Source organism: Sphaerisporangium sp. NPDC004334 (assembly GCF_053602655.1).
Genome location: NZ_JBSGDZ010000035.1, coordinates 1 through 56,292 on the forward strand (window position 1 = coordinate 1; position 56,292 = coordinate 56,292).

Consider the following 56,292-nt stretch of genomic DNA (forward strand, 5'->3'; position numbering starts at 1 on the left):
GCCGAGGAGAAGGACGCCGATGTGATCGGCATGTCGGGGCTGTTGGTGAAGTCCACGGTGATCATGAAGGAGAACCTGCAGGAGATGAACTCCCGTGGGATCGCCTCGCGTTTCCCGGTGCTGCTGGGTGGGGCGGCGTTGACGCGGGCGTATGTGGAGCAGGACATGGCGGAGATCTTCAACGGTCAGGTGCGTTACGCGCGGGATGCGTTCGAGGGTCTGCGGTTGATGGATGCGTTCATGGACGTCAAGCGCGGTGTGGCGGGGGCGCAGTTGCCGCCGTTGCGGACTCGGCGGGTCAAGGCCGGGGCGACGCTGGAACGCACCCCGGTGGAGGCGTTGCCGGCGCGTTCGGATGTGGCGGCCGACAATCCGGTTCCGGTGGCGCCGTTTTTTGGGGAGCGGGTGGTCAAGGGCATCGCGCTGGGCGATTACGCGGCGTTTTTGGATGAGCGGGCGACGTTCATGGGGCAGTGGGGGCTGAAGGCCGCCCGGGGCGGTGACGGGCCCTCCTATGAGGAGTTGGTGGAGACCGAGGGGCGGCCGCGGCTGCGGATGTGGCTGGAGCGGTTGCAGACCGAGAATCTGTTGCAGGCCGCGGTGGTCTACGGCTACTTCCCGTGTGTGTCCGACGGTGATGATCTGATCATCCTGGATGAGAAGAGCGGTGCGGAGCGGACGCGGTTCTCCTTCCCGCGGCAGCGGCGTGATCGGCATCTGTGCCTGTCGGACTTCTTCCGGTCCAAGGGGTCGGGTGAGGTGGATGTGGTGGCGTTCCAGGTGGCCACGATGGGGTCGGCGATCTCGGCGGCGACGGGGGAGTTGTTCGCCAAGAACGCCTACCGGGATTATCTGGAGTTGCACGGGTTGTCGGTGCAGTTGACCGAGGCGCTGGCCGAGTACTGGCATGCCCGGGTCCGCTCAGAGCTGGGCATCGGTGGTGATGAGGCGCTGGCCGACATGTTGAAGGTCAACATCGCCGGTTGCCGGTACTCCTTCGGGTATCCGGCCTGCCCCAACCTTGAGGACCAGCGTCAGTTGTTCGAGTTGCTGGACCCGGGCCGGATCGGGGTCACCCTGTCGGAGGAGTTCCAGCTGCATCCCGAACAGGCCACCTCCGCCCTGATCGTCCACCACCCCGAAGCCAAATACTTCAACGTCTGACCGCCCCGAGGGCACGGAAGGGCCTCAGGTACGGTCGTCGTGTACGTGAGGGTCACCGGTGCGGGGGTAACAGTGGACGCGGTCTTCTTCGACATGGACGGGACGCTCGTCGACACCGAGAAGCTCTGGTTCCAGGCCGAGCGGTCGGTGATGCGGCGTCTCGGCGCGGGGTGGAGCGCCGCCGACCAGGAGAACCTGGTCGGCGGTTCCATGTCGGCGACCGTCGCCTACATGCTCGCCAAGAGCGGCTCCGGCCGCGACCCCGGCGAGGTGGCGGCATGGATGATCGACACCGTCCTCGGCCTGATCGCCGAGGGCTTCGAGCTGATGCCCGGAGCGGCCGAGCTGCTGGCCGAGGTCCAGGCGGCGGGCCTGCCCACCGGTCTGGTCACCTCCTCCACCCGCCTGATGGCCGACGCGGTCCTCGGCGGCGTCCCCGGCGGCGGCGCGTTCGACGTGGTGGTCACCGGCGACGACGTGGAGCGCTTCAAACCCGACCCCGAGCCCTACCTCATGGCCGCCTCCGCCCTCGGCGTGGACCCCGCGCGGTGCGCCGCCCTTGAGGACTCTCCGGCCGGCGTCGCCTCCGCCACGGCCGCCGGATGCGCGGTCGTGGCCGTCCCCAGCCTGCTCCCCATCCCGCCCGCCGCCCGCCGCCTGGTGGCCGAATCCCTCAAGCAGGTGGACCTCTCCACGCTCCGCCACCTCACCGCCTCCTCCTGAGCGCCCCTGCCACGGACGGCCACCCGAAGAGGCATCCCCGGCGGCGTCCCTTAGGGGACGGCATCCCCCGTGAGCCGGGGTGGAGCCATCCTCCAGGAGGAGGGGGTGGCGCCCGCTCGCGTGCCAGGATGGAGAGCGAGAGCCGTGACAAGGGGGGCGAGTCGTTATGTCCTATGACCAGATCGCCTGGTTGCCGCTGTGCGCGGGGGTGAGCGCGGCGGGGCTGGTGCTGAGCTTCCTGGCCCTGCGCAGGCGCGGGGCGGCCGCCGGCCTGCGCGGCGCCGCCTGGTCGCTGATCCCGATCGCCGCCTACCTCACCGGCGCGCTGCCCGCCCTGTGGCAGGCGGGCACGGCCGTCGCCGGGTTCCTCACCGGCCTGGTCCTCTCGCCGATGGTGTGGGCCGGGGTGATCGTGGCGGGGCTGTCCGCGCTGCTCTTCCTGGTCTCCGGCGTCATGCGCGGCAGGCGCCGCGCCGCCGCCCCCGCGGGCGGGCGTCCGGCCGGGCGCGCCGCCGCGACGGCGGGCCCGGCGCCCGGCGCCGCGGCCCCCACCCAGCCGTTGCGCCGTCCGCTGCCCGGCAAGCAGCCCGCCGCGCCGGCCGCCGACGACGACCTGTCCGACATCGAGGAGATCCTCAAGCGCCGGGGCATCAGCTAGCGCTCCGGCCCGCCTCGATTCGTCCTGGCCCGGCGCGGGTCGCCCTGGGCCCGGGTGGCGCCGCGTCCCTCTGGCCCTGGCGCGGGTCTGTCGTGTCGTGAAGGAACGGCCCGGGCAAGGAGGCCGCCCGGGTGCTGCCGACTGGACGGAAGGTAACGTTCCGGTAACGTCGGTATCGAGCTCAAGATCGGTAAATCGGGGCCGGGGGGCCCGCGATAAGATCACCGGCAGGGTCATTCGGCCATGATTTCCGGCCTCGCGGGAGGGGCGCCGGAGGGTCTGCGGCGCCGCAGCCCCTACGCCCGCGAGGCTTCCGGCGCAGTGTCACGGTTCCGCGACACAACCCCTACACCCCCGGGACATTCGCTTCAAGATCAACACGAATGAATTTCGCATGAATCACAGTTGAGCCACATAGCGTGCTCAGGTACTGGTCAGTGCAGCTCAGCACGTAGATTCTGCGTCCGGGGGTCGCACACCCGCGGCCTGCCCGAAGATGGGCGAAGCCTGTGGCCACCCGGCGGCGGGCGGCGCATCGGACAGCCACAGTCGTCTGGGATCCAGGGGGCCGACAACTATGACCTCACCGCTCGACGTCTCCGGCGCGGAGCTTCAGGCCATGCCGGAAGCCGTGCTCGAGGGGACGCAGAGCAAGGCGATCGAGGGCCGATCGCTCGGCCAGATCGCGTGGACGCGCCTCAAGCGGGACAAGGTGGCGCTCACCGGGGCCGGCGTGGTGATCTTCCTGATCCTCGTGGCGATCTTCGCCCCTCTGATCGTCTCCTGGCTGGGGCACCCCCCGAACGATTTCAACCAGGACCTCATCAGCTCCGAGACCCTCGCCCCCAAGGACGGCACCGGCATCAGCGGTGACCACCTGTTCGGCGTCGAGCCGGTCAACGGCCGCGACATCTTCAGCCGCGTCGTCTACGGCGCCCGCATCTCGCTGCTGATCGCCTTCCTGGCCACCCTGCTCTCGGTGGCCATCGGCACCGTGCTCGGCATCGTCGCGGGCTACTTCGGCGGCTGGGTCGACTCGCTGATCAGCAAGGCGATGGACGTCTTCCTCGCCTTCCCGCTGCTGGTGTTCGCCATCGCGCTCGCCGGCGTCGTGCCCGACACGGCGTTCGGCCTGTCGGGCGACGCGCTGCGCGTTTCGCTGCTGGTCTTCATCATCGGCTTCTTCAACTGGCCCTACATCGGCCGCATCATGCGCGGCCAGACGCTGTCGCTGCGCGAGCGGGAGTTCGTCGACGCCGCACGCAGCCTCGGGGCCCGCGGGCCGTACATCATCTTCCGCGAGATGCTGCCGAACCTGATGGCGCCCATCCTGATCTACTCCACGCTGCTGATCCCGACCAACATCCTGTTCGAGGCGGCGCTGTCGTTCCTCGGCGTGGGTGTGCGCCCGCCCACCGCCACCTGGGGAGGCATGCTGTCGGACGCGGTGCGGTTCTACACGATCCCGCACTTCATGTTCTTCCCCGGTATGGCGATCTTCATCACCGTGCTCGCCTTCAACCTGTTCGGCGACGGCCTCCGCGACGCCCTGGACCCGCGAGCCCGCTGAGCTCGACCCGATCTCCCCGCAAGTTCTCTGGCTCCCGACAACAAGGGGTTTTGTAGATGAAGAGAAAAACCACACTGGGGGTGACCGCCCTGGGTGCGGTTCTCGCCCTGGGGCTGTCCGCCTGTGGCGGCGGCACGGCGACGTCGCCGAGCCAGTCGGGCGCGGCGCCCGCCGGTGGTGGCGCGAAGGCGGAGTTCAACGCCGCCCTCACGCAGGTGTACAACCCTTCCGACAAGAAGGGCGGCATCATCAAGCTGGCCAACGCCGGCGACTGGGACTCCCTCGACCCCGGTGACACCTACTACGGCTACTCCTGGAACTTCATCCGCCTGTACGGCCGCGCTCTGGTGATGTTCAAGCCGGCACCCGGCAAGGAGAGCGCCGAGCTCATCCCCGACCTGGCCGAGAGCCTTGGCGTCCCGAGCGAAAACGCCAAGACCTGGACCTACAAGCTCAAGCAGGGCGTGAAGTTCGAGGACGGCTCGCCGATCACCTCCAAGGACGTCAAGTACGCCGTCGAGCGGTCCTTCGACAAGGAGGTGTTCCCCGACGGGTACACCTACTTCAACGACACGCTGAACTGGCCGAAGGGCTACAAGGGCGCCTACAAGTCCAAGGACGCGAACACCGACAGCGCGATCGAGACCCCCGACGACCAGACGATCGTCTTCCACCTCAAGCAGCCCTACAGCGGCTTCGACTACTTCGCGCAGCTCCCGGCGACGATCCCGGTCCCCAAGGCCAAGGACACCGGCGCCAAGTACAAGGAGCACATCATCTCCTCGGGGCCGTACAAGTTCGACAAGAACGAGATCGGCAAGGGCTTCAACCTGGTCCGCAACGACCAGTGGGACGCCGCCACCGACCCCAACCGCAAGGCGCTGCCGGACGGCTACGAGGTCACCACGAACGTCAACGCCGACGACATCGACAACCGCCTGCTCTCGGGCGACCTGCACGTCGACATCGCCGGCACCGGCGCCCAGCCGGCCACCCTCGGGCGGGTGCTGACCGACCCGAACCTCAAGGCCACCACCGACAACCCGACGATCACCCGTCTGTGGTACACCTCGATCAACGGCAACGTGAAGCCGCTGGACAACCTCGACTGCCGCAAGGCCGTGGAGTACGCCGCGGACAAGGTCGCCTACCAGACCGCCTACGGAGGCGAGTTCTCCGGCGGCCAGATCGCCACCAGCCTGCTGCCCCCGGGCATCCCCGGCCACAAGGACATCAACCCCTACCCGGCCGGTGCCGACAACCACGGCGACGCCGCCAAGGCCAAGGAGGCCCTGACGGCCTGCGGTCAGCCGAACGGCTTCGAGACCAACATCTCCTACCGCGCCGAGCGCCCGAAGGAGAAGGCCGCCGCCGAGGCGCTGCAGCAGTCCCTGGGCAAGGTCGGCATCAAGCTCACGCTGAAGCCCTTCCCGCAGGCCGACTACTTCGCGCTGTACGCCGGCAAGCCTGGTTACGCCAAGGAGAACAAGCTGGGCCTGGCCGTCAACGGCTGGGGCGCCGACTGGCCCGACGGCTACGGCTTCCTGCAGCAGGTCGTCGACAGCCGCGTGATCCGCGAGACCGGCGGCTCCTCCAACATCAGCGTCCGCGACCCCGAGGTCGACAAGCTGCTGGACCAGGCGAGCCTGGAGACCGACGTCGCCAAGCGCGAGCCGATCTGGGGCCAGATCGACCAGAAGGTCATGGACGACGCGTTCATCCTTCCGGGCATCTGGGCCAAGAGCCTGCTGATCCGCGGCAAGGGCCTGACCAACGTGTACTACAGCGAGGCGTTCGGCATGTACGACTACCTCAACATGGGCCTGCAGTAGAAGACCCGCACCATCCGATAGATCCGACAGACACGTGAACGCGGCAGGGGGCCGGCCGACCGGCCGGCCCCCGGAGCCGGGGGGACTGTGGTCACATACATCATCCGGCGCCTGATCTGGGGTGTCGTCATGCTCGCCATCGTGAGCATGATCACATTCGCCATCTTCTTCCTGGTGCCGCGCCTGGCGGGCGCCACCTCCGAGAGCCTCGCCACCCGGTACGTCGGCCGTACCGCCACCGCGGAGCAGGTCAAGATCGCCGCTGAGAGGCTCGGCTTCAACGATCCGCTGATCGTCCAGTACGGCAGGTTCGCCAAGGGCATCGTCGCCGGCGCCGACTACAGCTACGGTCCCACCACGGAGCACTGCCCCGCGCCCTGCCTGGGCTACTCCTTCCTCAGCCGCCTGCCGGTGTGGCCCGACCTGATCAGCCGGCTGCCGGTCACCATCTCGCTGGCCCTCGGCGCGGCCGTCCTGTGGCTGATCGCCGGCGTCGCGACCGGCGTGGTGTCGGCGCTGAGGCGCGGCAGCGTGTTCGACCGGGCCGCGATGGGCATCGCCCTGGCCGGGGTGTCGCTGCCCATCTTCTTCACCGGCATCGTCTCCCTCGTGCTGTTCAGCTACGGCCGCCCGCTCGCGATCACCGCGCCCGGTGGCAGCTTCACCCCGTTCTTCGTCAACCCCGCACAGTGGGCCTACAGCCTGATCCTGCCGTGGATCACCCTGGCCTTCCTGTACGCCGCCGGGTACGCGCGCCTCACGCGGTCGGGCATGCTGGAGACGATGAACGAGGACTACATCCGCACGGCCAGGGCCAAGGGGCTCACCGAGCGCATGGTCGTCTTCAAGCACGGCCTGCGCGGGGCGCTCACCCCCATCCTGACCATCTTCGGCCTCGACCTCGGCCTGCTGATGGGCGGCGCGGTGCTCACCGAGAGCACCTTCTCCCTGCCCGGCATCGGCAAGTACGCCATCGACGCGATCACCAACCAGGACCTGCCGAAGGTCATGGGCGTGGTGCTGGTCGCCGCGTTCTTCGTCGTCCTGGCGAACCTGGTGGTCGACCTGCTCTACGCGGTGGTCGACCCGAGAGTGAGGCTCGCATGAGTTTTCTGGAGCTGAAGGACCTGCGGGTCCACTTCCCGACCGATGACGGCCTGGTGAAGTCGGTGGACGGGCTGTCGTTCTCCCTTGAGCGCGGCAGGACCCTCGGCATCGTGGGCGAGTCCGGTTCCGGCAAGAGCGTGACCAGCCTCGGCATCCTCGGCCTGCACAAGGGCGGCCGGGCCAAGATCTCCGGCGAGATCTGGCTGGACGGGGAGGAACTGGTCGCGAGCAGCGCCGAGCACGTCCGCACGCTGCGCGGCAAGAAGATGGCGATGATCTTCCAGGATCCTCTGTCGGCCATGCATCCCTACTACACCGTGGGCGCCCAGATCATCGAGGCGTACCGCATCCACAACCAGGTGAGCAAGGCGGTCGCCCGCAAGCACGCGATCGACATGCTCGGCCGGGTCGGCATCCCGCAGCCGGACCGCCGCGTGGACAGCTACCCGCACGAGTTCTCCGGCGGCATGCGCCAGCGCGCCATGATCGCCATGGCGCTGTCGTGCGACCCCGAGCTGCTGATCGCCGACGAGCCGACGACCGCGCTGGACGTGACCGTCCAGGCGCAGATCCTGGACCTGATGCGCGACCTGCAGCAGGAGTTCAACTCCGCGCTGATCATCATCACGCACGACCTCGGCGTGGTCGCCGAGCTGTCGGACGACATCCTGGTGATGTACGGCGGCAAGTGCATCGAGTACGGCTCGGCCGAGAGCATCTTCGAGCGTCCCGAGCACCCCTACACCTGGGGCCTGCTCGGCTCGATGCCGAGGCTCGACCGCGACCGCACCGAGCGTCTCATGCCCATCAAGGGCACCCCGCCGTCGCTGATCAACGTCCCGCCCGGTTGCGCGTTCCACCCGCGCTGCGCCTTCGAGGGGCGAACGGACGGCAGGGCGAAGACCGTGGTGCCCGAGCTCCTGGAGAGCGAGGGCGGGCACCTGGTGCGTTGCCACATGGCGGCCGAGGAACGGCGCGCCATCTGGGAGAACGAGATCAAGCCCAACCTGGAGTCGGTGTGAGCGAGACGCCCGAGGCCCTGCTGTCCGTCGACGGGCTGGAGAAGCACTTCCCGATCACCAAGGGCCTGATCAAGCGCCAGGTGGGGGCGGTCAAGGCCGTCGACGGCCTGTCGTTCGACGTGCGCAAGGGCGAGACCCTCGGCCTGGTGGGCGAGTCCGGCTGTGGCAAGACCACGACCGGGCGGCTGATCACCCGGCTGCTCGAGCCCACCGGCGGGAAGATCGTCTTCGAGGGCAGGGACATCAGCCACATGTCGCAGGGCGCGCTCCGGCCGCTCCGCCGCGACATGCAGATGATCTTCCAGGATCCCTACAGCTCGCTCAACCCGCGCCACACGGTCGGCGCGATCGTGGGCGCGCCGTTCCGCATCCAGGGCGTCAAGACCGAGCACGGCACCAAGAAGGCCGTCCAGGAGATCCTGGAGCTGGTCGGGCTCAACCCCGAGCACTACAACCGCTACCCGCACGAGTTCTCCGGCGGCCAGCGGCAGCGCATCGGCATCGCCCGGACGCTCGCGCTCAAGCCCAAGCTCATCATCGCCGACGAGCCGGTGTCCGCTCTGGACGTGTCCATCCAGGCCCAGGTGGTCAACCTGCTGGAGGACCTGCAGAACGAGCTGGACCTCACCTACGTGGTCATCGCCCACGACCTGTCGGTGGTCCGGCACATCAGCGACCGGGTGGCGGTCATGTACCTCGGCAAGATCGTCGAGATCGCCGACCGCAAGGGCCTGTACGAGACGCCCATGCACCCCTACACCACGGCGCTGCTGTCGGCCGTGCCGGTGCCGGACGTCAAGGGGCGCGGGGGGCGCGAGCGCATCCGCCTGCAGGGCGACGTGCCGAGCCCGATCAACCCGCCGCCGGCCTGCCGCTTCCACACGCGCTGCTGGAAGGCCCAGGAGATCTGCAAGACCGTGGAGCCGCCCCTCACGCTGCTGGCCCCCGGCCACCAGGCCGCCTGCCACTTCCCGGAGAACGTCCCCTCCCCGAACGACGCGCCCCCCGCGGACGCCGTCCCCGCCGCGCCCGTCCCGGCCGCGGAGTAGGCCCTACCCGATCGCCGCGGCCGCGGGGGCTCATCTCCCAGATGAGATCCCCCGTTCCGCCGCACGCACCCTTGGCGACTTCTTAGAGTGTCCATGTCATCACGCGGAGTGGATGTGGACGTGGAGGGGCGAAGGGTGGTCGTTAAGGTATGGCCATGACGAGTCGCGTGCCCGGTGACTGGTACCGCTGGATTCCCGACCAGATCACGGCGGAGGACTACAAGGCGTTGCCTGAGGACTTCTGCCGCACGATCGAGGTGATCGACGGTCATATCGTCAAGTGCGAGAGTCCTTCGCGCATGCACAACCGGGTGGGAAGACGGCTGGCCGCGACGCTGGAGCAGGCTCGCAAGCCGGAGCCCTGCCTGATGGTGGAGACCGACGTCGACGTCCGCATCAGCGACCTTCCCCTCAACCTCCGGCGCCCCGATGTCACGGTGTTCCGTTGCCTGCCGGGCGACCGGCGCCTGTACGCGACGGACGCCCTGCTCGTGGTGGAGATCGTCTCGCCGGAGAGTTCGTACCGCACCGACACCGTCGACAAGAAGGCCGCCTATGCCGCGGCCGGGATTCCGGTCTATCTCCTGGTCTTCCTCGACCAGGCGGGCGAGGAGGTGGAACTCATCGAGGAGCATCGGCTGTCCGAAGGGAGATACGAGCTGAGGTGCGGGCACACCCGGCGTCTGTCCTTCGACGATCCGGTTTCGGTGGAGGTGTCGTTCGAGGCGCTGACGTCACTGTGACGCGGGCCGGGCCGGGGTGAGGCGGAAGCCGGCGGTCACATCGGTGATCAGGGGATGGCGCCGGGGGTGATCAGGCCGGTCTCGTAGGCCAGGACCACGGCCTGCACCCGGTCGCGGAGCGCCAGCTTGGTCAGCACGTTGCCCACGTGGGTCTTGACGGTGGTCTCGCTGACCACGAGCTCGGCGGCGATCTCGGCGTTGGACATGCCCCGGGCGATCAGGCGCAGCACCTCCAGCTCGCGCTCGGTCAGCCGGTGCACGCGGGCGGGGGTGGCCTGCTGGTGGGCCGAGGGCAGCCGGGTGGCGAACTTGTCCAGCAGCCGCCGGGTCACGCTCGGCGCGACGATGGCGTCCCCGGCCGCCACCACCCGGATCGCCTGCACCAGCTCGTCGGGCGGCACGTCCTTCAGCAGGAAGCCGCTGGCGCCGGCGCGCAGGGCCTCGACGATGTACTCGTCCAGGTCGAAGGTCGTCAGCACCAGCACGCGGGGCACGTGGGCGCCCGGCGCGGCGTCCCGCACGATGCGCCGGGTGGCGTCGATGCCGTCCACTCCGGGCATGCGGATGTCCATGAGGACCACGTCGGGCAGCAGCGCCCGCGACTGGTCCTGGGCCGTCGACCCGTTGCCCGCCTCGCCGACGACCGTGATGTCGGGCTCGGCCTCGAGGATCAGCCGGAAGCCGGTGCGCAGCAGCGGTTGGTCGTCGACCAGCAGCACCCTGATTGTCATGTGTGTGAGTCCTTGAGGGGGAAACGGGCCCGTACCTCGAATCCGCCCCCCTGGCGCGGGCCGATTCGCAGGATTCCACCATAGAGTGAGACTCGTTCGCGTATGCCCACCAGACCGTGTCCCTGCCGGTCGTCCGGCCCCCGCGGGCTCGCCCCGTTGACGCCCGTCCCGTCGTCCTCCACCCGCACCAGCAGCTCGCCCGGGTCGTGGCGGACGGTCACCCATGCCCGCGCCGCCGGCCCGGCGTGCCGCAGGCTGTTGGTGAGGGCCTCCTGGACCAGGCGGTAGGCGGCCAGGTCGATGCCCGGTGGCAGCGCTCGCCGCTCGCCCTCGACCCACAGCTGCGCCCGCAGCCCCGCCTCGCGCATCTGATCGACCAGTCCGGGCAGGTCGCCCATGCCGGGCTGGGGCGCGCGCTCCCCGGCCTCGCCGTCGGTGCGCAGCACTCCCACGATGCCCCGCATCTCGCGCATGGCGGTCCTGCCCATCTCCTCGATGGCGACCAGGGCGTCCTTGGCGGCCTCCGGACGGGTGTCCAGCACCTTGCGGGCCGCCGCGGCCTGGACGGTCATCACGCTCACGTGGTGGGCCACGACGTCGTGCAGCTCGCGGGCGATGCGCGAGCGCTCCTCGGCGCGGGCGGCGCGGGTGTCGGCCTCCCGGGCCCGCTCCAGCCGCTCGGCCCGGTCGACGAGCTCGGCCAGGTAGGCCCGGCGCAGCCGGATCGAGCGGCCCACCACCCACACCGTCAGCGCCACGACCACGACGAACGTCTGCTGCCCCCAGCCGCCGGTGTCCGCGCCGAGCAGCATCGAGGTGAGATGGGAGAAGGAGACGACGGCGGCGGCGGCCAGGCTCAGCGCCAGCCCCCGATAGGCGGCCACGGTGTAGAGCAGGATGAGCGACACCAGCCCGGTGAGCCCGGCGTCGTAGTCCAGCGCGGCCAACGCCACCTGCGGCAGCTCGGCCAGGCACAGCAGCACGAGCGGCCAGCGCCTGCGCGGCGCCACGGCCGCGCAGGTGAGCGTGATCAGGACGAGGCTGAGCGCGTCGGGGGACCTGGTGGGGCCGGACCCGGCGGTGGGGGCGCCGGCGGCGTTGACCACGACCGTGGCGGCCGACAGCGTCGTGATGAGAAGAGCGAGGGCCGAGTCGCCGATCAGGGGATGGGCTCTGAGCCAGGCTCGCGGGCTGCCGGGGGTCGTGCGCACCCTCTCAATTTAGGACTTCCGTGCTGTTCGCCACCCTGCTGAGGATGGATATCGTCCTCATCCCGGGGAAGGACCACCGGCCGGGCGGCGGGCGGCTCCGTTCCGGTGGGTCCGGGCAGGCCGCCGGCCGCCGATCGCGACGCCGGCGCGGGGGCCGGCCGGCCGGTCGGTTCAGGCGGCGCGAAAGGGGCGAGGGGCGCGTGCGACCCGCTCCAGGTCGGCGGTGTCCCCGTCGCCGGACGCGGCCACGGGCAGGCGCAGCACGAAGCTCCTCGCGCCGGACGGCCGCAGGTAGGCCCACAGCGTGCCGTGGTGGGCGTGGGCGATGCCCCGCGCGACCGCCAGGCTCAGGCCGGCCTGGTCGCCCCGGGGGAAGGTGTCCAGCCGCGTGAGGCGCTCCATCCGCTCGTGCTCCGCGGCCGCCCCGTCGCCGGTCACCGTGAGTTCGGCGCAGTCGCCGTCGCGGCGCACCCGCACGCGCACCACCGTGCCGTCGCCCTCGCCGCGCCGCGCCCGGCCGAGCAGGATGGCCAGAGCCTGCGCCAGGTCCGGCCGCACCGCCTCGACGGTGACCCCGTGGCCCGGGACGCAGACCACATCGGCGCCTTCCTGCGCCGCCTCGGCGGCCAGTTCGCCGAGGTCGACCCGCTCGGACTCGCGCGGCTCCCCGTGCTCGGTGGTGGCGAGCAGGAGCAGGTCGCCGATGGCGGCCTGCAGGCGGCCGACGCCGGCCAGCGTCCGCTCCAGCAGCTCGCCGAGGTCGGTCTGGTCGGGGTGCATGCGCGCTTCCTCCAGTTCGGCGCGCAGGCCGGCCAGGCAGGTGCGGAGCTCGTGCGAGGCGTCGATGGCGAAGCGGCGCTGTTCCTCCAGCACGGCCGCGGTCTGGCGCATGGCCTGCTCGGCGCGGGCCGTTGCCCGATCGGCCTGCCTGCCTGCCCGGTCGAGCCGGTCGAGCGTCGCCTTGAGTATCGAATCGGTCATGCCGTCCTCCTTCCGGCCGTCTGGAGGTGAACGTCCGGCGTCACTGGTGGGCCTGTCAGGTGATGCTCTTCCAGCAAAGCACGTGGGAGGGAGGAAAACAGGGGTCTGAACTGGCACCCTTCAGACCGGGACCACCAGTACCAGGCTAGGCGCGCCCCGGCATGGCGACATTCAACAAAACCGACATACTGGACATATGGCCCATGCTACGGAACTGGGGGAGTTCCTCCGATCACGCCGTGATCGGCTGCGTCCCGAGCAGCCGCAGGACGACCGTTCCGCCGGACGGCGGCGGGTCCCGGGGCTGCGGCGCGAAGAGCTGGCCCGCATGGCCGGGGTCAGCGTCGACTACTACACCCGCCTGGAACAGGGCCGCAGCCGCAACGCCTCGCGAGAGGTCCTCGCGGCCATCGCCCGCGCTCTGCGGCTGGACGAGACCGAGCGGACCCATCTGCTCGACCTGGCGGGGGCGGGCCCCGCGCGCGGACATCCTCCCCGCCGGCCCCAGCGGGTCGCCCGGGAGACCTACCAACTGCTGGAGAGCCTGGAACAGGGCGGCATCCCGGCGTTCGTGATCGGCCGCTGCTGCGACGTGCTGGCCGCCAACCGGCTGCTCAGGGCGCTGTGCTGCGACTTCTACGCCATGCCGGCCGCCGAGCGCAACATGGCGCGGTACATCTTCTGCGACCCGCGCGCCCGCAGGCTGCACGACGACTGGGAAGGGGTGGCCGCCAACGTCGCCGCCATACTGAAGTTCGAGTTCGGCCGCCGCCCCGACGACCCCCGGCTGGCCGAGGTGATCCACGGCCTGGTGAAGGACAGCGCCGACTTCCGGCGGCTGTGGGCACGCTACGACGTCCACGAGAGGGTCAGGGGGATCAAGCGCTACGACAATCCCATCGTCGGGGACATCGTCATGACCTACCACACGCTGTCGCTGCCCGGAGACCCCGACCAGACGCTGTTCATCTACACCGTCGAGCCCGGCACGCCGTCGGCCGAGGCGATGCGACTGCTGGTCAAGTACGTCGAAGAGGGCAACATCCCGGCCGGTTCCGAAACCCGGAAGGATCGCCGGTCTCACGGTGGCGCCGCCTGAGCGGCGGTGGACGGACGCGGGCGCCCGCCTCCTGGGCGGGCCGTCGTGATGCCCGGCCGCTTTCGGGGATCCGCACGGTCTCGCCGGCGACCGTACGGACCACAGGAGGGCTCAGGCGCCGAAGTGCCCCGCCTTCACGCCGTGACTGAACAAGGTCCACTCGCTGGCCGCGAAGACCAGCGGGGGACCGGCGGGGCGCTTGCTGTCGCGCACGCCGACGCGGCCGCCGGGCAGGCGGGCCACCTCGACGCAGTTGCCGCCGCTGCTGCCGGAGTAGGGGGATCTCGACCATGCCGCTTCGCGCAGCTCGTCCTTCAGGTGGTCCATCGCTGAATCGTCTCCCTGATCAACTCGAGTGACGCGCGCTGGGGAAGCGCCTCAGCGCGGATCACTTCGTACCGAACGGTGAGCTCTTCGACCTCCGCCGCCCGCTCGACGACCTGGCCGTGACCTGCGGACTCCAGGTAAACGGTATCGGGCAGGCCGCGCGTCTGGGCGATAATGAACCCCCCTTCCAGCCCTGTGGTGGAGTACGCGCTGAGGGGGACGACCTGGATCGTCACGCACGGCAGCGCTCCGGCCTCCAGCAGGCGGTGCAGCTGCGCGGTCATGACCTGCGAGCTGCCGATCGGCCGGTGCAGCACCGCCTCGTCGAGCACCGCCCACAGCATGGGCGGCTCGGGACGCTCGAAGATGCGCTGGCGCTCCATGCGGGCCGCCACCTGCTCTTCGACGTCCTCGGGAGTCACGCGGGGCTCACCCAGCAAGATCGCCCGCGCGTACTCCTCGGTCTGCAGCAGCCCCGGGACCACCAGCGGTTCCCAGGTGCGCAGGGTGGCCGCCTCGCGCTCGACCTCCAGCCACGGACGGAACCAGGACGGGGTCGAGGCACGGTTGATGAACGGCCACAGCCGCAGCAGGGCGCCGTCCAGTTGCAACGCCTTGTCGCAGCGCTCGGCGAAGTCGCGTGAGGGGGTGCGCCGGGCGTTCTCCACCATGCCCACCAATGCGACGGAAAAGCAGATCTTCTGCGCAAGCTGCTCCATCGTCCAACCGGCCGCGGTGCGATGACGCCGCAGCTCGTAGCCGAACAGGGCCTGGGCGGAGGCGGCCGGGTCGAGCTCTCGGGGGGCGGGCATCCTCGCTCCGTTCGTCGGTTCTTACTGGTCTCCTGACGCCTTCCACAAGTCTTTACACACAAAGTGTCGAATACGCAATGGATCTCAATGAGTACCGTACGTAGTCGACCGGCGGCATTCTGGGAACGGTGAGCGGTCGGTGGCGGCGTGAACGGCGGAGGCGATGACGAACATGCCACAGCTACATCGTGAGCGTGCGGCGAGACCTCGTCCAGAGCGACGGCGGGCGGAGGGGGGCCGGTGATGCACTTCGGCTACGGACGGCGCGACATCCCCGAGGCCCAGCGGCACGCCAACCTCGACACCGTCAGGCGCGTGCGCGAGACCGTCAGCGAGATGGTGGGCGCCGAGCGCCGCCGTCAGGCCGAGGGGCCGGCCGTCTCCCGGCGCCCGGAACGCCGCGGGCCGGACGAGGCCGCGGCCCTCGGCATCCCGCCCCTCCTCGACGAGGAGTGGGGCGCGGTCGACGGCACCTGAGCGTCAGAGTTCGTCGGTGGCCGCGCGGCGGGCGCCCCTGATGGTGTCGCCGGGGCGCCGGTCGGGCACCGGCGGGGGAGTGCCGCCGAACTCGGGGCACAGGGCCTGGTAGTCGCACCAGTCGCACAACCGCGAGCGGCGGGCCCGCCACTCGCGCGTGGTCAGCGAACGCTCGATGGCCTCCCACAGCGCCTGCACCTTGCGCTCGGTCGCCAGCAGGTCGGCCTCGTCGGGGGCGTAGCGCACGATCTCGCCGTTGCCGAGGTACATCAGCTGCAGCAGCCGGGGCACCTCGCCGCGCAGCCGCCACAGCACCAGCGCGTAGAACTTCATCTGGAACAGCGCCTTGGCCTCGAAGTCGCGGCCCGGCGCGCTGCCGGTCTTGTAGTCGACCACCCGCACCTCGCCGGTGGGCGCCACGTCGACGCGGTCGATGTAGCCGCGCAGCATCAGCCCGCTCTCGAGCACCGCCTCGACGTACAGCTCGCGCTCGGCCGGCTCCAGGCGGCGCGGGTCCTCCAGGGCGAAATAGCGCTCGAGCATCTGGCGCGCCTGGCCGATCCAGCGCTCGTGCTCGGTGTCGTCCTCGAACAAGGCGGAGTACTCGGGCGACTGCTCCAGCAGGCGGGTCCACTGGGGGTCGAGCAGTGCCTGCGCCGCCGCGACGTCGCGTTCGGCGGCCGGCAGGTCGTACAGCCGCTCGAGCACCGCGTGGACCAGCGTGCCGCGCACGGCGGCCGGGGAGGGGCGCTCGGGAAGCCGGTCGATCACCCGGAAGCGGTAGAGCAGCGGACATGTCATGAAGTCACCCGCGCGGGAGGGGGAGAGACTGCCGATGATCGCGGGCGGCTCCGAAATGCTCATGCCGGAACTGTAGGTCAGCCGGGCGACACTTCAGGCCGGGGACGCCCTTCGGGCAGGTCTTTCCGCGCCGCGAGGCGCGTAGCATCGAGGCACGAGGAGGGACGACGACAATCATGAGCACCCAGACCCCGCAACGGCCTGCGTCTCCGGGGCTGCGCATGGGAAGCCCGTTCGGCATTCCCATCTACGTGTCGCCGACGTGGCTGATCGTCGCGGCGTTCATCACCTACACCTTCCAGCCCGTGGTGGCGGACCACCTGCCGGGCAGGACCACCTTCACCACCTACCTGGTCGCCTTCGTCTTCGCCGTCTTCCTCTACATCTCGGTGCTGCTGCACGAGCTGGCCCACTGCGTGATGGCCCGCCATTTCGGGCTGCCGGTGCGGCGCATCACGCTCTACATGCTCGGCGGGGTCTCCGAGATCGAGCGCGAGCCCGAGACGCCGTCGCGGGAGTTCCTCGTCGCCTTCGTCGGCCCGCTGGTGTCGCTGGGCCTGGCCGCCGCCGGGTTCGCCGTCAGCCTGATCGTGCCCACCGAGACCATCCCGTACGTGCTGATCCTGCAGCTCTGGGTCTCCAACCTCATCGTCGGGGTGTTCAACCTGCTGCCCGGCCTGCCGCTCGACGGCGGCCGCATGCTGCGGGCCGGTGTGTGGAAGCTCACTCGCAACTCCGTCACCGGCACCAAGGCCGCCGCCTGGTTCGGGCGCGGGCTGGCCGTCGCCCTGGTGGTGCTGACCCTCGGCTCCTCCTGGGTGACCGAGCAGGAGCCCGACTGGGGCCAGGTGCTGTGGTCGGTGCTGCTGGCCTCCTTCATCTGGATGGGCGCGAGCCAGTCGCTGCAGGTGGCCAAGGTGCGCGCCCGCATGCCCCACCTCCAGGCCCGCACGCTGGCCAGGCGCGCCATCGCGGTCACCGCCGAGGTGCCGCTGGCCGAGGCCATGCGCCGCGCCGGCGAGGCGCAGGCCGGCGCCATGGTCGTCGTCGACCACGACGGGCACCCCACGGCCATCGTCAACGAGGCCGCCGTCGCCGCCACGCCCGAGCAGCGGCGGCCCTGGGTGAGCGTCGGCGCGCTGTCTCGCAGCCTGGAACCCTCGCTGGTCCTGCCGGCCGACCTGGCGGGCGAGTCGCTGATCGACGCCATGCGCGAGACCCCCTCGGGGGAGTACCTCCTGGTCGAGCGGGGCGGGGACGTCTACGGCGTGCTGGTCACCGCCGACGTCAACCGGGTCTTCAGCGGGGTCTGACCCGCCCCCCCGTCCGCGACCGGGGCCGCGCCGCGACCGGGCCCGTCCCGGCACGGCGCTCCCCGGCCTTCGCCTCCGCCCGGTTCCGGTGTGGCATGGGGAGCCGAGCCGCTGAGAGAAAGGCGGAGCTTGTTCGGTCTGCTCACCTTGGTCGCGGAGGGACTTCTGCTGTGGTTTTTGCTACGGTCCGGTGCCATCGGTAGCCTCATCGGCCCGGTCCCGCCCGCCGCCCCCCGGACACGGTTCGCCGTCGTCCGGATTAGTGTTTGGCTGGTGGTGGGCGGCCCGATGCGGGTGCCGTCCATCCGGTGGCGTTTTCGGAGAGGGAGAGTTCTGTGACGGAGCAAGGCGTGGGGGTGGTGCGTCCGCTTCCCGGCGACGGGTTGATCGCCCATGTGGGCGGCCTGCTGCTGGTGTGCGACGCGGCCGACGCCGTCGCCGAGGAGCTGCTGTCCGCGGTGCGCGAGACCGCGGCCTCCGGCGGCGACGGCAGGGCCCTGGCCCGGCGCGCCGCCCAGGTCCTCGCGCGGTCGATGACGGCCGAGCCGATCGCCTGCGCCCTCGCCGGCCCGGTGGGCGGCGGCATCGCGGTGCTGGTCAGCGGGGACGCCCAGGCGTCCATCACCGGGCCGGGCACCGAGGTCCGCCTCGACGGCAAGGACGCCCTGACCTGGACCGACCGGCTGGTCGCCGGGCCGGTGTCGGCCGTCGAGCTGCGCCTGCCGGACGCCGGGCCGCCGATCAGGCGGGCCCGGCTGGACGCGGGCGTGATCCCCGGTGGCGGCGTGATCTGCTCCTTCACCGAGGGGCAGGACGCCGGCGGCCCGGCCGCCGAGGGGTCCGGGGCCGTGCGCCAGGCGATGGCCGCCGATCCCTTCCCCGTGCCCGACCCGTTGACGGCGTCCGGCCCCTCCGGGCTGTCCGGGGCGTCCGCGTCGCCCGCCCGGTCAGGGCCGTCCGGCGGGGCGAGCCTGGCGGAGCCCGAGCCGTCCCGCCCCGAGCCCGGCGCGGGCGCGCCGTACGGCATGGGCGCGGCGCCGATGTCCGGGGCCTCCCTGCCCGAGCCGGCCCCCCTCGCCTCCGCGCCGCCCCCCGAGCACGAGGCGTCGCCGTCCCTGCTGACCGACCCCGAGATGGCCGCCGTGGACCCCGGCGCGGCGCCCGGCGAGGGCGAGGCGCCCGGCTTCGAGTCCTACCTGCTGGAGGGCGGTGAGGACCGGCCTGACACGCCCGGCGCCCTCCTGGATCCCACCGAGGCCGGCCCGGCGCCCGAGCCGCTCAGCCGGCCCATGGTCTACGGGGTCGACTGCAAGAACGACCACTTCAACGACCCGCGCGTGCCCTACTGCGCGGTCTGCGGCATCGCCCTGGTGCAGCGCACGCTGGTGCCCTACAAGGGGGAGCGTCCGCCCCTCGGGGTGCTGCTGCTGGACGACGGCCTGACGCTGACCTTGGACGGCGACTATCTGCTCGGACGCGACCCCGAGCGGGCGCCGGAGGTCACCTCGGGCGAGGCGCGCCCGGCCAGGGTCACCAGCCCCGACGGCTCGGTCTCCCGCCGCCACCTGCGGGTGCGGCTGGACGGCTGGGACGTCAACCTGATCGACCTCGGCTCGGTCAACGGCACCCAGGTGCAGCCGCCCGGCGACCCGAACTTCTACGACATCCCGCCGAACGAGCCGGTGCCCATCCTGCCGGGCACCACCGTCCGCGTCGGCGTGTCGCGCACCATGCGCTACGAGTCCAACCGCACGGCCTGACCTCCGCCCCGCTCCACTCCGGGCGGCCGCCCCACCGGGACGGCCGCCCGGAGTCGTCGCGGGGGCCTGGTGGTCAGCCGCGGACGGCGCGCTCGACGACGGCGGCCAGTTCGGCCGCGGACAGGATGCGCGGCTCGCCGATCGTCCGGGCCTGGACGTAGACGGCGCACAGCCACTCCAGAAGGCGCGCGGCCTCAAGGGCCTGCTCCAGGTCGGCGCCGACGGCGACGGCCCCGTGGTTCGCCATCAGGGCCGCCAGGCGGCCCTCCAGGGCCGCGCGGACGTTGCCGGCGAGCTCGGGGGTGCCGTAGGTCGCGTACGGCGCCACGCGGACCGGGCCGCCGAGCAGCATCACGTTGTAGTGGATCGCCGGCAGCTCGCTCATCGTGGCCGACACCACGACGGCGTTCTGTGAGTGGGTGTGCACGATCGCCGCGGCGCCGGTGCTCTCGTAGAGCGCCAGGTGCATCGGCACCTCCGAGGAGGGCTTGCGGCCGCCCTCCACCACCTGGCCCGACATGTCCAGGACGGGACAGCTTTCAGGGGTGAGCCGGTCCAGGGCGACCCCGCCGGGCGAGACCGCCACCAGGTCGCCGTCGCGGACGCTGATGTTGCCCGAGGTGCCGAGCACGAGCCCGGTCTCCACCATGCGGCGGCCGATGTCGCACAGCCGTTCCCGCTCGCGCGCAAGCTTCATCTCGCTCCGTTCTCCTCGTGGTCCCCGCCGCGTGCCGGCGTGCGGTCAAGATGCCGTGGCGCGGTCCCGCCCGCGTTCACGGGGTCAGGCGGTCCAGCTCGGCGCCCATGAGCCGGGTGAGGGAGCCGGGCGGCAGGCGGTCGGGGTAGAGCAGCCGGTGCAGGCTCAGCCCGTCCACCAGGGCGAGCAGCCGCGCGGTGACGTCGTCGAAGTCCTCGCCGGTGGCGATCTCGCCGGCCGCCGCGGCCGCGTCGAGCAGGGTGCGCACCAGATAGCGCAGCTCGCCGGCCTCCTCGCGCTGCACCTCCAGCAGCCGGCCGCCGGCCAGGCTGCGGCCCCAGAAACCGACCTCCAGGGCGGTCTCCTGCGCGCGCTCCTCGTCCAGGGGCAGGTTGTCCAGGAGCACCTCGCGCAGCGCCGCGAGGCCCGAGCGCCCGGCGAGCTTGTCCTTCAGGCGGCTCACTATGCGCCGATGGGAGGCCCTGAGCGCCGACAGCAGGATGTCGTCCTTGTCGGCGAAGTAGTGGGTGAGCACGCCGTTGGAGTAGCCGGCCTCCTTGGCGATGGCCCGGGTGGTCGCCGCGTCGATGCCCTCGCGCAGGATGACCCTGCGGGCGGCGTCCACCACCTCCTCGCGGCGTTCCCGGTGATTGACGATCTTCGGCATGCCCGTCCCTTCACGGCGGGTCCCGATGCGACCCGACCACGCCTTGACATTTTAGTCGGGCGCCCGTCTATTATCCGGCAATCCGCGTAATCCCCGTATCGGACGAAGGAACCGCCATGACCGTCCTCACGCTGGGGGTGCACATCGTCGATGTGCTGGCCCGGCCCGTGGAGTCCATCCCCCAGGGCCAGGACACCCACCTGCTGGAGCAGATCAGGGTGACGGCCGCGGGCGCCGCGGCCGGCACCGCCGTCGACCTGGCCAGGCTCGGCGTGCCGGTCGCCTCGGCGGGCGCGGTCGGCCACGACGAGCTGGGCGACCTGCTGCTGATGCTCATGGAACGGCACGGCGTGGACGTGCGGGGCGTCGTGCGCAAGACCGGCGAGCAGACCGCCGCCTCCATCCTGCCCATCCGCCCCGACGGCGGGCGGCCCTCCTTCCACGTCCCCGGCGCCAACCTGACCCTGTCCACCGCCGACCTCGACCCCGCCCAGGTGACCGGGGCGCGGGTGGTCCACCTCGGCGGCATGGACGTCACCTGGGGCCTGCACGACCCGGCCTTCTTCGAACTGCTCGCCGCCGCCAGGCAGGGCGGGACGCTGGTCACGATGGACCTGCTGTCCAACATGCCCGACCTGATGCAGGGCGCCCGCGCCTTCCTGCCGTACGTCGACCACTTCCTGCCCAACGAGGAGCAGGCACTCATGATCACCGGCGCGTCGTCGGTGGAGGAGGCGGCGGCCATGCTGCTCGCCGAGGGCCCCGCGGGCGTGCTGATCACCCTCGGCGCCGAGGGCAGCCTGGTCGCCACGGCCGGCGGGACGGTCCGCGTGCCCGCCCTGCGCACGCCCGTCGTGGACACCACCGGATGTGGCGACGCCTACTGCGCCGGGTTCATCGCCGGCCTGCTCGCCGGGCACGAGGTCACCGGCGCCGCCCGCCTGGGCACCGCCCTGGCCGCCCGGGTCGCCGGGGGCCTCGGCTCCGACGCCGGGCTCGACGGCCTGACCGTCGACCACCTCCAGCGCCTCGCCGACGAGGGCGCCGGGGCGCTGCCCGCCACCGAAGGGATCTGAGCACATGTCCGACAGAGTGTCCGACGCCGAACTGCGCGACCGGGCCGCCAAGGTCGTCCCCGGCGGCATGTACGGCCACCTCAACGCCGCGATCTTCGCCCCCGGCTACCCCCAGTTCTTCGTCCGGGGCGAGGGCTGCCGCCAGTGGGACGCCGACGGGCGCGAGTACCTCGACCTGATGTGCAGCTGGGGGCCGGTCATCCTCGGCCACCGGCACCCGCGCGTCGAGCAGGCGGCGGCCGCCCAGCAGGCCGCGGGGGACTGCCTGAACGGGCCGGGCCCGGTCATGGTGGAGCTCGCCGAACTGATGGTCGACCTGATCCCCTCGGCCGACTGGGTGATGTTCTCCAAGAACGGCACCGACGCCACCACCCAGGCGCTCATGGTCGCCCGCGCCGCCACCGGGCGCTCCAAGGTGCTGGTGGCCCACGGGGCCTACCACGGGGCCGACCCGTGGTGCACCCCCAGCCTGGCCGGCACGACCCCGAGCGAGCGCGCCGACCTGATCGAGTACCCCTACAACGACCTGGCCGGCGCCGAGGCCGCCGCCGCCCAGGCTGAGGGGGACGTGGCCGCGATCATCGTCACGCCGTTCAAGCACGACTCCTTCGAGGACCAGGAGCCGGTCGACCCCGCCTTCGCGCGGGGGGTGCGCGCCCTGGCCGACCGCATCGGCGCCGCCCTGGTGATCGACGACGTGCGCGCCGGCTTCCGGCTGGACCTGCGCGGCTCGTGGGAGCCGCTCGGCGTGCGGCCCGACCTGACCGCGTGGAGCAAGGCGATGGCCAACGGCTACGCCATCGCGGCGGTCACCGGCACCGACGCGCTGCGCGGCCCGGCGCAGACGTTGTACTCCACCGGGTCGTTCTGGTTCTCCGCCGTCGCCATGGCCGCGGCCAAGGCCACCATCGAGACGCTGCGCGACATCGACGGCCCGGCGCTGATGGAGCGGGCCGGGACGCGGCTGCGTGAGGGGCTGGCGGCGCAGGCGGCCTCCCACGGGTTCGTGGTCAGGCAGACCGGCCCGGTGCAGATCCCCTGGCTCTCCTTCGAGGGCGACACGACCCTGGAGAAGGGCATGTACTGGTCCGGCGCGTGCCTGAAGGAGGGGGTCTACCTCCACCCGTGGCACAACTGGTTCCTGTCGGCGGCGCACACCGACGCCGACATCGACCGGGCGCTGGCCGGCACCGACGCCGCCTTCGCCGCGCTGCGCGCCAAGTTCGGCGCCGACTGAGCCAAGCCTCCGCTCCGGGGAGCGCCTCCTGCCGCGAGGCGCGCTCCGGACCGCGTCGCTCGCGGCAGGAGGCCGCGTCTCACGGCAGGAGCGCGGCGCGGCCAGGGAAGGGGCGGCCGGGGGAGGGGCGGCCGGGGGAGGGGCGGCCGGGGGAGGGGCGGTTCAGCCGCGCAGGCGCACCCACTGCAGGTCGTCGTGCCGGGTGCCGTCCACGCCGGGCAGCAGCGCCCTGACCAGGGCCTCCCGCTCGAAACCCGCGCGTTCCAGCACGCGGTGGGAGGGGATGTTGTCGGTCGCGGTGCCCGCCACGATGCGGTGCAGAGGGGTGCTGGCGAACGCCCACTCGCACAGCAGGTCCACGGCCCTGGTCATGAATCCACGGCCGCGGAAGCGCCCGGCCAGGCTGTAGCCGATCATCGCCTGGCCGAGCGCCTGGTTGACGTTCATGAGCTGGATGTGGCCGGCGAACTCCCCGGTGGCGGCGTCGTGGACGCCGAGCTCGGCCCGCTCGCCCGCCAGCCACCACATGCCGGTGCACCGGGCGCGGTACACGCTCTCCTCGCGTAGCGGGGCGAGCGGCGGGACGCTGCGCACCAGCACGTCCGGCTCGCTCATCATGGCCTGGTAGGCGTCGACGTCGGCCAGGGTGAGCGGCGCGAGCCGCACCACGCCGTCCGACAGCGATCCGCCGGGCAGGTCGGGCAGGTAGGACCGCTGGGGGGTGCCGGGGTCGGTGGCCAGGCGCCCGTACAGCACCAGGTCGGTGCGGCCGCCGCCGTCCTTGCGGGAGGCGGCCTCCCGCAGGACGCCTTCGCGGCGGTAGCCGGCGGCCATCGCGACGCGCTGGCTCGCGGTGTTCTCCAGATCGGTGAGCAGTTCGACCCGGTGCGTCCCGTGCTGGTAGGCCCATTCGCTGAGGGCCCGGGTCGCGATGGTGGCCACTCCACGCCGGCGGGCCCAGGGCGCGACCATATAGCCGATCTCGGCGTTGCCCGCCGCGGACGGCGGCTTGAGCAGCGCGTTGCCGAGCCAGTCGCCGGTGGCCGGGTCGGCGATGGCGAAGTACGCCCCGCCCGCCTCCCACGTCCCGGGGGCGGTCTCGGTGACGAAGACGCGCGCGTCGTCGGCGGTGTAGGGGACCGGGACACTCGGGACGTAGGCGGCGATCTCGGGATCCGCGCAGGCCCGCGTGATCGCGTCGATGTCGTCCTTGGCGGGCGGGCGCAGCAGGTACGGGCCCGCCTGGACCGTCTCGCGGGGGTACCGGGGGAGCCCGGGACGCCGGGGAAGCCGGGGAAGCATGGCAAAGAGCTACCAGGATCGGGCGCGGAGGGCCAATCCATTTCTCTGGGGGATGCGCCACCCCAGAGGTCGCGTTCCACGTGATACCGGTCACCCCAGTGGCATCGCGCGCCCGCGCGAGCGGGCGGCGGGCGGATATAGCCTTGCGCGCATGGGTTTCCGCAGGCACGGGCCGTTCCGGCCCGGTGATCAGGTACAACTAACCGACCCCAAGGACAAGCGCCACACCGTGACGCTCAAAGAGGGCGGTGTCTTCCACACGCACAAAGGCTCCATCCCGCACGACGACCTGATCGGGTCTCCCGAGGGCTCGGTCGTGCGCTCCTCCGGCGGGACGCCGTATCTGGCCTTCCGCCACCTGCTGCAGGACTACGCGGTCTCCATGCCGCGCGGCGCGGCCGTCGTCTATCCCAAGGACGCCGCGCAGATCGTCGCCATGGCCGACGTCTTCCCCGGCGCGCGGGTCGTGGAGGCCGGCGTCGGCTCCGGGGCGCTCACGTGCTTCCTGCTGCGCGCGGTGGGCGAGAGCGGCACGGTCACCTCCTACGAGCGGCGCGAGGACTTCGCCGAGGTGGCGCGCAAGAACGTCGAGAAGTTCTACGGCGGCCCCATGCAGCAGTGGCGGCTGGTCGTGGGCGATCTGGTCGCCTCCCTCGACGAGAGCGACGTCGACCGGGTGATCCTCGACATGCTGGCGCCGTGGGAGTGCGTGGACGCGGCGGCCAAAGCCCTGACGCCTGGTGGTGTTATCTGCTGTTATGTAGCGACAACAACACAGTTGTCGCGTACGGTGGAAAGCCTCCGCGATCACGGAAGTTTCACTGAGCCGCATTCGTGGGAAACCTTGGTCCGCGACTGGCATGTGGAAGGTCTCGCCGTCCGCCCGGGTCACCGGATGGTCGGGCACACGGGCTTCCTTGTCACGGCCCGTCGCATGGCGGACGGCGTCACGCCCCCGCCCAGGCGCCGGCGCCCCGCCAAGGGCGCGTACGGGGAGGAGTCGGGCACATGAGCTCCCGAAGCCGACCATGAGGTCCGGCGGGCAATCATGCCGGCTCGCCAACCATGGGAACAGAAACCCGTGTGACGCTGCTTACTAGCAATAGCCGCCTATAAGGCATTTAACACTGAACACTGGATGTAATGACACGAACACTCCCTGGCCAGGTTACGGATGCCCCCGAGATAGGTAGGGTCTTGAGTAGTCGCCCTCGACTGGGAAGGAGGTGACTGTGGCAGCTCGCGATGACGCTGAGGCTCGAGCCGCCCAGCGCGAACGGGAGGTCGCTGACCTCACAACTCAGGTCTCCTTCCTCCAGGAGGAGATCACCGCGTTGCGCCGGAAGCTCGCCGAGTCTCCACGGCAAGCCAGGGTCCTCGAGGAACGTCTCCATGAGTTGCAGGCCAATCTGGCCGCGGTCACCGGGCAGAACGAACGGCTGGTGGCCACGCTCAAGGAGGCCCGGGACCAGATCGTGGCCCTCAAGGAGGAGGTCGACCGGCTGGCTCAGCCGCCGTCCGGCTTCGGCGTCTTCCTGGAGGCACGTGACGACGGCACCGTCGAGGTCTTCACCGGGGGGCGCAAGCTCCGGGTGAACGTCAGCCCCGCGGTCGACGTCGACACGCTCAAGCGCGGCCAGGAGGTCATGCTCAACGAGGCGCTCAACGTGGTCGAGGCGCTCGGCTACGAGAGCGTCGGCGAGATCGTGATGCTCAAGGAGCTCCTCGAGGACGGCCAGCGCGCGCTGGTCATCTCCCACGCCGACGAGGAGCGCGTGGTCCGCCTCGCCGAGTCGCTGTTCGACCAGCCCATCCGGGCCGGCGACTCGCTGCTGCTGGAACCCCGCTCCGGCTACGTCTACGAGCGCATCCCCAAGTCCGAGGTCGAGGAGCTCGTGCTCGAAGAGGTCCCCGACATCTCCTACGAGGAGATCGGCGGCCTGTCCCGGCAGATCGAGCAGATCAGGGACGCCATCGAACTGCCCTACCTGCACGCCGACCTGTTCCGCGAGCACAAGCTGCGTCCCCCCAAGGGCGTGCTGCTCTACGGTCCCCCCGGGTGCGGCAAGACGCTCATCGCCAAGGCCGTGGCCAACTCCCTGGCCAAGCAGGTCGCGGAGAAGACCGGCCAGTCCGGCAAGAGCTTCTTCCTCAACATCAAGGGCCCCGAGCTGCTGAACAAGTACGTCGGCGAGACCGAGCGGCACATCCGCCTGGTCTTCCAGCGGGCCCGTGAGAAGGCCTCCGAGGGCACCCCGGTGATCGTGTTCTTCGACGAGATGGACTCGATCTTCCGCACCCGCGGCTCGGGCGTCTCCTCCGACGTCGAGAACACCATCGTCCCCCAGCTGCTGTCGGAGATCGACGGCGTCGAGGGCCTGGAGAACGTCATCGTCATCGGCGCCTCCAACCGCGAGGACATGATCGACCCGGCGATCCTGCGGCCCGGCCGCCTGGACGTCAAGATCAAGATCGAGCGGCCGGACGCCGAGGCGGCCAAGGACATCTTCTCGAAGTACATCACCACCGAGCTGCCGCTCCACGAGGAGGATCTCGGCGAGCACACCGGCTCCCGTGAGGCGACCGTCGGCGGGATGATCCAGCGGGTCGTCGAGCGGATGTACACCGAGTCCGAGGAGAATCGCTTCCTCGAGGTGACCTACGCCAACGGCGACAAGGAGGTCCTGTACTTCAAGGACTTCAACTCCGGGGCCATGATTCAGAACATCGTGGACCGCGGCAAGAAGATGGCCATCAAGGCGTTCCTGGAGACCGGGCAGAAGGGCCTTCGCATCTCGCACCTGCTCGCGGCCTGCGTCGACGAGTTCAGCGAGAACGAAGACCTGCCCAACACCACGAACCCCGACGACTGGGCCCGCATCTCCGGCAAGAAGGGCGAGCGGATCGTCTACATCCGCACCCTGGTCTCCGGGAAGCAGGGCACGGAAGCCGGGCGGTCCATCGACACGGTCGCCAACACCGGCCAGTACCTCTGATTGACACCGGCATGCGACGGCGTGGTTCCTCCCGGAGCCGCGCCGTCGCTGTTTCCGCCCCGGCGGAGCGGGCAGCCACCAGAGGGTCTGGATGCGCGGGCGACGGTCTAGGCTCGTGGTTACAGGCGGCGTGACGGTGATGGTCCGGGTGCGACAGAGCACAGATGAAGGGCTGAGAGCGTGACGGTACGGCGGGTGATGGGCATCGAGACCGAGTACGGCATTTCCGTACCCGGGCAGCCGGGCGCGAACGCGATGGTGACCTCCTCACAGGTGGTCAACGCCTACCTGGCGGCCTCGGCCGCCCGGGCGCGCAGGGCCCGATGGGACTTCGAGGAGGAGAATCCACTTCGCGACGCCCGCGGCTTCGACCTGGCCCGCGAGATCGCCGACCCCACCCAGCTCACCGACGAGGATCTCGGGCTGGCCAACGTCATCCTGACCAACGGGGCCAGGCTCTACGTCGACCACGCCCACCCCGAGTACTCCACTCCCGAGTGCACCAACCCCCGTGCGGCGGTGATCTGGGACAAGGCCGGCGAGCGGGTCATGCACGACGCCGCCGTCCGCGCCTCGGCCATGCCGGGGAACGCTCCTATCCAGCTGTACAAGAACAACACCGACAACAAGGGCGCCTCCTACGGCTGCCACGAGAACTACCTCATGCGGCGCGCCACGCCCTTCGCCGACATCGTGCGCTACCTCACGCCGTTCTTCGTCTCCCGTCAGGTCGTCTGCGGCGCCGGCCGCGTCGGCATCGGGCAGGACTCGCGCGGCGAGGGCTTCCAGATCAGCCAGCGGGCCGACTTCTTCGAGGTCGAGGTGGGCCTGGAGACCACGCTCAAGCGGCCCATCATCAACACCCGCGACGAGCCGCACGCCGACCCCGAGAAGTACCGCCGCCTGCACGTGATCATCGGCGACGCCAACATGTCCGAGATCTCGACCTACCTCAAGCTGGGGTCCACGGCCCTGGTGCTGGCGATGATCGAGGACGGGTTCCTCACCGGCGACCTGTCGGTCGAGAGCCCCGTGGCGGCGCTGCGGGCCGTCTCGCACGACCCGACCTGCAAGTACGAGATCACCCTGCGCGACGGGCGCAAGATGACCGCGGTCCAGCTCCAGATGGAGTACCTGGAGCAGGCGCGCAAGTACGTCGAGGACCGCTTCGGCGCGGCCGTCGACGACATGACCAAGGACGTGCTCAACCGCTGGGAGTCGGTGCTCACCCGCCTGGCCGAGGACCCGATGCAGCTGTCCAGGGAGCTCGACTGGGTGGCCAAGCTCGAGATCCTCGAGGGCTACCGCTCGCGCGACGGTCTGCCCTGGTCGCATCCCCGCCTGCAGCTGGTCGACCTGCAGTACTCCGACATCCGCCCCGAGCGGGGTCTGTACAACCGCCTGGTGGCCCGCGACCGCATGCAGCGGCTGGTCACCGAGGACGACGTCCAGCGGGCCATCGAGCTGCCGCCCAACGACACCCGCGCCTACTTCCGCGGCCGGTGCCTGCGCCAGTACAGCGAGTCGGTGGCGGCGGCCTCGTGGGATTCGGTGATCTTCGACATCCCGGGCCGCGAGTCGCTCCAGCGCGTGCCCACCTTGGAGCCCCTGCGTGGCACCAAGGCCCACGTGGGCGAGCTGCTCGACCGCTGCCGCACCGCCGCCGACCTGGTCAGCGCCCTCACCGGCGAACGCTGACCCCGCCCGGGCCGCCGGCCGGCCACCACGTCGGCCGCGAGCCCGCGACCCGTCCACCCGGCCCGGCCCGGCGCCGGGGCGGGTCGTCTCGCGGCTCCGCTTCGCGACGCCCGCGGGCGGGCCGGGTCCGATCTACATTGTAAAGGCGCCGGGTGGGAAGATGCCGCTGCCGGTCAGCCTCATGGGCGGCACCGCGATGCCCTCCTTGCGCAGGATCTCCGACAGCAGCAGGGCGGCCTGGTCGCTGGTGAGCCGCTCCGCCGGGTCGGGCCGCAGCAGTCCCTCCAGCAGCGTCCGGAGCGCGCCGGCCCGCCGGGGCATCCGCGCCTGCTCGGGCGGCGTGGTCGAAAGGACGTCCCCGCCGCCGGTCGCCGGCGGCCTGCCCTCGACCGAGAAGTACAGGGTGGCCCCGAAGGACCACAGGTCGGCCGCCTGCGTCGCCGGGTGGCCGTGCAGCCGTTCCGGGGCGATGTACCCGGGGGAGCCGACGATCGGCATGGTGTTGGTGTGGGAGGTCTCGTCCTGGAGCACCGCGATGCCGAAGTCGCTGAGCACGACCCGCTCGCCGGTGAGCAGCACGTTCCCGGGCTTGATGTCGCGGTGCAGGACGCCGGCCGCGTGGGCGTGCCGCAGGCCGCTGAGCAGGTGGAAGCCGATCCAGGCCGTCCAGTGCACCGGCAGGCGGCCAAGGTGCCAGGCGGTGGCCTGCAGGGTCAGCGCCTCCACCAGTTCCATGACGATCCAGAGCCGGCCGTCCTCCTCCAGCAGGTCGTGGACGGTGACGATGGCCGGATGGCTGAGCCGCGCGGCCGATCGCGCCTCGCGCAGCGCGTGGCGCCTGGCCGTGTGCACGTCGAACCGGTCCCCGTGCTGCGACGGGCGCAGTTCCTTGATCGCCACGTCGCGGGCGAGCCGTCTGTCGTGCGCGCGCCAGACGATGCCCATGCCACCTTGGCCCAGCGGCGAGATCAGCCGGTAGCGATCTCCGAGCAGCTGTGCGTGGTCCGCTTTCATTTCACCCGTTCATATCCGGCATCGTGACCCAGCCCCCACGGCCGCTCCTCGGGAGCGGGATGCCTATGGGCGGATCTTCACAGAATGCCATATGAGAAGGGGTGGCGATCAGATTTGCACCAGTCCGGCATGGGTGTGGCGGTCGTTCGCCCACCGCGGTGCGAACCCGGCAACGGGCCCCTCGAAGCTCCGATGCGGGCGCTATCGGGCGGATAAATGGTGGCAAGTCACCAGATTTGCGGCGGCCTGTTCCGGGGAGGTTGTCTGACGGGACGGTCCTCTTCCAGGCGTCTGGCGTAGATCACAGGACGATCCGCGCGAAATGTCGTCTGGTTCGGGGAAGATATGAATCAGATGCGTCCCCCAAGCGGAGGTACCACATGGCGACGAAGGACACCGGCGGCCAGAAGCAGACCGGCCGGCAGGAGACCGAGGTCGAGGAGACCGAGGCACAGGCGGCTCCGGACGTCCAGGAGCGTCAGGAGAAGCTCACTGACGACGTCGACGCGATCCTCGACGAGATCGACGAGGTCCTCGAGGAGAACGCCGAGGAGTTCGTCCGAAGCTACGTGCAGAAGGGCGGCCAGTAGGGCCGGCCGATCTGATCTGATCCGGCCCCGCCCGCCCGGCGACGAGCGCGGCGACCTCGCCCACCCCGGGTCGCGGAGACGACCCCCGCCCTCGGGCCGAGGCACGCCGAGGCGCGTCACCGCCGGCGGAAGGACGACCCCGCCTCACCCAGGGGCGAGGAGGTCGACTCCGCGCCACCCAGACAGGTGTACGCAGCCCCCGGAGGGCGCTCAGGCATCATGAGCCCCGCAGCGCCCCCCGGGGGGCGCCTCGGGCGATCACGGGGGAGCCGCCGCGGCGCCGTACCTCCCGCCCAGGCCGCCCCCGGTCGAACGGGCGTGACTCCACCGCCCTCCCGCTCGCGGCGAGGCACGGCCCAGCCCGGCCGTACGCTGCGCGCCGGAGGCACCCGCACCACGTCCGAACGGCCTTCTCTCCACCGCCCCGCCCGCAGAACGGTCCGCCCCGCTACCAGGCGGTCGCACCGCCGTCGACGGGGATGTTGGCGCCCGTGATGTACGACGCCCGGTCGGAGGCGAGGAAGGCCGCCACCTCGACGACCTCCTCGGGGCGGGCGAAGCGCCTCAGAAGCGTCTTGCCGGTTATCGCGTCCCTTGCGGCCTGGTCGTCGCCGAGGTCGCGCTCGCTGGCCGGGCTCAGGACGGGCCCGGGGCTGATCGCCACCGCACGGATCCCGTGGGGCGCGCCTTCGAGCGCGAACTGCCGCGTCATGCCGATGACACCGGCGTTCGCCGCACCGTGCGCGACCATCGGGGGGACCCGGCCGGCGATCATGCCGGCCATGGACGCGACGTTGATGATGACGCCGCCGCCGCGCCGGACCAGATGGGGCCATGCGAACTTCGACACCAGGAAGGGGATGTCCAGTTCGCCGGCCATCGTCACCTTCCAGTCGTCGACCGAGAAAGCGGGCATCGGACCGAAGCGCATGTAGGCGGCGTTGTTGTAGATCACGTCGAGCCCGCCGTACGCGGCCGCGGCTTCCTCGACGACCTGCCGGGCCTGCCGCGGATCGCTGAGATCGCTCGGCGCGATGCCCGTCATCTCGCCGCCGGCGTGGCGCACCAGTTCCACCGTCTCCTCGTTCGGCTCGGCCTGGATGTCGCAGCCGACGACCTTGGCGCCCTCTCGCGCGAAGACCAGCGCCGCGACGCGGCCCATGCCTCCCGCGGTGCCGGTGATGAGCACTGTCTTCCCGTCAAGCGTTCCCATGGAGCGCTCCTCCCGCCGGTGATTCATAAATTACTTGCTTCGTCAAGCAAGTAATAGCAGGTAGTTCCTTCGCGAAGCAAGTAAAGTCCGGTTCATGACCACAGCCCAGCCGCCTCGGCCGCTCACGCCCGACGAGGAGACACTGCTCCGGGCGCTGACCCGCGTGATGTACGCGCTGCCGCGCGCGATCGACGCCGACATGATGCGCGAGCAACGGATGCCGCTCGTCGAGTTCGTCACCCTGATGCGGCTGTCGGAGGCGCCGCGGCGGCGGATGCGGATGGGGGACCTCGCGGCCGCCTGCGAGCTCTCGCTGAGCGGGATGACCCGCATCGTCGCCCGCCTCGCGGATCAGGGCCTGGTGGAGCGGGTCAGGTGCGACGACGACGCCCGCGGGTGGAACGCCGTCCTCACCGACGCCGGCCTCACCCGCCTGGAGCAGGCGTGGCCGGCCAACCTGGCCAGCGTTCGCCGGCACTTCTTCGACCACCTCGAAGGCATCGACCTCGCCCGGCTCGCCAGTGCCATCCAGCGGGTCGCGAGCGACGACTGACCCCGGCGCCTCTCAGGCCAGGTGGACCGCGGCGGTCGTGGAGCGCGGGCGACGGCCGCCCTTGGGTGTCCCTCAGGTCAGGCGGACCGTCGCGATCTCGAAGGGGCGCAGCGGGAGCCGCAGGAGGCCCTGAACGGGCCGCTGGGGGCCGATCGGGCGGCCGAGGGTGTCCACCAGGCACGCGGTGGTGAACGCGCCTCTGATCACCGCCTCGGTGGGCGCGGGATGCTCGGCGACCAGGCGTACCTCCAGTGCGCCGTCCCGCTCGCGCAGCGCGCCCATCATCACGCCCTCCCCGCCCACCTCCAGCCGCGACTCCGCCCTGGTGCCGCCCGCCTCCCCCCAGGGCTCCGGCCGGGAACCGCGCGCCTCCTGCCGCGACTCCGCCCCGGCGCCACCCGCCTCCTCCCAGGGCTCCGGCCGGGAACCGCGCGCCTCCTGCCACGGCTCCGGCGCCTCGCCGCTCCCCTCGGGCCGGGAGCGCGGTGCCGGGCCGCTCACCTCCGGGCCGGGCGTTCGCGCCGTCCGCGCGGTCTGGGCGGAGCCCGGGACCGCCAACAGGTCCAGGTGGTACTCCTCGGCGAGGCGGGGCAGGGCGGCCCGGTCCCAGCCGCTCTCGTACAGGTGCACCGCGAACCGGGTCGTGATCGGCCCGGGGCACTGGGCGCCCGGCGTCGCGATCTGCGGTCCGGCCGGCTCGTCCCGGTAGGCGTTGTGGTTGCGCGAGAGGTACCCGACCGCCCGCAGCAACGTCACCGCCAGCTCACCCGCCGCTTTGGCCGGGCCGCCGGGGCCACTGGGGGTCCCAGGGCCAGGGCCGCCGGGGCCCGCGGAGTCGCCGGAGTCGCCGGAGTCACCGGAGTCACCGGAGTCACCGGAGTCACCGGGCGCGGCGGCGCGAGGGGCGTCCGGAGGCGGCGCGGCCTCATGGGGCAGCAGTTCGTACTCGGTGACGTGGCCGGGGAACACGGCCAGGCCGCCGGCGGCGACGAAGCCCGAGGCGGGGAAGGTGGGCAGCGGCTCCTCCCCGCAGCCGCCCTCGGCGCTCAGCCCGCGCCGGACGACCGCGTATTGGCCGCCGGCGAACGACTCGGCGGCCGGACGGGGCAGGGGAGCGTGCCAGCGGACGCGGTGGTCGCGGCAGGCGTTGTCGAAGGTGACGGCCAGCCGGGCGTACGGCTCGCCCGCGCGCAACTCGACCCGGGTGGTCACGGTGACCTCGGCCTCCTTCGGTGACCGGGCGCCACCGGTGAGCCGAACCGGCCAGCGGTAGCCGCGCGCCACCTCCATCACCGACACCAGCGGGCCCGAGCACACCGGCGTGACCGTGACCCACGCGGGCGTGCCGGCCAGGCGGTCGCCCGCGGGCGGGGCGTAGTTGTAGGTGTCGCCGGCGTCCCCGCCGTCGACGACGCGGCCGACGCCCCGCACGTTAAGGCCGGACGGCGTGGTGAGGGCGAGCGTGCCGTCGTCCTGCGCGGCCACCCGCAGCAGGCCGTTGTCCAGCACCCCGTGCCCGCGCGCCGCCCCGGAGGAGGGAGAGACGGGGGCGGATGGGGGAGGGGCGTGGCCCGAAGCCGGCTCCACGGCCGCGGCGCGGGCAGCCAGGGGGTGGCCCGGCTCCGGCTTCCGGACCCCTGCGGAGGCGGGCAGGGGCCGGCCTGGTCCCGGCTCGCGGACCCCGGCGGAGGTCGGCGGGGAGTGGCCCGGCTCCGGCTGTCGGACCTCGGCGGGCAAGGAGGCGGGCGCGGAGGTCAGCACGGTGCGTCCCAGGGCGGGGACCCGGACCTGGGCGGCGACGGTCACCACGGGCTCGGCGACCGTGCGGACCAGCCACGGGCCCGGGCGGGCGGCGACCGCCGCCTCGATGTCGGCCCTGAGGTCGGCGTGGCGGTAGGCGGTGGAGGCGTGGCGGCCGACGACGACCGTGAACACCCCGTCGCCCGCGGCCCAGGAGACGATCTCGTGGCCGAACAGCTCACGCTCGTGGATCCGGCCGAGGAGCGCGCCCAGGTCGTCCATGGCCGACTCGTCGAGCAGCGTCGGAGACTCCGCCAGCCGCTGCACCGGCACCGCCGAGCCGTCCTCGGCGGCCAGCCCGGAGCGCTCCGCCGGCAGGTCGGCCGTCACCAGGGCGGTGCGGGCGAAGGGGGAGGGGTTGACGACCACGACCTGGTCGCGCCGGGCGCCCGCGGCGAGCGAGGCGGAGACCAGGTCGACCACGGCCTGCCCGATCTGCTCGGCCTCGGCGACGCGCGCGCCGACCTGCTGGGCGGTCTCGTCCGCGCCGCACCCGGTGATGGAGTCGTGGCCGCTGCAGGCGACCAGCCCGCGCCAGGCCAGCTCGATCAGCCGCCGCGCCGCCGTCCGCTCGCCCTCGCCGCGCCGTGCGCCGTGGCCGTGCCGTCCGCTCTCGCCCCGCCGTCCGTCCTCGCCGTGCCCTTCGTCCCGCGGTTCGCTCTCGCCGGGGCGGTGGCCGAGCCACAGGGCGGACAGGGGTTCGGCGTAGCGGGTGACGACGCGTTCGGCGCGGCCCATGGCGTGCTTGAGGTGGACGCGGGCGGAGATCACGCCGGGCAGGATGTTGGCCCGGGCGTGGGAGCGCAGCTCGCCGCGGACGACCGGCGCCGGTCCGCCGCCGTCCAGGGCGCCCGGGGCGGACAGGTACTCGCCGAGGGTGGCCAGGCGCAGCCCGGCCGCGGTGATCCCGGCGGCGGGCGCGGAGTGGTCGGCGCCGTACATGGCCAGCAGCGGCCCCTCGGCGCGCCAGGGGCGCATGACGCCGGCGAAGGCCGCCAGCCGGTCGCCCATCCCTTCCTCCGGGCCGGTGAACAGCGCCACCGCGTTGCCGTAACCGCCTGGCATGTACTGGGTGGGGATCACCGTGCCGTCGATGCCCTCCCAGGCGAACACGTCGCGCTCGACCGAGGCGGGCACTCCGCGCCACAGGCACGCGACCGGCAGTCCGGCCAGGGCGAGGATCTGCGGCATCTGCGCGCAGTGCCCGAACTGGTCGGGCAGGTACCCGACCTCCATGGCCCCGCCGAGTTCACCGGCGCCGCGCAGCCCGTACTCCAGGTTGCGGATCAGGGTCTCTCCCGAGCACAGGAACTCGTCGGCCAGGATCGTCCACGGCCCGGCGGCGAAGCGGCCCTCCCGGACGAACCCGGCGAGCTCGTCCCTGCGCTCGGGGCGGATCTCCAGGTAGTCCTCGACCGCGGCGAGCTGCCCGTCCATGGTGAACCGGTAGGCCGGGTCGGCGGCCATGGTGTCGAGCACCTCGTCCAGCATCCGCACCAGGCCCATGCGGAAGCGCTGGAACGGCAGGTACCACTCCCGGTCCCAGTGGGTGTGCGGGACGACGACGATCTCGTTCACCAGGTGCCTCCGGCCGGGGGACGTCGGGCTCTCACAGGCGGGCGGGCGGTCAGGTGCACAGGGCCATGACCTCGTTGCGCGTGGTCTCCAGGCGGTGCGGCCCGGGACGGGCGGGCAGCGTGACCCGGTCGCCGCGGATGACCGAGCGATGGTCGGGACCCCACAGGACCAGCCCGTCGGCGTCCAGGACCCAGAACTCCCCGCCGTGCCGCAGCAGCAGCGGCCCCTCAGGCCCGGCCGAGACGGCCGTGCGGCCGGCGCGGACGCCCTCCACGATCGCGGCGCCTCCCGCGCCGTCGCCGACCGGCTCGGCCAGCACCCAGGTGGCCGGCGCGCCGGGCGGGTGGTTCTCCTCCGGACGGTGGAAGTCGCCGCCCCCGACGTAGACCAGGTCGTCGTGCCACGCCTGCGCCCAGGACAGCGGAGCGCCCCACGTGCGGTCCCACCACCCCGAGTGCCAGACCTCGGCCGTGCGGGGCCGCTCGGTGAACGGGTGGCGCCACGCGCAGTCGGCGCCCAGCGGGTGGTTGACCGACAGCAGCCCGCCCCGGTCGTGCACGTCCCGCGCCCAGGCGTCGGCGGGACGCCGGAAGTCGATCCACCCGATGTCGCCGAAGGCATTGGCGTGACCGAGGTCGGTGGTGACCTCCTGGCCGGGGACCAGCGTGATCCCCGCGCGCGCCGCCGCGGCCGGCAGCTCGGCGTGGTGGCTGACGGTGTTGTGGTCGGTGACCGCGAGGAAGTCCAGCCCCTGTGACCGGGCGAGCGCGGCCAGCTCGTCGATGGTGAGGACGCCGTCGGAGTGCACGGTGTGGGCGTGCAGCTCGCCGGCGTGCCAGCGCAGCCCGTCCAGAACGGGCAGTCCCCGGCGCGCCGAGGCGGGCGCCACCAGGGCCGGAGGGGGAGCGGCCGGCGGGCCGGGCGGCGCGGGCGGGACGGCGTGCGGGGTCACGGTGACCTGGTAGGCCACGCCGTCCAGCGGGACGCGGTACAGCCCGATCAGCACCTGCCAGGCGCCCGGTTCCGGTTCGCCGGGCAGGTAGCCGGGCGTGGCCCACGAGGGGGCGATCGTGTACCGGGAGCGGGCGCCGCCCGACCAGCCGCGGAAGCGCGCGGGCCCTTCGCAGCCGAGGTCGAGGACGCCGGCCGAGCGGTCGTAGGACAGTTCCACGGTGAACGCGCGGGCCGCCGCGGGCAGCTCGAACGGCACCCCCCACACCTGCTTGAGCAGGCGGTCCTCCAGCGTCCAGCGACCGCCCAGCCGGATCGGCGCGAGCCCGGTCACGCGGCCACCAGCCCGCCGTCGCGGTACACCAGGGCGCGCGGATGGCGCGGGACCGCCCACGCGGCGGTGCCCGGGGCGGGTTCGGCGTCCTCGGGGACCACCGCCTGCACCAGGTGCTCGCCGGTGCCGGTGCGGGTGCGGGTGCCCACCTCGAGCGTCACGAGGAAGGACGTGCCCAGATTCTCCACGACCGAGACCCGGCCGGCGAAGGCGTCCTCGCGGGCCGAGCAGGACAGGTCCATGTACTCCGGCCGCAGCCCGTAGACGATCTCCTCGCCTTCGGCGAGCCCCCCGGGCAGGGGCAGGACGGCCCCGGCCACCCGCAGCGCGCCGTCCTCGACCACGCCCGGCAGCAGGTTCATGGGCGTGGAGCCGATGAAGGAGGCCACGAACGTGCTGGAGGGCCGCTGGAACACCTCCGAGGGCGTGCCGACCTGCATGATGCGCCCGGCGGACATGACGGCGATGCGGTCGGCCATGGCCAGCGCCTCACTCTGGTCGTGGGTGACGAACACCGTGGTGACCGCCAGCTCGCGCTGGAGGCGTTTGAGGAACGTGCGGGCCTCAAGGCGCATGCGGGCGTCCAGGTTGGACAGCGGCTCGTCGAACAGGAACACCGTGGGATGGCAGGCGATGGCGCGGGCCAGCGCCACCCGCTGCTGCTGGCCGCCCGACAGCTGGCCCGGCCGGCGGGCGAGCAGCTCCGACAGGCTCAGCCGCGCCGCCGTCGCCGCCGCCTTGTCCTCCCGCTCGGCGCGGGGCACCTTCTTGATCCGCAGCGGGTAGGCGATGTTGGCGGTGACGTCCATGTGCGGGAACAGGGCGTAGTCCTGGAACACCATGGCGACGTCCCGCCGGCCGGGCGGCAGGGCCGTCACGTCCGCCGAGCCGATCGTGACCCGGCCCGAGGTGGGGGTCTCCAGGCCGGCGATCGTGCGTAGCAGCGTCGTCTTGCCGCAACCGGAGGGGCCCAGCAGGGCGAAGAACTCCCCGTCGGCGATCTCCAGGTCCAGGGCGTCGACCGCCCGGACCCCGCCGGGGAACTCCTTGGTCAGGCCGTGTAGCGAGATCACCGTTTGATCCCTCCGTGGAAGCGGAAGCCGTACTTGCGGCTGACGAACACATACATGAGGACGACGGGGAGGGAGTAGAGCAGCGAGAACGTCGAGATGAGGTCGAGGCGGGGCGAGCCGCCCTCGGTGTAGAGGGTGTAGAGGATCACCGCGCCCGGGGACTTCTCCGGGTCGCGCAACAGGATGAACGGCGTCAGGAAACCGCCCCACACCGAGGCCACCACCCACACCGCGATCGTCGCCAGTCCTGGCCTGACGACCGGCACCACGATGTGCCGAAGGATCTGCAGCGGGCTCGCCCCGAACACCCGGGCCGACTCCTCGTAGGAGGTCGGCGTGGCGTCCATGAAGTCCTTCAGAATGAAGATCGCGGCCGGGAGCAGGCCGCCCGACAGCGTCAGCACGACGCCGAGGTGGGTGTCGACCAGGTTGAGCCGGGTGGCCAGCTCGAAGATCGGCACCATGGCCGCGGTGCCGGTGACCACCGAGGACAGCAGGAGCAGCACGTACAGCAAGGCGTCCCTGCCGGGGATGCGCACCCGCGACAGCGCGTACGCCGCGAGTGCCGCCAGCACCACCACCAGCACCGCGCTGCCCGCCGCCTGGAGCACCGAGTTGCCGAGCGAGGACAGCACGTACGGGTTGTCGAGCAGCGCCCGGAAGTTGCCGAGCGTGAACTCCGGCACCGAGGCGGTGATCGTCGGATGGGCGTCGAACGGGGCGGTGGCCAGCCACAGCAGCGGCAGCGCGAAGAACCCGGCGACGGCCGCCAGGAACGTCGCCCGCCCGATCGACGCCACCGCGTGACGCGCCCGGGCGGCGCCCGTCCCCGCCGGGCGGGCGACGCCCGAGGTGGTCTTTCGGCCTTCTTCCACGGTCACGCCGCCACCCCCCTCCGGCCGCGCAGCAGCCGCAGGTACACCAGCGCCAGCACCAGATTGATGATCAGCACCAGGAACGACACCGCCGCGCCGAACCCGAGCCGCCCGCCGCTGATGGCCACGTTGTAGATGTAGACCGGCAGGATCTCCGACCGGCCCTCGGGGCCGCCCGCCGTGATCTGGAAGCTCGTGAAGTCGTTGAACGTCCACAGGCTGATCAGCAGCAGGTTGGTCAGCATGTGGCCTCTGATGCGGGGGAACACCACGTCGCGCAGCTGCTGCGCCGTCGAGGCCCCGGCCAGCCGGGCCGTCTCCAGGTGCGAGGGCGGCACGTTCTCCAGCGCCGCCCCGTACAGCATCATCGAGAACGCGGTGCCCCGCCAGACGTTGAAGACGATGATCGACGGCATCGGGTGGTCCAGCAGCCAGGCGAACCCGGGCGTGTGCAGCACCGCGTTCAGCGTGCCCTGGTCCCGGTCGAGCAGGGCGATCCACAGGAACGCCACCACCGAGGAGGGCAGGATCCACGCCAGCAGCACCAGCCCCTCGACCACCCGCTTGACCGGGCCGGTGCGGTTACGCAGCGCCCAGGCGATCGAGAACCCCAGGCCCGCCTGGCCGATGATCGCCGAGCCGATCACGAACTGCACCGTCAGCCACAGCGAGGTGCCGAACCGCTCGTCCCCGAGCGCCTCGGCGTAGTTGTCCACGCCCACCAGCCGGGGGTCGGCGGCCGCGAGCCCGGTCAGCCGGAAGTCGGTGAGCCCGAGATAGATGGTCCAGAGTGCCGGGAAGATCAGGAACACCCCGATGAGCACCACGGCCGGCAACACGAACCCGGCCGCCCTCCCTCTCCCCAACCCCGCCGCGTCTGTGTTCATGGCGCTCGCTTCGCTCGCGCGGGGTTCGGGCGCCTTCGAGCCGGTGTTCTTCCTCGTCGTTCACGAGCGCTCGTTCCTCGCACTCGCTCTCTCCTCGTCAGAACACCGGCGCGCCCCAACCCGGGGGCGAGCGGGATGGAAATCGTGTTCATCGTGCGCTGTTTCTCGTCGTGCTGAGCGGGATGGGGGTCACTGGGCCACGTTGGCGGGGCCGCCGACGAGGGATTCGACTTTTCGCTGGTAGGCGGTGGCGGCCTCGTCGACGGTCTTGCCGGAGATGATGGCGGCGGTGGCCTCCTGGAGGGCGACCGAGACCTCCGGGTAGACGGCGAGGCCCGGACGGTAGCTCGTGATCGGCAGGACCTTCCGGGCGACGAAGCCGAGCATCGGGTCAGGGGTCAGCACCTCGTCGTTGACGTCGGTGCGCGAGGTGATGCGCGCCTCCCCGGCCAGGCCGGCCTTGGTGGCCTCGGCCGAGTGCATGAACGACAGCAGCTCCCAGGCGAGCTTGATGTTCTTGGACCTGGGGTTGAGCGCCCGCACCGCGCCGCCGGACATGCTGACGAAGTCCTGGCCGCGCACCCCGGCGCCGGGCCGCTCGGCGGGGATCAGGGCGTACCCGACGACCTTGTCGCGGTCCTGCATGGGGGCGACGCCGGCCTTGGGCTCGACGACCGAGCGCCAGAAGTAGTCGCCCTCCGCCAGGACGCCGATCTTGCCCTCGGCGAACATCTGGAAGGACTTGTCGCGGCCCTTGGCCTCCTGCTGCAGGCGGGGGTCGCCGAGACCGGTGGTGTAGACCTGCCGGTAGAAGCCCAGGACGTCCTTGAGGCCCTGCGAGGCGCCCGTCCACTTGCCGCCGGAGAAGATCTCGGTGCCGGTGCCCGCCAGCAACGGCAGCGCGCCCTGCATGCTGGTGGCCTCGCCCATCGCGGTGCCCGCGTTGACCTGCAGGGGCACCGGGACGCCGGCCCTCTTCAGCGCCGTGCCGGCGTCGATGATCTCCTGCCAGCTCTTGGGCTGCCAGTCGGCCGGCAGCCCCGCTTTGGCGAACAGGGTCTTGTTGTAGAACAGGACGCGCCCGTCGGTGCCCTGCGGCAGGCCGTACTTCTTGCCGTCGAAGATGCCGAGGTCCTGGACGGCCTTCGGGATCTGGCTCCACCCCTCCCACTGCTCCACCTCGGGCCCGGCGGTCTCGGCCAGCGGCTTGATGTAGCCGGCCTGCGCGAACTCGCCCACCCAGATGCCGTCGAGGTCGATCACGTCGGCCCCGGCCCCGGACTTCAGATCCAGGGCGATCTTCGTCTTGTACTGCTCGTCGTCCACGCCGTTCGGCTGGAACAGCACGTGGACGGTCTTGCCCTTGGCCTTCTGGGCCTCCTCGAACTTGGGGATCAGCCAGTTCTTGGTCCAGTCGGCGGTGGCGGCGTTCTTGCCGCCGGAGATGGCGTTGGCCGTGATCGTCACGGTGGCGCCGCCGCCTCCGGAGGATCCTCCGGAGGCGCAGGCGGTGAGCGAGAGCGCGGTGGCGGCCACGAGAACGAGAGGTCGTGCGAGTCTCAACGGAGGGACCTCCCCTTGGGGACGGGGGGCGAGTGGGGGGCTGCCTGTTTTCATGTCACGACAACTCGACAATTTCATGCCCGGTCTCGTCCGTAAAGATTATTTTCGTGGAAGATGAGGCTGGATGGGCGGAAGCGGTTCGCCGTGAGCTGATCGTGGGAAGTGCAACCACCACAGCACCACGAGTAGGGTCGGCGTAGGAGTTGTAAGGCGCTCTGGAGGGAGTCGCGTGGCAGCACAGCGGGGCTGGATGAACAATCCTCTGTTCCTGGACACGGGGTCGACGTCGTTCACCGAGTTCGTCGGGTCCTACGCTCCGGGGCTCCTCCCGGAGAGATTCGCGTCCCTGGCGGCCTCCGTCGGCGACCAGATCCCGCACGCCACGACCATCGTCGCGGCGACGTTCGCGGGGGGCGTCGTCATGGCGGGCGACCGCCGGGCCACCTCCGGCAACTACATCTCCCAGAAGGACATGCAGAAGGTCTTCCGCACCGATGACTACTCGTGCGTGGGCATCGCCGGCACGGCCAGCACGGGCATCGAGCTCGCCCGGCTCTACCTGGTGGAGCTGGAGCACTACGAGAAGCGCGAAGGTCGCATGCTGTCGGTCGACGGCAAGGCCAACCGGCTCGGCGCGATGATCCGCGCCAACCTGCCGATGGCCATGCAGGGCATGGTCGTGGTGCCGCTGTTCGCGGCCTACGACGAGGATTCCGACACCGGCCGCATCTTCTCCTACGACGTGGGCGGCGGCCCGTACGAGCAGACGAACTACGCCTCCATCGGCTCGGGCTCGCTGTTCGCGCGCGGCGCGCTGAAGAAGCTCTACCGCGAGAACGCCGCGGCCGAGGACACCGTCCTGGCCTGCGTCGAGTCGCTCTACGACGCCGCGGACGACGACTCGGCGACCGGTGGTCCCGACGTCACCCGCAAGATCTGGCCGCTGGTCGCGGTGATCACCGAGGACGGCTACCGCCGTCTGTCCGACGAGGAGGTCGAGGGGTATGTCCGGCAGGTGCTGGACCGCCGCATGAGCGACCCCGACGGCCCCACGGCCCCGCTGCGCTAGTCACCACCCACGGCCACGAGAGGATCACCACCGGTGTCCATGCCCTTTGGATATGTGTCCCCCGAACAGGAGATGCGGGACAAGGCCGATTTCGCGCGGAAGGGCATCGCGCGCGGCCGCAGCGTCGTGGTGCTGCAGTACGAGAACGGCATTCTGTTCGTCGCCCCGAACGCCTCCCGGGCACTGCACAAGATCAGTGAGATCTACGACCGCATCGGCTTCGCCGCGGTCGGCAAGTACAACGAGTTCGAGGCCCTGCGCCTGGGCGGCATCCGCTACGCCGACATCAACGGCTACACCTACGACCGCAGCGACGTCACCGCCCGCGGCCTGGCCAACCTCTACGCCCAGTCGCTCGGCATGGTGTTCACCGAGTCGCGCAAGCCGTACGAGGTCGAACTGGTCGTCGCCGAGATCGGCGACGCCCCCGAGGACGACCAGATCTACCGCCTCACCTTCGACGGCTCGGTCACCGACGAGCACGGGTTCGTGGTGATGGGCGGCGTGGCCGACACCGTGGCCGGCCGCCTGAAGGAGCGCTTCCGCCAGGGCATGCCGCTGACGGAGGCCCTGGGCGCCGGTCTGGCCGCACTGACCGAGCCCGGCGGCGAGCGCCCGCCGGTGTCCCAGCTCGAGGTGGCGGTCCTCGACCGCACCCGCGAGCACCGCAAGTTCCAGCGCCTGACCGGCGGCCGCCTCGAACGTCTCCTCGCGGCCACCGCGCCCTCCGCGCCCTCCGCGGCGCCCTCCACCGAGCCCAAGGCGGGAGCCGGCGAGGCCGCCACGCCCGAGGGAGACTCCCCGGCCACCGCCCCCGAGGGCGAGATCGACACCGGCTCCGGCGCCTGACCCGTCCTGCCTGCGGCTTCACGTCCCGGTCCCCGAACGCGGGGGGCCGGGACGTCGTGCTCGCGGGGCTGCGAGATCGTCAAGCTTGCGGAGATCGCCGCGCCGCGGATCCCGCCGGGACGGCCGAACGGGGCCATCCGCCACACCACGACCGGAAACAGGGGAGAAGATCTCTCCCCTCCGGCGGCTCGGGGACATAGTGTGATGTGATGGATCGTCGCATCTTCGGCTTGGAGAACGAGTACGGCGTCACCTGCACGTTCAGGGGCCAGCGCAGGCTGTCCCCGGACGAGGTGGCGCGCTACCTCTTCCGCAGAGTCGTGTCCTGGGGCCGATCGAGCAATGTCTTCCTCCGCAACGGCGCCCGCCTCTACCTCGACGTGGGCAGCCACCCCGAGTACGCAACCCCTGAGTGTGACAACGTCGTGGAGCTGGTCACCCACGACAAGGCGGGCGAGCGCATCCTCGAAGGACTGCTCGTCGACGCCGAGAAGCGGCTGCGCGAGGAGGGCATCGCCGGTGACATCTACCTGTTCAAGAACAACACCGACTCGGCGGGCAACTCCTACGGCTGCCACGAGAACTACCTCGTCGGCAGGCACGGCGAGTTCGGCCGGCTCGCCGACGTCCTGATCCCGTTCCTGGTCACCCGGCAGATCATCTGCGGGGCGGGCAAGGTGCTGCAGACGCCCCGCGGCGCGGTCTACTGCGTCTCCCAGCGCGCCGAGCACATCTGGGAGGGGGTGTCGAGCGCCACCACCCGGTCGCGCCCGATCATCAACACCCGCGACGAGCCGCACGCCGACGCCGAACGGTTCCGCCGCCTGCACGTCATCGTCGGCGACTCCAACATGAGCGAGGCGACGATGCTGCTCAAGGTCGGGGCGACCGACCTGGTGCTGCGCATGGTGGAGGCCGGCACGGTGATGCGCGACCTCAGCCTGGAGAACCCGATAAGGGCGATCCGCGAGGTGTCGCATGACATGACCGGACGCCGCCGCGTGCGCCTGGCCAACGGCCGCGAGGCGTCCTCGCTGGAGATCCAGCAGGAGTACCTCGGAAAGGCCCGCGACTTCGTCGACCGCCGCGGCGGCGACGCGACCACCCGCAGGGTGCTGGAGCTGTGGGAGCGCACGCTGAGGGCCGTGGAGACCGGCGACCTGGACCTGGTGTCGCGCGAGATCGACTGGGTGACCAAGTACCAGCTCATCGAGCGCTACCGCACCAAGTACGACCTGCCGCTGTCCTCGCCGAGAGTGGCCCAGCTCGACCTGGCCTACCACGACGTCCACCGCAAGCGGGGGCTGTTCTACCTGCTGCAGCGGCGCGGCGCCGTCGAACGCGTGGCGTCCGACCTGAAGATCTTCGAGGCCAAGTCGGTGCCGCCGCAGACCACGCGCGCCCGGCTGCGCGGTGAGTTCATCCGCAAGGCGCAGGAGAAGCGCCGCGACTTCACCGTCGACTGGGTGCATCTGAAGCTCAACGACCAGGCCCAGCGCACCGTCCTGTGCAAGGACCCGTTCCGCAGCGTGGACGAGCGGGTGGACAAGCTGATCGCGGGCATGTGACCCGGCATCGGCCGCGCCGCGACGGCGCGGCCGGTGAAAGTTTCGGGCCCGTGCGCCGGGCACGGCTCCGGCGTCGTCCGCACGCGGCCCGCGCGAGGTCCGCCCGGGCGGGCGGAGACCGGCGCCGGGCGAGCGTCGTGCCAGGTGAGCGGCGCACCGACGGAATGGCGAATCCGAACGCGCGGTCATGCTTCGGCAAGATCGAGCGGCGCCGACTCGGGCGGTCATGAGGGTCGGGTAGTGTTACGCGAACGTGACGTCTCTCCGAGGGATACCCATGCGCCGACTGGCCCTTCTCGCCGCCGTGCCGTTGCTGTTCGCCGCCGCCTGCGGTAGTGGTGGCGGCGACGTCACCGCCAAGACCGGCACCTCCACCGGCGGCGTACAGGTGGCGGGTGACTTCGGCAAGAAGCCGCAGGTCACCTTCCCCAAGGGCAAGCCGCCCACGACCTCGTCCTCGCAGACGATCAAGCCAGGCCAGGGCACGCAGGTCAAGGACGGCGACTCGGTGGTCGCCAACCTCACCGCCTACAGCTGGGACGGCAAGACCAACGCCGCGTCGGGCTCCACCTACGACGACGGCGCGCCCCAGCTCATCAAGGTCGATCCCAAGCTCCCCTCGGTGGTCTACAAGGCGTTCCAGGACGCCAAGCCCGGCGGGCGGTTCCTCGCCGTCGTCGCCAAGGACAGCCTGACCCCCGACCAGGTCGAGCAGGCCAAGTCGCAGGGTGCCGACACCACCATCGCCAGCGTCTACGTCGTGGACGTGATGGGCGTGCCCACCGTCAAGGCCGCCCACGGCACCGCCACGGACCCGGGGATGTCGGGCGTCAAGCTGGAGAACCCGGGCGGCGACCAGGCGCCCAAGCTGACCACCAAGACCGACGCCGCCGCGCCGAAGGGCCTGGTCGCCAAGACCGTCATCAAGGGCGCCGGCCCGGTGGTCAAGTCCGGTCAGACGATCCTGGTCCACTACACCGGCAAGATCTGGGGCAGCGACACCGAGTTCGACAGCAGCTGGGGCCGCGGCGAGCCGGTGATGTTCCCGATCGGCGTCGGCAAGGTCATCAAGGGCTGGGACCAGAGCCTGGTCGGCGTCCCGGTGGGCAGCCGGGTGCTGGTCTCCATCCCGCCGGCCCTGGGCTACGGCAAGGCCGGCTCCGGCGACAAGATCAAGGGCACCGACACCCTGGTCTTCGTCGTCGACGTCCTCGGCGCCTACTGACCCAGGCCGCCTCACCGGCCGAGCCGGGCCCACCCCCGCCTCACCTCGGCGCGCCCGCTTCGTGTCGGCATCCGCAGCGCCGCCACGGCCGCACCTGTGCCCTCTCCGGGCGCGACGGTGCGGCCGTGCGGTGTTTCCGGAGCCGGGCCGTGCGGCGTTTCCGGCGCGGGGGGACGCGGCGCACCGACAGCGAATCTACATTGTAAAGGCGCGGGGGTGGCCCAGCCCGAACCGGCGCTCGCTCACGGTGTGCCCGGCCGCGATCCGGTGGACCCGCCGGTCCGGGCCCTGTCCCCGCCGGGAGTGGAGTGCGTCGGCCGCCGGTCCGGGGTGCCCGGCCGGGCCGTCCTAAACTCGGCCTGTGAGCGGTGACGATCCAGGTCTTCCCGATGCCCTCGGCGTGCTCGGCGCCCTTCGCGACCCCGTGCGGCGGGCGCTGTACGACTACGTGTCCGCTCAGGGGCACGAGGTGGGCAGGGACGAGGCCGCGCGGGCGGCGGAGGTGGGCCGCACCCTGGCCGCCTTCCACCTGGACAAGCTCGTCGAGGCCGGCCTGCTGGAGTCGGGTTTCCGCCGGCTGAGCGGGCGCGCCGGCCCCGGCGGAGGGCGTCCCGCCAAGGTCTACCGCCGTTCCCCGGTGGAGCGCCAGGTCAGCCTCCCCCCGCGCGACTACCGGACGCTGGCGCTCGTGCTCGCCGAGGCCGTGGACGCGCTCGGCGGAGAGGAGGCCGCCGAGGCCGCCGCCCGCCGGGTGGGGGAGCGGGCCAAGGCGTCCGGGCTGCGGGCGGCCCTCGCGGAGCGCGGCTACGAGCCCTACCACGACGGCGAGGTCATCCGCCTGCGCAACTGCCCCTTCCACGTGATCGCGGAGGAGCGTCCGGTCCTGGTCTGCTCGCTCAACCTGGCCCTGTGCGAGGGTCTGCTGTCGGCTCTGGGCGACGACCACGTGACAGCGCGGCTGGACCCCCGGGAGGGGGAGTGCTGCGTCGCGTTCTCTAAAAACAATGGAGATTGACTTAGAAGGATCCGGCGTGGTGTCCTAGGCGCATGCATCTGGCCCAGCTGAACGTCGCCCACATGCTCGCTCCCAAGGACTCCCCCGAGCTCGCCGACTTCATCGCCGCCCTGGAACCCATCAACGCCATCTCCGACGCCGCGCCCGGCTTCGTCTGGCGGCTCAAGGGCGGCGAGGACCCCACCGACACCGTGCAGCACGACTTCGGTGACATGCTGCTGGTGAACTTCTCGGTCTGGGAGTCGCGCGAGACGCTGTGGAACTTCGTCTACCGCACCGCCCACCTTGAGTACCTGCGCCGCCGCCGGGAATGGTTCGCCCGCCTGGCCGAGCCGTACAGCGTGATGTGGTGGGTCCCCGAGGGGTACACCCCGACCTTGGAGGAGGGCATGACGAAGCTGCACCTGCTGCGCGCCCAAGGCCCCGGCCCCGAGGCGTTCACCTTCACCGACTTCCACGAGCCGGCGCCGGCCGGCGGCGGTCAGGACGGCGGGCTCGACGAGCACGGCCTGGTCCGGTAGGCCGGCGAGGACGGTCGTATGACGCGATGGGTGGGTGGTGCGATGGGCATCGATGAGGAGAAGGTCCGCGCGCTGCGCGACGAGCCCCTCGACTGGCGGTACAAGGCGCTGCCCGCCGGCGCCGGCGGCACGGTGGCGCAGTTCCTGGCCCGCCGGCCGTCCCTCCAGGACTTCGGCACGCCGCTGCTGACGCTCGACGCCGCCGCGCTGGAGCACAACATCGCCGTCATGGCCCGCTGGGCGGCCGGGGCAGGGGTCACCCTGATGCCGCACGGCAAGAGCACGATGGCCCCCGAGCTGTGGCGGCGGCAGCTCGCGGCGGGCGCCTGGGGCCTCACCCTGGCCAATTTCCCGCAACTGCGCGTCGCCCGCGCCTTCGGGGTGGCACGGCTCATGCTCGCCGCCGCCCCGGTGGACCCGGCCGGGCTCGCCTGGATCGGGCGCGAGCTCGACCGCGACCCGGCCTTCCGCTTCATCTGCTGGGCCGACTCCGTCGAGGCGGTCCAGATCATGGACGTCGCCCTGCGCGGGACGAGGCGGCCGGTGGAGGTGTGCGTGGAGCTGGGAGGCCCGGGCGGGCGCACCGGCGCCCGCGGCCTCGGCGTCGCCCGCCGGGTCGCCGAGGCCGTGCGCGCCGCCCCGGCGCTGCGCCTGGCCGGCGTCGCCGGCTACGAGGGCTCCTTCGCCCACGACGCCTCCCCCGAGGGCCTCGCGGCCGTGCGGGGCTACCTGCGGGGCCTGGCCGAGCTGTTCGGCGGCCTGGCCTTCGAGACCGGCGAGCCCATCGTCACCGCGGGCGGCAGCGCGTACTTCGACCAGGTGGCCGACGTGCTCGGCGGGCTTGAGGCGCGCCTGGTGCTGCGCTCGGGCGCGTACGTGATCCACGACGACGGCTTCTACCGGGCGATCTCCCCCTTCCGGCCCCGTGACGCCTCCACGAGGAGTGGTCCATCGGGGAACGGCGATGGTCCCAGAGCGGGGATCGGACGTGCCTGCGGCGCCGATCTTCCCGGAACGGGTGAGCGGCCCCCGGACGGCGAGCCGTTCCGCGCCGCCATGCACGGGTGGGCGCGGGTCATCTCCCGGCCCGAGCCCGGCCTGGCTCTGCTCGACGCCGGCAAGCGCGACCTGCCCTTCGACGAAGGACTGCCCGAGCCGCAGCACGTGCGCGGCAAGGGCCCGCTCCACGGGGCCCGTGTCACCGCGCTCAACGACCAGCACACCCATCTCGCCGTCGATCCCGCCTGCGACCTGGCCTGCGGCGACGTCGTCCGGTTCGGCCTGTCCCATCCCTGCACGGCGATGGACAAGTGGACGCTCATCCCCGTCATCGACGGCGAGGCCGTCGTCGGCCTGCTGAGGACCTTCTTCTGATGCTCTTCAAGAACGTCACCGTCGTCGACGGCACCGGCGCCGACCCCTACGTCGCCCACGTGGCCGTCCGCGACGGCATGATCGCCGCCATCGGCCCGGACGCCTCCGGCGGGCCGGCGATCGACGGCGCCGGGCTGGTGCTCGCCCCCGGCTTCATCGACATGCACGCCCACTCCGACCTGCGGCTACTGGCCGAGCCCGGCCACCTGGCCAAGGTGAGCCAGGGAGTGACCTGCGAGGTGCTCGGCCAGGACGGCCTGTCCTACGCCCCGGTCGACGACACCACGCTGGAACAGGTGCGACGGCAGATCGCCGGATGGAACGGCGACCCCGAGGGCTTCGACTGGAACTGGCGGACGGTGGGGGAGTACCTCGACCGGCTCGACCAGGGCATCGCGGTCAACGCCTGCTACCTGGTCCCGCAGGGGTCGGTGCGGATGCTCGTCACCGGCTGGGAGGACCGCCCCGCCACCGACGCCGAGACCGCCGAGCAGCGGCGCCTGGTCGCCGAGGCCATGGAGCAGGGCGCGGTCGGCATGTCCTCCGGACTCACCTACGCCCCCGGCATGTACGCGGGCACCGGCGAACTGGTCGCGCTGTGCGAGGTCGTCGCCGCGCTCGGCGGGTTCTACGCCCCGCACCACCGCTCCTACGGGGCGGGCGCCCTGGCCGCCTACGCCGAGATGGTCGAGGTCTCCCGCCGTTCGGGCTGCCCGCTGCACCTGGCGCACGCGACCATGAACTTCGCGGTCAACAAGGGCCGGGCAGGGGAGCTGCTCGCCCTGCTGGACGAGGCGATCGCCGGCGGCTGCGACCTCACCCTGGACACCTACCCCTACCTGCCGGGCTCCACCACGCTGGTCTCCCTGCTGCCCGGCTGGGCCTCCGAGGGCGGGCCGGCCGGGGCGCTCGCCCGCCTGCGCGACCCCGCGACCGCCGCCCGGATCAGGCACGCCATGGAGGTCGAGGGCTGCGACGGCTGCCACGGGGTGCCGATCGACTGGGACGTCATCCAGATCTCCGGCACCGGGACGGCCGCGCTCGCCGGCCGGGCCGGCACCCGGGTGCGCGACTTCGAGGACTTCCGCCGGCTGCTCATCGACGACGACCTCGCCACCACGATCCTGCTCCACGCGGGCGACGAGGCCAACGTCCAGACGATCATGCGGCACCCGGCGCACACCGGAGGCAGCGACGGCCTGCTCGCCGGCGCCCGCCCGCACCCCCGTGCGTGGGGCACCTTCCCCCGTTACCTCGCCCGCTACGTCCGCGAACTGGGCGTGCTGTCGCTGCAGGAGTGCGTCGCCCACCTCACCGGCCGCCCGGCCCGGCGGCTCAAGCTGGACCGCCGCGGACTGGTCCGCCCCGGCTACCACGCCGACCTGGTGTTGTTCGACCCCGAGGCCGTCCGCGACGCCGCGACCTTCGACGACCCCCGCCGCCCGGCGGAGGGCATCTCCCACGTGCTGGTCTCCGGCACCCCCGTCATCGAGCACGGCCACCCCACCGGCGCCCTCCCCGGCAGGGCTCTCCGCCGCACCCCCCAGGGGACCACCGGCCGCAGACGATGATGGCCGCGGCGTTCGCACGGCAACTTAATCGGATGTCCGAAGACTGGGAAGAAGGAGCAGCGCGATATTAGGCTCGATCGGGATCCCAATGGCAAAGGAGACCGAGCATGGCATTGCCGGATTCAGACGGCTCGACCGGTCACTCCTTCGGCCTGGAGGTGGACGGCATCGTCGTCAAGCGCATCGACGAGATCTCCGGGCTCAAGATGGAGCAGGACGTCATCGAGGTGAAGGAGAACACCCCCGACGGCAAGGTGGTCGTCAGGAAGCTCCCCGGACGTCCGAAGCCCGGCGAGATGACGCTCACCCGAGCCCTCACCTCGGACGACGGCTTTGACACCTGGATGAAGGAGGCCCGCTCCGTCCGGGCCGGCGACGCCCGGAAGAACGGGGTGATCACCGTCTTCGACGTCGAGGGCGCCCCGATCAAGCGGTACAACCTGGCCGGTGTCTGGCCGAAGAGCCTGGAGATCACCTCCTTGAGGTCCGGTGACACGAGCGTGCTCACCGAGAAGCTCGTCGTCACCTACGAGCAGATGGAAGTGGAGTGAACCGCGGCCAGACCCTGGTCAGCCGGCGGCGGCCGGAGTGACTCGCCGGGTGCGCCGGTAGTAGGACCAACCGGCCACCGGTAACGCGATCATCCATGCGAGGAAGAGGGGCAGGCCGATGAAGGCGCCGGTCAGGGTGAACGGATCGTCCGTACTCGCCTCGGCGATGGCACGAGGGATTTGCACGGGCAGGGTGAGCGAGTAGCCCACCAGCAGGACGGAGCCCAGAATGGTCGGGGTGAGCGGAAACCATGGGGGCACCCGGCGTCCGCCCAGCACGGGGATCCACCGGGGATAGACCAGTCCCCAGCCGCTGATCAGACCGAGTGACAGGATTCCGCCGAGGACGGCGAGAAGCGTAAGCACCCCGAGGTACATGGCACCCGCGGGGATACCCAGGATTCCGTCCTCTGGGTAGCTTTCCGTGCCGTTACTGCGGCCGTGATACCAGGCGTCGAAGCTCGCTTCGTGGGCCAGGAACGGGATGCCGAGTATCCAAGGGATGTGCAATGGGACGAATCCGAGGATGGGAGCCGCCCAGCCCACCGTCCCGGCGACGCGCGCCCAGCGGGGTGGCGGAGGAACTGCTGTTCGCGTCATGGCCGTGGGATCCACGGCGCCGCCTGTGATCAGACCGAGAGATGGTGATGAGTGTCTCAGCCTCTGCCACAGGCGGCCCGGCCCATCGCAACAGGCTGACCTCCCGCGGCGGAGTGCCCGATCGCACGGCAATGCCGGCGAGTTCGACTTCTTCGCGGACTGACGCTTTCCCCATGCCAGAGGAGCAGGCCCAAGGAGGGTGACCTGCCGCCGCGCCAGACGGTGATCACCGGGACGCCGGTGTCAGCCGAGCAGTGAGGCGGCGTGGCGGCCGGCGGCGGCGGAGGCGAGGAAGCCGGCCAGGTCGCGGTCTAGGCCGCGGCCCATGGTGGACAGCTTGACCGGGCTGTCCTCGAGCAGCTTCGCCAGGCCGTCCACCGGTACATTCACCAGCTCGTGCCGGGCGCCCAGCGCGGCGGCCTGCTCACGCACCCGCTCGCCGAACGCGCCGGGCAGTTCGGGCACCACCACCTGGGCGGGGGCCAGCGCCACCCGGCCGTAGGCGGTGAGCGAGTGGTGAGAGACCCCGATGTGGCGCTCGCGCAGGTCGCCCTCGCTCACGCGCAGCGCCCCCACAGGACGCGCGCCCAGCACGGCCGCCGCGTTGACCGCCTCGCCCGCCGACACTCCGGAGAAACCCCAGCGGGTGCCGGTGCCCAGGTTGCCGGGGCCCTGGGTCACGATCGCGACGTCGGCCGACAGCACGTGCCTGGCGGCGAGCAGCCCGGTGTGGACGGTGACCGCCTCCACATCGCCGCCGAACGACTGCCCGGTGGTCACCACCCCGCACAGCCAGCCGAGCTCGCGCAGCCGCGCGGCCGACATGGAGAACCACGCCGGCAGCGCGCCGCCGTCCAGCATCACGTAGGCGACCCGGAGCGGGCGCCCGCCGCTCGGGGGCGCGGGATTCTCGCGCTGGCCGTCCGTCCGCCCGGCCGGGGCCGGCCTTTCCGGGGCCCGCTCCGGGTGGGAGCCGTACAGGCCGCACAGGATGGCAGGGAGGGCGGAGTGCAGGTCGGCGACCACCACGGGCATGCCGTCCACGGAGTCGGCCTCGCGCAGCGTCTCGTGGTGGGGGGAGTCCTGCTCGTCGGCGCCGAGCACCGTGGCCTGCAAGGGCGTGTATCGTGCCTTGACCAGGTGGCCGGGACCGTGCGGATCTTCCGGCAAACGGTCCGGCACGGCCACTACCATGGCGTAACCTCCCGTACCGAGGCCCATGGCGAGCGCTGTGGTGTTCAGCAGCACCGTGTCACCCGGTTCGGGGCGGCCCACCAGCGGGGGGTAGGCCAGGGCCCGGCAGCTCCCTTCGGGGAGGGTCACGTCCAGCTCCATCGCGCCCGGCCACTCGCGCCGGACCGCGACCACCTCGCCCTTGCGCCATCTGATCACGGGGCAAGGGTAGCGTCACCTGAGAAGGGAGGCCCGATGTCTCGGCGGAAGACCGAGCGGCTGCTGAACCTGGTCATCTGCCTGCTGGCCACGCGCCGCCCGCTCAGTGCGGAGCAGATCCGTCACGCCGTGCCCGGCTACGACGCCGGCAACGACGAGGCCTTCCAGCGCATGTTCGAGCGCGACAAGAACGAGCTGCGCGAGATCGGCATCCCGGTGGAGGTCCACCGCGACCCCTGGGAGGACGAGCCCGGCTACCGCATCATGCGCCAGGCCTACGAGCTGCCCGAGATCACGCTGGAGGCCGACGAGGCCGCCGTGCTCGGCCTGGCCGCCCAGGTGTGGCAGCGGGCCAACCTGGCCGAGGCGGCCGGCGGCGCCCTGCTCAAGCTGCGCGCCGCCGGCGTCCAGACCGACGAGTCCGCCGCCGGGCCGCTGGAGCTGCGGGTCGACACCCGCGACCCCGCCTTCCCCGCCCTGTGGGAGGCCGTGCGCGACCGCAGGGTCGTCCGCTTCGACTACCGCGCCGCCGGCAGCGAGGTCATGCTCACCCGCACGGTGGAGCCGTGGGGCGTGGTGAGCCGGCGCGGCCGCTGGTACGTCGTCGGCCACGACCGCGAGCGCGGCGCCCCCCGCGTGTTCCGTCTCAGCCGCATCAGCGGCCCGGTCGCGCCGGTCGGCCGCTCCGGCGCGGTGGTCGTGCCCGAGGGGGTCGACATCCGCTCGATGGTCGGCCACCGCGACAGCCTGCTGCCCGAGCGCACCGCCACCGTCCGCGTCCGCCGCGACACCTGCCAGTGGCTGCGGCAGGTCGGCGCCGTGCGGCCCGGCGAGGACGGCTGGGACGAGGTCACCGTGGAGTTCGCCGATCCGGAGTGGGTGGCCGGCTCGGTCGTGGCGTTCGGGGCCGACGCCGAGGTGATCGACCCGCCGGACGTCCGCGACGCGGTGATCCGCCGCCTGAAGGGAGCCATCGCGTGAACACGGCCGGACGAACGGTCCACCCCGGTGCCGAGGACGCCCGCGCGGCCGTCGCGCCCCGCCTGAAGGGAACGCTCGCGTGAGCACGGCCGACCGGCTGCCCAGGCTGCTCGCCCTGGTGCCCTACCTCATGTCCCACCCCGGCGCCCAGGTGCCCGAGGTCGCCCGGCTGTTCGGGCTGACCGAGAAGCAGCTCGTCGACGACCTGCAACTCGTGTGGATGTGCGGCCTGCCCGGGCACACCCCCGGCGACCTCATCGACGTCTCCTGGGACGGCGGCGAGATCCTCATCGACAACGCCGACACCATCGCACGGCCCCTGCGGCTCGGCATCGACGAGGCCAGCGCGCTGCTCGTCGCGCTGCGCATGCTGGCCGAGCTGCCCGAGTTCGCCGAGGGCGACGCCCTGGCCCGGGTGATCGCCAAGCTCGAGCGGGCGGCCGGCGAGGGCGCCGCCGCCGTCAGCACCCAGGTGGCCTTCGAGCTGGACGCCGCCCCCGACGCCACGACGACGGTCCGGCAGGCCCTGCGGGAGGGCCGGCGCCTGTCCCTGCGCTACTACGTGCCCGGCCGTGACGAGATCACCCCGCGCGAGGTCGACCCCACGCGCCTGGTCGTGGTGGACGGCCGCTCCTATCTGGAGGGCTGGTGCTACCGCGCGGACGGCATGCGGCTGTTCCGGCTCGACCGCATCATCGGGGTCGAGATGCTGGAGGTCACCGCCTCCCCGCCCGCCGAGGCCGAGCCGATCGACGTCACCGACGGGGTGTTCCGGCCCTCGCCCTCCGACGAGCTGGTGGAGCTGGAGCTGACCCCCGTGGGCCGCTGGGTCGCCGAGTACTACCCGTGCGAGGAGGTCACCGAGCTGGGGGAGGGCCGCCTGCGGGTCACCCTGCGCGCCCGCGACCAGGGCTGGCTGGTGCGGCTGGCGCTGCGGCTGGGCGACAGCGGGCGGGTCGTCTCCCCGGTGTCGCTGGCCGACCGGGTGCGCGAGGCGGCCTCGGCCGCGCTGGCCCGCTACTTCAATGCGGGCTAGTGCTCTGGTGTTCACACCGGGGGTCGCCTGAGTCCCGCATCCTGCCCTCGTAGTCCTCCGCCTGATACCCGCGCCGCCGTCGCGCGGGACGACGCCGCCGTTCCCGTCCTCCGTCCGGTTCGCGGGGACGCCGCGCGCGTCCGCGCGGGCTTGGGTAGAGTGCCCGGTCATGACCTGGATCTTCGTCGCGGTGGGCCTCGCCGTCGCCGGCCTGGTCCCGCTGGCCGTGCTCTCGGCGCGCGTGGTGGTGGCCGCCCGGGGGCTGTCGCGTGAAATCGAGCGGGCCAACGGCCGTCTGGCGCCCGTCCAAGGACGGCTCAAGGCCGCCATCGGCGCATCCGTGCGCACTGAGGGGTGAATCAAGTAGTGGTGGCAGCGTACGATCGAGGCTGAGAACGCACGTCGCTCGGCGTAAGGGTGTGACATGTCCAACTTCGGTGTACCCGAACTGCTCATCATCGGGCTGGTCCTGGTGCTGCTCTTCGGCGCCAAGAAGCTCCCCGACACGGCCAAGGCGCTGGGCCAGTCGCTTCGGCTGTTCAAGAAGGAGACCACCAAGCTGCACGAGGAGGACGACGCCAGGGCCGCCGCGCAGGCCACCGCCCAGCCGGTCGTCGCCACTCCGCAGCCGCTGCCGCCCGCGACCCCCTCGGTCGAGGACCGCCTGCGCCTGCTGGAAGAGGAGAACTCCCGCCTGCGCACCTCCCAGGCCCGCCCGGCCGACGCACGTCCGGCCGATGCTCGTCCGGCCGACGCCGTGAACGGGGCTCCGCTCTCGCAGGCGCAGAAGGACCAGGGCTCCGCCTGACACGCCCCCTTGCCCTGACCGACCGCAGAGACCAGGACGCCCGATGGCATTGCTGAAACGGTCAAGCCCGGCCGATGACGGCCCGCAGGTCCCCGATCTCGAGGGCCGCATGTCGCTCATGGATCATCTCCGTGAGCTTCGCAACCGCCTGGTGAAGGCCATCCTGGGCCTCACCCTGGGCACCGTGGTCGGCTTCGTCTTCTTCGACCGTCTCTGGGTCTTCATGACGGGGCCCTACTGCCGCCTGC

The 56,292-nt window shown here is 71.7% G+C and carries 53 protein-coding genes (1 of these 53 only partly in view); 34 read left to right on the forward strand and 19 right to left on the reverse strand.

The features are described from left to right. From ACWEN6_RS34465 to ACWEN6_RS34505, 9 genes are all read left to right on the forward strand, one after another. Positions 1 to 1,164, forward strand: a 1,164-nt coding sequence (locus ACWEN6_RS34465) for a vitamin B12 dependent-methionine synthase activation domain-containing protein (protein WP_452576205.1), incomplete at its 5' end; no start/stop codon positions are given. Positions 1,165 to 1,209: 45 nt separating this feature from the next. Further along, on the forward strand, positions 1,210 to 1,887 hold the full coding sequence (locus ACWEN6_RS34470; protein ID WP_452576207.1) for an HAD family hydrolase: 678 nt from the start codon (positions 1,210 to 1,212) through the stop codon (positions 1,885 to 1,887). 166 nt (positions 1,888 to 2,053) lie between these two features. Then, positions 2,054 to 2,545 (forward strand): cellulose synthase, encoded by a 492-nt coding sequence (locus tag ACWEN6_RS34475; RefSeq protein ID WP_452576209.1) that lies wholly within the window; start codon positions 2,054 to 2,056, stop codon positions 2,543 to 2,545. A 577-nt stretch (positions 2,546 to 3,122) separates the two neighbouring features. Continuing rightward, a complete protein-coding gene (locus tag ACWEN6_RS34480) occupies positions 3,123 to 4,115 on the forward strand; it encodes an ABC transporter permease (RefSeq protein WP_452576211.1) in 993 nt (330 codons plus the stop codon). A 56-nt stretch (positions 4,116 to 4,171) separates the two neighbouring features. Next, positions 4,172 to 5,947: an ABC transporter substrate-binding protein gene (locus tag ACWEN6_RS34485; RefSeq protein WP_452576213.1), complete on the forward strand. Its 1,776-nt coding sequence runs from the start codon at positions 4,172 to 4,174 to the stop codon at positions 5,945 to 5,947. A gap of 87 nt (positions 5,948 to 6,034) precedes the next feature. Then, a complete protein-coding gene (locus ACWEN6_RS34490; RefSeq protein WP_452576215.1) occupies positions 6,035 to 7,054 on the forward strand; it encodes an ABC transporter permease in 1,020 nt (339 codons plus the stop codon). Next, on the forward strand, positions 7,051 to 8,076 hold the full coding sequence (locus tag ACWEN6_RS34495) for an ABC transporter ATP-binding protein (RefSeq protein ID WP_452576217.1): 1,026 nt from the start codon (positions 7,051 to 7,053) through the stop codon (positions 8,074 to 8,076). Before ACWEN6_RS34490 ends, ACWEN6_RS34495 begins: the two co-directional genes overlap by 4 nt. Next, positions 8,073 to 9,125 carry an ABC transporter ATP-binding protein gene (locus ACWEN6_RS34500; RefSeq protein ID WP_452576219.1) on the forward strand — a complete coding sequence of 351 codons (1,053 nt, stop codon included), beginning with the start codon at positions 8,073 to 8,075 and terminating at the stop codon, positions 9,123 to 9,125. Before ACWEN6_RS34495 ends, ACWEN6_RS34500 begins: the two co-directional genes overlap by 4 nt. A 155-nt stretch (positions 9,126 to 9,280) precedes the next feature. Then, positions 9,281 to 9,868, forward strand: coding sequence for a Uma2 family endonuclease (locus ACWEN6_RS34505; RefSeq protein ID WP_354852733.1), 588 nt, complete (start codon positions 9,281 to 9,283; stop codon positions 9,866 to 9,868). Between the two features lie 47 nt (positions 9,869 to 9,915). Here ACWEN6_RS34505 and ACWEN6_RS34510 read toward each other — a convergent pair whose 3' ends face one another. The 3 genes from ACWEN6_RS34510 to ACWEN6_RS34520 form a co-directional block, all read right to left on the reverse strand. Continuing rightward, positions 9,916 to 10,599, reverse strand: coding sequence for a response regulator (locus ACWEN6_RS34510; protein WP_380828104.1), 684 nt, complete (start codon positions 10,597 to 10,599; stop codon positions 9,916 to 9,918). Next, on the reverse strand, positions 10,596 to 11,810 hold the full coding sequence (locus ACWEN6_RS34515) for a sensor histidine kinase (protein ID WP_452576221.1): 1,215 nt from the start codon (positions 11,808 to 11,810) through the stop codon (positions 10,596 to 10,598). Before ACWEN6_RS34515 ends, ACWEN6_RS34510 begins: the two co-directional genes overlap by 4 nt. 171 nt (positions 11,811 to 11,981) lie before the next feature. Further along, complete coding sequence (locus tag ACWEN6_RS34520; RefSeq protein WP_452576223.1) at positions 11,982 to 12,791, reverse strand: sensor histidine kinase; 810 nt, start codon at positions 12,789 to 12,791, stop codon at positions 11,982 to 11,984. Between the two features lie 196 nt (positions 12,792 to 12,987). Between ACWEN6_RS34520 and ACWEN6_RS34525 the strand changes: the two genes are divergently transcribed. Beyond that, positions 12,988 to 13,890, forward strand: a complete 903-nt coding sequence (locus ACWEN6_RS34525) for a helix-turn-helix transcriptional regulator (protein WP_452576225.1) — start codon at positions 12,988 to 12,990, stop codon at positions 13,888 to 13,890. A 111-nt stretch (positions 13,891 to 14,001) separates the two neighbouring features. Here the strand turns inward: ACWEN6_RS34525 and ACWEN6_RS34530 are convergent, their stop codons facing one another. Both ACWEN6_RS34530 and ACWEN6_RS34535 read right to left on the reverse strand, forming a co-directional pair. Continuing rightward, positions 14,002 to 14,217 (reverse strand): DUF397 domain-containing protein, encoded by a 216-nt coding sequence (locus tag ACWEN6_RS34530; RefSeq protein ID WP_354852742.1) that lies wholly within the window; start codon positions 14,215 to 14,217, stop codon positions 14,002 to 14,004. Next, positions 14,205 to 15,029: a helix-turn-helix domain-containing protein gene (locus ACWEN6_RS34535; protein WP_452576227.1), complete on the reverse strand. Its 825-nt coding sequence runs from the start codon at positions 15,027 to 15,029 to the stop codon at positions 14,205 to 14,207. Before ACWEN6_RS34535 ends, ACWEN6_RS34530 begins: the two co-directional genes overlap by 13 nt. A gap of 240 nt (positions 15,030 to 15,269) precedes the next feature. Here ACWEN6_RS34535 and ACWEN6_RS34540 point away from each other — a divergent pair, with 240 nt between their 5' ends. After that, positions 15,270 to 15,506 carry a hypothetical protein gene (locus ACWEN6_RS34540; protein ID WP_452576229.1) on the forward strand — a complete coding sequence of 79 codons (237 nt, stop codon included), beginning with the start codon at positions 15,270 to 15,272 and terminating at the stop codon, positions 15,504 to 15,506. A 3-nt stretch (positions 15,507 to 15,509) separates the two neighbouring features. On the opposite strand, the gene ACWEN6_RS34545 is transcribed toward ACWEN6_RS34540, so the two are convergent. Further along, positions 15,510 to 16,370 carry a RecB family exonuclease gene (locus ACWEN6_RS34545; protein ID WP_452576231.1) on the reverse strand — a complete coding sequence of 287 codons (861 nt, stop codon included), beginning with the start codon at positions 16,368 to 16,370 and terminating at the stop codon, positions 15,510 to 15,512. Positions 16,371 to 16,483: 113 nt separating this feature from the next. Here ACWEN6_RS34545 and ACWEN6_RS34550 point away from each other — a divergent pair, with 113 nt between their 5' ends. Continuing rightward, entirely contained in the window at positions 16,484 to 17,620 is a 1,137-nt protein-coding gene (locus ACWEN6_RS34550; protein ID WP_452576233.1) for a site-2 protease family protein, read from the forward strand. 335 nt (positions 17,621 to 17,955) lie between these two features. After that, positions 17,956 to 19,380 (forward strand): FHA domain-containing protein, encoded by a 1,425-nt coding sequence (locus ACWEN6_RS34555; RefSeq protein WP_452576235.1) that lies wholly within the window; start codon positions 17,956 to 17,958, stop codon positions 19,378 to 19,380. A 73-nt stretch (positions 19,381 to 19,453) separates the two neighbouring features. On the opposite strand, the gene ACWEN6_RS34560 is transcribed toward ACWEN6_RS34555, so the two are convergent. Together ACWEN6_RS34560 and ACWEN6_RS34565 are read right to left on the reverse strand one after the other, a co-directional pair. Further along, on the reverse strand, positions 19,454 to 20,077 hold the full coding sequence (locus ACWEN6_RS34560; RefSeq protein ID WP_452576237.1) for a class II aldolase/adducin family protein: 624 nt from the start codon (positions 20,075 to 20,077) through the stop codon (positions 19,454 to 19,456). A 76-nt stretch (positions 20,078 to 20,153) separates the two neighbouring features. Then, the gene (locus ACWEN6_RS34565; protein WP_452576239.1) at positions 20,154 to 20,744 is read right to left on the reverse strand and encodes a TetR/AcrR family transcriptional regulator; all 591 of its coding nucleotides are present in this window, start codon (positions 20,742 to 20,744) and stop codon (positions 20,154 to 20,156) included. A gap of 116 nt (positions 20,745 to 20,860) precedes the next feature. Here ACWEN6_RS34565 and ACWEN6_RS34570 point away from each other — a divergent pair, with 116 nt between their 5' ends. After that, entirely contained in the window at positions 20,861 to 21,820 is a 960-nt protein-coding gene (locus ACWEN6_RS34570; RefSeq protein ID WP_452576241.1) for a carbohydrate kinase family protein, read from the forward strand. Positions 21,821 to 21,824: 4 nt separating this feature from the next. Further along, the gene (locus ACWEN6_RS34575) at positions 21,825 to 23,057 is read left to right on the forward strand and encodes an aminotransferase class III-fold pyridoxal phosphate-dependent enzyme (protein WP_354852758.1); all 1,233 of its coding nucleotides are present in this window, start codon (positions 21,825 to 21,827) and stop codon (positions 23,055 to 23,057) included. A gap of 162 nt (positions 23,058 to 23,219) precedes the next feature. Here the strand turns inward: ACWEN6_RS34575 and ACWEN6_RS34580 are convergent, their stop codons facing one another. Beyond that, positions 23,220 to 24,359 (reverse strand): GNAT family N-acetyltransferase, encoded by a 1,140-nt coding sequence (locus tag ACWEN6_RS34580; RefSeq protein WP_452576243.1) that lies wholly within the window; start codon positions 24,357 to 24,359, stop codon positions 23,220 to 23,222. A gap of 151 nt (positions 24,360 to 24,510) precedes the next feature. Between ACWEN6_RS34580 and ACWEN6_RS34585 the strand changes: the two genes are divergently transcribed. The 3 genes from ACWEN6_RS34585 (at position 24,511) to dop (ending at position 29,053) form a co-directional block, all read left to right on the forward strand. Next, positions 24,511 to 25,371, forward strand: a complete 861-nt coding sequence (locus ACWEN6_RS34585) for a tRNA (adenine-N1)-methyltransferase (protein ID WP_354926077.1) — start codon at positions 24,511 to 24,513, stop codon at positions 25,369 to 25,371. Positions 25,372 to 25,591: 220 nt separating this feature from the next. Beyond that, entirely contained in the window at positions 25,592 to 27,355 is a 1,764-nt protein-coding gene (gene arc, locus ACWEN6_RS34590; protein WP_452576245.1) for a proteasome ATPase, read from the forward strand. 180 nt (positions 27,356 to 27,535) lie between these two features. Continuing rightward, complete coding sequence (gene dop, locus ACWEN6_RS34595) at positions 27,536 to 29,053, forward strand: depupylase/deamidase Dop (protein WP_452576247.1); 1,518 nt, start codon at positions 27,536 to 27,538, stop codon at positions 29,051 to 29,053. A gap of 132 nt (positions 29,054 to 29,185) precedes the next feature. Here dop and ACWEN6_RS34600 read toward each other — a convergent pair whose 3' ends face one another. Beyond that, positions 29,186 to 30,067, reverse strand: coding sequence for a serine/threonine-protein kinase (locus ACWEN6_RS34600; RefSeq protein ID WP_354852765.1), 882 nt, complete (start codon positions 30,065 to 30,067; stop codon positions 29,186 to 29,188). A 380-nt stretch (positions 30,068 to 30,447) separates the two neighbouring features. On the opposite strand from ACWEN6_RS34600, the gene ACWEN6_RS34605 reads away from it, so the two are divergent. Beyond that, a complete protein-coding gene (locus ACWEN6_RS34605) occupies positions 30,448 to 30,657 on the forward strand; it encodes a ubiquitin-like protein Pup (protein WP_279787070.1) in 210 nt (69 codons plus the stop codon). Between the two features lie 448 nt (positions 30,658 to 31,105). Here the strand turns inward: ACWEN6_RS34605 and ACWEN6_RS34610 are convergent, their stop codons facing one another. Beyond that, the gene (locus ACWEN6_RS34610) at positions 31,106 to 31,870 is read right to left on the reverse strand and encodes an SDR family NAD(P)-dependent oxidoreductase (RefSeq protein ID WP_452576249.1); all 765 of its coding nucleotides are present in this window, start codon (positions 31,868 to 31,870) and stop codon (positions 31,106 to 31,108) included. A 94-nt stretch (positions 31,871 to 31,964) separates the two neighbouring features. Here ACWEN6_RS34610 and ACWEN6_RS34615 point away from each other — a divergent pair, with 94 nt between their 5' ends. Beyond that, on the forward strand, positions 31,965 to 32,423 hold the full coding sequence (locus tag ACWEN6_RS34615) for a MarR family winged helix-turn-helix transcriptional regulator (RefSeq protein WP_354852769.1): 459 nt from the start codon (positions 31,965 to 31,967) through the stop codon (positions 32,421 to 32,423). A 72-nt stretch (positions 32,424 to 32,495) separates the two neighbouring features. Here the strand turns inward: ACWEN6_RS34615 and ACWEN6_RS34620 are convergent, their stop codons facing one another. From ACWEN6_RS34620 to ACWEN6_RS34645, 6 genes are all read right to left on the reverse strand, one after another. Next, complete coding sequence (locus ACWEN6_RS34620) at positions 32,496 to 35,801, reverse strand: glycoside hydrolase family 38 N-terminal domain-containing protein (protein ID WP_452576251.1); 3,306 nt, start codon at positions 35,799 to 35,801, stop codon at positions 32,496 to 32,498. Between the two features lie 49 nt (positions 35,802 to 35,850). Then, the gene (locus ACWEN6_RS34625) at positions 35,851 to 37,086 is read right to left on the reverse strand and encodes a CehA/McbA family metallohydrolase (protein WP_452576253.1); all 1,236 of its coding nucleotides are present in this window, start codon (positions 37,084 to 37,086) and stop codon (positions 35,851 to 35,853) included. Next, positions 37,083 to 38,159 carry an ABC transporter ATP-binding protein gene (locus ACWEN6_RS34630; RefSeq protein ID WP_452576255.1) on the reverse strand — a complete coding sequence of 359 codons (1,077 nt, stop codon included), beginning with the start codon at positions 38,157 to 38,159 and terminating at the stop codon, positions 37,083 to 37,085. Before ACWEN6_RS34630 ends, ACWEN6_RS34625 begins: the two co-directional genes overlap by 4 nt. Next, positions 38,156 to 39,040, reverse strand: a complete 885-nt coding sequence (locus tag ACWEN6_RS34635) for a carbohydrate ABC transporter permease (protein WP_452576257.1) — start codon at positions 39,038 to 39,040, stop codon at positions 38,156 to 38,158. Before ACWEN6_RS34635 ends, ACWEN6_RS34630 begins: the two co-directional genes overlap by 4 nt. After that, on the reverse strand, positions 39,037 to 39,873 hold the full coding sequence (locus ACWEN6_RS34640; RefSeq protein ID WP_452576259.1) for a carbohydrate ABC transporter permease: 837 nt from the start codon (positions 39,871 to 39,873) through the stop codon (positions 39,037 to 39,039). The genes ACWEN6_RS34635 and ACWEN6_RS34640 overlap by 4 nt, the downstream gene beginning before the upstream one ends. 237 nt (positions 39,874 to 40,110) lie before the next feature. Continuing rightward, the gene (locus ACWEN6_RS34645) at positions 40,111 to 41,484 is read right to left on the reverse strand and encodes an extracellular solute-binding protein (RefSeq protein WP_452576262.1); all 1,374 of its coding nucleotides are present in this window, start codon (positions 41,482 to 41,484) and stop codon (positions 40,111 to 40,113) included. Positions 41,485 to 41,734: 250 nt separating this feature from the next. On the opposite strand from ACWEN6_RS34645, the gene prcB reads away from it, so the two are divergent. The 9 genes from prcB (at position 41,735) to ACWEN6_RS34690 (ending at position 51,227) form a co-directional block, all read left to right on the forward strand. Then, positions 41,735 to 42,553: a proteasome subunit beta gene (prcB, locus tag ACWEN6_RS34650; protein ID WP_452576330.1), complete on the forward strand. Its 819-nt coding sequence runs from the start codon at positions 41,735 to 41,737 to the stop codon at positions 42,551 to 42,553. A gap of 39 nt (positions 42,554 to 42,592) precedes the next feature. Further along, entirely contained in the window at positions 42,593 to 43,402 is an 810-nt protein-coding gene (prcA, locus tag ACWEN6_RS34655; protein WP_354852868.1) for a proteasome subunit alpha, read from the forward strand. A gap of 209 nt (positions 43,403 to 43,611) precedes the next feature. After that, on the forward strand, positions 43,612 to 44,970 hold the full coding sequence (pafA, locus tag ACWEN6_RS34660; protein WP_452576264.1) for a Pup--protein ligase: 1,359 nt from the start codon (positions 43,612 to 43,614) through the stop codon (positions 44,968 to 44,970). A 277-nt stretch (positions 44,971 to 45,247) separates the two neighbouring features. After that, positions 45,248 to 46,195 (forward strand): FKBP-type peptidyl-prolyl cis-trans isomerase, encoded by a 948-nt coding sequence (locus tag ACWEN6_RS34665; RefSeq protein WP_452576266.1) that lies wholly within the window; start codon positions 45,248 to 45,250, stop codon positions 46,193 to 46,195. 361 nt (positions 46,196 to 46,556) lie between these two features. Further along, on the forward strand, positions 46,557 to 47,210 hold the full coding sequence (locus ACWEN6_RS34670; protein ID WP_452576268.1) for a helix-turn-helix transcriptional regulator: 654 nt from the start codon (positions 46,557 to 46,559) through the stop codon (positions 47,208 to 47,210). 32 nt (positions 47,211 to 47,242) lie between these two features. Further along, a complete protein-coding gene (locus ACWEN6_RS34675) occupies positions 47,243 to 47,731 on the forward strand; it encodes a DUF3291 domain-containing protein (RefSeq protein ID WP_452576270.1) in 489 nt (162 codons plus the stop codon). Positions 47,732 to 47,749: 18 nt separating this feature from the next. Then, positions 47,750 to 49,105, forward strand: a complete 1,356-nt coding sequence (locus ACWEN6_RS34680) for an alanine racemase (RefSeq protein ID WP_452576272.1) — start codon at positions 47,750 to 47,752, stop codon at positions 49,103 to 49,105. After that, entirely contained in the window at positions 49,105 to 50,676 is a 1,572-nt protein-coding gene (locus ACWEN6_RS34685) for an N-acyl-D-amino-acid deacylase family protein (protein ID WP_452576274.1), read from the forward strand. Before ACWEN6_RS34680 ends, ACWEN6_RS34685 begins: the two co-directional genes overlap by 1 nt. 107 nt (positions 50,677 to 50,783) lie before the next feature. Then, a complete protein-coding gene (locus ACWEN6_RS34690; protein ID WP_452576276.1) occupies positions 50,784 to 51,227 on the forward strand; it encodes a phage tail protein in 444 nt (147 codons plus the stop codon). A gap of 18 nt (positions 51,228 to 51,245) precedes the next feature. On the opposite strand, the gene ACWEN6_RS34695 is transcribed toward ACWEN6_RS34690, so the two are convergent. Beyond that, on the reverse strand, positions 51,246 to 51,737 hold the full coding sequence (locus ACWEN6_RS34695) for a hypothetical protein (RefSeq protein ID WP_452576278.1): 492 nt from the start codon (positions 51,735 to 51,737) through the stop codon (positions 51,246 to 51,248). A 333-nt stretch (positions 51,738 to 52,070) separates the two neighbouring features. Next, the gene (locus ACWEN6_RS34700; protein WP_452576280.1) at positions 52,071 to 53,219 is read right to left on the reverse strand and encodes a DUF3866 family protein; all 1,149 of its coding nucleotides are present in this window, start codon (positions 53,217 to 53,219) and stop codon (positions 52,071 to 52,073) included. Between the two features lie 36 nt (positions 53,220 to 53,255). On the opposite strand from ACWEN6_RS34700, the gene ACWEN6_RS34705 reads away from it, so the two are divergent. The 5 genes from ACWEN6_RS34705 to tatC form a co-directional block, all read left to right on the forward strand. Beyond that, the gene (locus ACWEN6_RS34705; protein WP_354926041.1) at positions 53,256 to 54,200 is read left to right on the forward strand and encodes a helix-turn-helix transcriptional regulator; all 945 of its coding nucleotides are present in this window, start codon (positions 53,256 to 53,258) and stop codon (positions 54,198 to 54,200) included. A 79-nt stretch (positions 54,201 to 54,279) separates the two neighbouring features. Then, on the forward strand, positions 54,280 to 55,236 hold the full coding sequence (locus tag ACWEN6_RS34710) for a helix-turn-helix transcriptional regulator (protein WP_354926039.1): 957 nt from the start codon (positions 54,280 to 54,282) through the stop codon (positions 55,234 to 55,236). Between the two features lie 169 nt (positions 55,237 to 55,405). Further along, positions 55,406 to 55,594 (forward strand): hypothetical protein, encoded by a 189-nt coding sequence (locus ACWEN6_RS34715; protein WP_354926037.1) that lies wholly within the window; start codon positions 55,406 to 55,408, stop codon positions 55,592 to 55,594. Between the two features lie 66 nt (positions 55,595 to 55,660). Continuing rightward, positions 55,661 to 56,044 (forward strand): Sec-independent protein translocase subunit TatA, encoded by a 384-nt coding sequence (gene tatA / locus ACWEN6_RS34720; RefSeq protein WP_354852802.1) that lies wholly within the window; start codon positions 55,661 to 55,663, stop codon positions 56,042 to 56,044. A 43-nt stretch (positions 56,045 to 56,087) separates the two neighbouring features. Continuing rightward, positions 56,088 to 56,292 carry the 5' portion of a twin-arginine translocase subunit TatC gene (gene tatC, locus ACWEN6_RS34725; RefSeq protein WP_354852803.1) on the forward strand. 656 nt of this gene lie beyond the right edge of the window, so only the first 205 of its 861 coding nucleotides appear in the window; the start codon lies at positions 56,088 to 56,090; its stop codon lies off the right edge, out of view.

Bases quoted from the DNA above. Each gene is read 5' to 3' on its own strand.
- ACWEN6_RS34475 (WP_452576209.1), top strand. From the start codon at position 2,054: ATGTCCTATGACCAGATCGCCTGGTTGCCGCTGTGCGCGGGGGTGAGC.
- ACWEN6_RS34480 (WP_452576211.1), top strand. From the start codon at position 3,123: ATGACCTCACCGCTCGACGTCTCCGGCGCGGAGCTTCAGGCCATGCCG.
- ACWEN6_RS34485 (WP_452576213.1), top strand. From the start codon at position 4,172: ATGAAGAGAAAAACCACACTGGGGGTGACCGCCCTGGGTGCGGTTCTC.
- ACWEN6_RS34495 (WP_452576217.1), top strand. From the start codon at position 7,051: ATGAGTTTTCTGGAGCTGAAGGACCTGCGGGTCCACTTCCCGACCGAT.
- ACWEN6_RS34505 (WP_354852733.1), top strand. From the start codon at position 9,281: ATGACGAGTCGCGTGCCCGGTGACTGGTACCGCTGGATTCCCGACCAG.
- ACWEN6_RS34510 (WP_380828104.1), bottom strand. From the start codon at position 10,599: ATGACAATCAGGGTGCTGCTGGTCGACGACCAACCGCTGCTGCGCACC.
- ACWEN6_RS34520 (WP_452576223.1), bottom strand. From the start codon at position 12,791: ATGACCGATTCGATACTCAAGGCGACGCTCGACCGGCTCGACCGGGCA.
- ACWEN6_RS34525 (WP_452576225.1), top strand. From the start codon at position 12,988: ATGGCCCATGCTACGGAACTGGGGGAGTTCCTCCGATCACGCCGTGAT.
- ACWEN6_RS34530 (WP_354852742.1), bottom strand. From the start codon at position 14,217: ATGGACCACCTGAAGGACGAGCTGCGCGAAGCGGCATGGTCGAGATCC.
- ACWEN6_RS34535 (WP_452576227.1), bottom strand. From the start codon at position 15,029: ATGCCCGCCCCCCGAGAGCTCGACCCGGCCGCCTCCGCCCAGGCCCTG.
- ACWEN6_RS34545 (WP_452576231.1), bottom strand. From the start codon at position 16,370: ATGAGCATTTCGGAGCCGCCCGCGATCATCGGCAGTCTCTCCCCCTCC.
- ACWEN6_RS34550 (WP_452576233.1), top strand. From the start codon at position 16,484: ATGAGCACCCAGACCCCGCAACGGCCTGCGTCTCCGGGGCTGCGCATG.
- ACWEN6_RS34560 (WP_452576237.1), bottom strand. From the start codon at position 20,077: ATGAAGCTTGCGCGCGAGCGGGAACGGCTGTGCGACATCGGCCGCCGC.
- ACWEN6_RS34565 (WP_452576239.1), bottom strand. From the start codon at position 20,744: ATGCCGAAGATCGTCAATCACCGGGAACGCCGCGAGGAGGTGGTGGAC.
- ACWEN6_RS34570 (WP_452576241.1), top strand. From the start codon at position 20,861: ATGACCGTCCTCACGCTGGGGGTGCACATCGTCGATGTGCTGGCCCGG.
- ACWEN6_RS34575 (WP_354852758.1), top strand. From the start codon at position 21,825: ATGTCCGACAGAGTGTCCGACGCCGAACTGCGCGACCGGGCCGCCAAG.
- ACWEN6_RS34580 (WP_452576243.1), bottom strand. From the start codon at position 24,359: ATGCTTCCCCGGCTTCCCCGGCGTCCCGGGCTCCCCCGGTACCCCCGC.
- ACWEN6_RS34585 (WP_354926077.1), top strand. From the start codon at position 24,511: ATGGGTTTCCGCAGGCACGGGCCGTTCCGGCCCGGTGATCAGGTACAA.
- ACWEN6_RS34600 (WP_354852765.1), bottom strand. From the start codon at position 30,067: ATGAAAGCGGACCACGCACAGCTGCTCGGAGATCGCTACCGGCTGATC.
- ACWEN6_RS34605 (WP_279787070.1), top strand. From the start codon at position 30,448: ATGGCGACGAAGGACACCGGCGGCCAGAAGCAGACCGGCCGGCAGGAG.
- ACWEN6_RS34610 (WP_452576249.1), bottom strand. From the start codon at position 31,870: ATGGGAACGCTTGACGGGAAGACAGTGCTCATCACCGGCACCGCGGGA.
- ACWEN6_RS34615 (WP_354852769.1), top strand. From the start codon at position 31,965: ATGACCACAGCCCAGCCGCCTCGGCCGCTCACGCCCGACGAGGAGACA.
- prcB (WP_452576330.1), top strand. From the start codon at position 41,735: ATGAACAATCCTCTGTTCCTGGACACGGGGTCGACGTCGTTCACCGAG.
- prcA (WP_354852868.1), top strand. From the start codon at position 42,593: ATGCCCTTTGGATATGTGTCCCCCGAACAGGAGATGCGGGACAAGGCC.
- pafA (WP_452576264.1), top strand. From the start codon at position 43,612: ATGGATCGTCGCATCTTCGGCTTGGAGAACGAGTACGGCGTCACCTGC.
- ACWEN6_RS34665 (WP_452576266.1), top strand. From the start codon at position 45,248: ATGCGCCGACTGGCCCTTCTCGCCGCCGTGCCGTTGCTGTTCGCCGCC.
- ACWEN6_RS34675 (WP_452576270.1), top strand. From the start codon at position 47,243: ATGCATCTGGCCCAGCTGAACGTCGCCCACATGCTCGCTCCCAAGGAC.
- ACWEN6_RS34680 (WP_452576272.1), top strand. From the start codon at position 47,750: ATGACGCGATGGGTGGGTGGTGCGATGGGCATCGATGAGGAGAAGGTC.
- ACWEN6_RS34685 (WP_452576274.1), top strand. From the start codon at position 49,105: ATGCTCTTCAAGAACGTCACCGTCGTCGACGGCACCGGCGCCGACCCC.
- ACWEN6_RS34690 (WP_452576276.1), top strand. From the start codon at position 50,784: ATGGCATTGCCGGATTCAGACGGCTCGACCGGTCACTCCTTCGGCCTG.
- ACWEN6_RS34705 (WP_354926041.1), top strand. From the start codon at position 53,256: ATGTCTCGGCGGAAGACCGAGCGGCTGCTGAACCTGGTCATCTGCCTG.
- ACWEN6_RS34715 (WP_354926037.1), top strand. From the start codon at position 55,406: ATGACCTGGATCTTCGTCGCGGTGGGCCTCGCCGTCGCCGGCCTGGTC.
- tatA (WP_354852802.1), top strand. From the start codon at position 55,661: ATGTCCAACTTCGGTGTACCCGAACTGCTCATCATCGGGCTGGTCCTG.